General features: G+C 64.3%; 57 protein-coding genes (2 of these 57 only partly in view). 27 read left to right on the forward strand and 30 right to left on the reverse strand.

All coding sequences use genetic code 11. The features are described from left to right. The 4 genes in view from crtI to idi are tightly spaced (each overlapping or abutting the next) and all read right to left on the reverse strand, a layout consistent with a single transcriptional unit that may run on beyond the window. A protein-coding gene (gene crtI, locus QRM57_RS00285; protein ID WP_284985119.1) for a phytoene desaturase family protein crosses the window boundary here: on the reverse strand, positions 1–1,459 show its 5' portion. The gene continues 194 nt to the left of window position 1, outside the view; the window shows 1,459 of its 1,653 coding nt (coding positions 1–1,459); the start codon lies at positions 1,457–1,459; its stop codon lies beyond the left edge, outside the window. Beyond that, entirely contained in the window at positions 1,456–2,361 is a 906-nt protein-coding gene (locus QRM57_RS00290) for a phytoene/squalene synthase family protein (protein WP_284985120.1), read from the reverse strand. The genes crtI and QRM57_RS00290 overlap by 4 nt, the downstream gene beginning before the upstream one ends. Beyond that, the gene (locus QRM57_RS00295) at positions 2,358–3,443 is read right to left on the reverse strand and encodes a polyprenyl synthetase family protein (protein ID WP_257370199.1); all 1,086 of its coding nucleotides are present in this window, start codon (positions 3,441–3,443) and stop codon (positions 2,358–2,360) included. Before QRM57_RS00295 ends, QRM57_RS00290 begins: the two co-directional genes overlap by 4 nt. After that, positions 3,440–3,994, reverse strand: a complete 555-nt coding sequence (gene idi, locus QRM57_RS00300; protein WP_235520223.1) for an isopentenyl-diphosphate Delta-isomerase — start codon at positions 3,992–3,994, stop codon at positions 3,440–3,442. The genes QRM57_RS00295 and idi overlap by 4 nt, the downstream gene beginning before the upstream one ends. A 95-nt stretch (positions 3,995–4,089) precedes the next feature. On the opposite strand from idi, the gene QRM57_RS00305 reads away from it, so the two are divergent. The 4 genes from QRM57_RS00305 to QRM57_RS00320 all read left to right on the forward strand — a co-directional run bounded on the left by QRM57_RS00305 (position 4,090) and on the right by QRM57_RS00320 (position 8,581). Continuing rightward, positions 4,090–4,653 (forward strand): MarR family winged helix-turn-helix transcriptional regulator, encoded by a 564-nt coding sequence (locus QRM57_RS00305; RefSeq protein ID WP_257370197.1) that lies wholly within the window; start codon positions 4,090–4,092, stop codon positions 4,651–4,653. A gap of 125 nt (positions 4,654–4,778) precedes the next feature. Next, positions 4,779–5,885 carry an EAL domain-containing protein gene (locus QRM57_RS00310; RefSeq protein ID WP_284985121.1) on the forward strand — a complete coding sequence of 369 codons (1,107 nt, stop codon included), beginning with the start codon at positions 4,779–4,781 and terminating at the stop codon, positions 5,883–5,885. 112 nt (positions 5,886–5,997) lie between these two features. Then, entirely contained in the window at positions 5,998–7,302 is a 1,305-nt protein-coding gene (locus tag QRM57_RS00315; protein ID WP_235520220.1) for a glycosyltransferase 87 family protein, read from the forward strand. A gap of 25 nt (positions 7,303–7,327) precedes the next feature. Beyond that, positions 7,328–8,581: a glycosyltransferase 87 family protein gene (locus QRM57_RS00320; protein WP_502868613.1), complete on the forward strand. Its 1,254-nt coding sequence runs from the start codon at positions 7,328–7,330 to the stop codon at positions 8,579–8,581. Here the strand turns inward: QRM57_RS00320 and mptB are convergent. The 6 genes from mptB to QRM57_RS00350 form a co-directional block, all read right to left on the reverse strand. After that, the gene (mptB, locus tag QRM57_RS00325) at positions 8,578–10,185 is read right to left on the reverse strand and encodes a polyprenol phosphomannose-dependent alpha 1,6 mannosyltransferase MptB (RefSeq protein WP_284985123.1); all 1,608 of its coding nucleotides are present in this window, start codon (positions 10,183–10,185) and stop codon (positions 8,578–8,580) included. The genes QRM57_RS00320 and mptB overlap by 4 nt on opposite strands. A 169-nt stretch (positions 10,186–10,354) precedes the next feature. After that, positions 10,355–11,251: an SGNH/GDSL hydrolase family protein gene (locus tag QRM57_RS00330; protein WP_284985124.1), complete on the reverse strand. Its 897-nt coding sequence runs from the start codon at positions 11,249–11,251 to the stop codon at positions 10,355–10,357. Positions 11,252–11,305: 54 nt separating this feature from the next. Beyond that, positions 11,306–12,025, reverse strand: coding sequence for a maleylpyruvate isomerase family mycothiol-dependent enzyme (locus QRM57_RS00335; RefSeq protein WP_284985125.1), 720 nt, complete (start codon positions 12,023–12,025; stop codon positions 11,306–11,308). Continuing rightward, positions 12,025–12,861, reverse strand: a complete 837-nt coding sequence (locus tag QRM57_RS00340) for a fumarylacetoacetate hydrolase family protein (protein ID WP_284985126.1) — start codon at positions 12,859–12,861, stop codon at positions 12,025–12,027. Before QRM57_RS00340 ends, QRM57_RS00335 begins: the two co-directional genes overlap by 1 nt. Continuing rightward, positions 12,862–13,998 (reverse strand): cupin domain-containing protein, encoded by a 1,137-nt coding sequence (locus QRM57_RS00345; protein WP_284985127.1) that lies wholly within the window; start codon positions 13,996–13,998, stop codon positions 12,862–12,864. It lies immediately after the preceding gene. Positions 13,999–14,186: 188 nt separating this feature from the next. Beyond that, positions 14,187–15,008 carry an IclR family transcriptional regulator gene (locus QRM57_RS00350; protein WP_284985128.1) on the reverse strand — a complete coding sequence of 274 codons (822 nt, stop codon included), beginning with the start codon at positions 15,006–15,008 and terminating at the stop codon, positions 14,187–14,189. 48 nt (positions 15,009–15,056) lie between these two features. Between QRM57_RS00350 and QRM57_RS00355 the strand changes: the two genes are divergently transcribed. The 3 genes from QRM57_RS00355 (at position 15,057) to QRM57_RS00365 (ending at position 18,647) form a co-directional block, all read left to right on the forward strand. Further along, on the forward strand, positions 15,057–16,355 hold the full coding sequence (locus QRM57_RS00355; protein WP_284985129.1) for an MFS transporter: 1,299 nt from the start codon (positions 15,057–15,059) through the stop codon (positions 16,353–16,355). Further along, positions 16,348–17,598, forward strand: coding sequence for an FAD-dependent oxidoreductase (locus tag QRM57_RS00360; RefSeq protein WP_284985130.1), 1,251 nt, complete (start codon positions 16,348–16,350; stop codon positions 17,596–17,598). The genes QRM57_RS00355 and QRM57_RS00360 overlap by 8 nt, the downstream gene beginning before the upstream one ends. A gap of 98 nt (positions 17,599–17,696) precedes the next feature. Beyond that, complete coding sequence (locus tag QRM57_RS00365) at positions 17,697–18,647, forward strand: cation diffusion facilitator family transporter (protein WP_284985131.1); 951 nt, start codon at positions 17,697–17,699, stop codon at positions 18,645–18,647. Here the strand turns inward: QRM57_RS00365 and QRM57_RS00370 are convergent. Next, positions 18,642–19,487: a helix-turn-helix transcriptional regulator gene (locus QRM57_RS00370; protein WP_235520210.1), complete on the reverse strand. Its 846-nt coding sequence runs from the start codon at positions 19,485–19,487 to the stop codon at positions 18,642–18,644. The two genes, QRM57_RS00365 and QRM57_RS00370, sit on opposite strands and share 6 nt — an antisense overlap. Before the next feature lie 86 nt (positions 19,488–19,573). Here QRM57_RS00370 and ilvD point away from each other — a divergent pair, with 86 nt between their 5' ends. Next, complete coding sequence (gene ilvD / locus QRM57_RS00375) at positions 19,574–21,436, forward strand: dihydroxy-acid dehydratase (protein WP_235520209.1); 1,863 nt, start codon at positions 19,574–19,576, stop codon at positions 21,434–21,436. 90 nt (positions 21,437–21,526) lie between these two features. Here the strand turns inward: ilvD and QRM57_RS00380 are convergent, their stop codons facing one another. From QRM57_RS00380 to QRM57_RS00410, 7 genes are all read right to left on the reverse strand, one after another. After that, complete coding sequence (locus QRM57_RS00380; RefSeq protein WP_284985132.1) at positions 21,527–22,204, reverse strand: response regulator; 678 nt, start codon at positions 22,202–22,204, stop codon at positions 21,527–21,529. Further along, positions 22,201–24,744 carry a DUF4118 domain-containing protein gene (locus QRM57_RS00385; protein WP_284985133.1) on the reverse strand — a complete coding sequence of 848 codons (2,544 nt, stop codon included), beginning with the start codon at positions 24,742–24,744 and terminating at the stop codon, positions 22,201–22,203. The genes QRM57_RS00380 and QRM57_RS00385 overlap by 4 nt, the downstream gene beginning before the upstream one ends. A gap of 31 nt (positions 24,745–24,775) precedes the next feature. Further along, a complete protein-coding gene (locus QRM57_RS00390) occupies positions 24,776–25,378 on the reverse strand; it encodes a potassium-transporting ATPase subunit C (protein WP_284985134.1) in 603 nt (200 codons plus the stop codon). Positions 25,379–25,387: 9 nt separating this feature from the next. Further along, positions 25,388–27,544 (reverse strand): potassium-transporting ATPase subunit KdpB, encoded by a 2,157-nt coding sequence (kdpB, locus tag QRM57_RS00395; protein WP_284985135.1) that lies wholly within the window; start codon positions 27,542–27,544, stop codon positions 25,388–25,390. Continuing rightward, entirely contained in the window at positions 27,541–29,202 is a 1,662-nt protein-coding gene (gene kdpA / locus QRM57_RS00400; RefSeq protein ID WP_284985518.1) for a potassium-transporting ATPase subunit KdpA, read from the reverse strand. Before kdpA ends, kdpB begins: the two co-directional genes overlap by 4 nt. Before the next feature lie 12 nt (positions 29,203–29,214). Continuing rightward, positions 29,215–29,313, reverse strand: a complete 99-nt coding sequence (locus tag QRM57_RS00405; RefSeq protein ID WP_235520203.1) for a potassium-transporting ATPase subunit F — start codon at positions 29,311–29,313, stop codon at positions 29,215–29,217. A gap of 415 nt (positions 29,314–29,728) precedes the next feature. Continuing rightward, positions 29,729–30,130 carry a hypothetical protein gene (locus QRM57_RS00410; RefSeq protein WP_284985136.1) on the reverse strand — a complete coding sequence of 134 codons (402 nt, stop codon included), beginning with the start codon at positions 30,128–30,130 and terminating at the stop codon, positions 29,729–29,731. 192 nt (positions 30,131–30,322) lie between these two features. On the opposite strand from QRM57_RS00410, the gene QRM57_RS00415 reads away from it, so the two are divergent. Next, positions 30,323–30,544 (forward strand): hypothetical protein, encoded by a 222-nt coding sequence (locus QRM57_RS00415; RefSeq protein ID WP_257370184.1) that lies wholly within the window; start codon positions 30,323–30,325, stop codon positions 30,542–30,544. 87 nt (positions 30,545–30,631) lie between these two features. Here the strand turns inward: QRM57_RS00415 and QRM57_RS00420 are convergent, their stop codons facing one another. The 3 genes from QRM57_RS00420 to QRM57_RS00430 form a co-directional block, all read right to left on the reverse strand. Beyond that, entirely contained in the window at positions 30,632–31,426 is a 795-nt protein-coding gene (locus QRM57_RS00420) for a TIM barrel protein (protein WP_257370183.1), read from the reverse strand. Next, positions 31,423–32,580: a Gfo/Idh/MocA family oxidoreductase gene (locus QRM57_RS00425; RefSeq protein ID WP_284985137.1), complete on the reverse strand. Its 1,158-nt coding sequence runs from the start codon at positions 32,578–32,580 to the stop codon at positions 31,423–31,425. Before QRM57_RS00425 ends, QRM57_RS00420 begins: the two co-directional genes overlap by 4 nt. A 79-nt stretch (positions 32,581–32,659) precedes the next feature. Continuing rightward, complete coding sequence (locus QRM57_RS00430) at positions 32,660–32,947, reverse strand: hypothetical protein (RefSeq protein WP_284985138.1); 288 nt, start codon at positions 32,945–32,947, stop codon at positions 32,660–32,662. A 429-nt stretch (positions 32,948–33,376) separates the two neighbouring features. Here QRM57_RS00430 and QRM57_RS00435 point away from each other — a divergent pair, with 429 nt between their 5' ends. After that, positions 33,377–34,363, forward strand: a complete 987-nt coding sequence (locus QRM57_RS00435) for a LacI family DNA-binding transcriptional regulator (protein WP_284985139.1) — start codon at positions 33,377–33,379, stop codon at positions 34,361–34,363. 11 nt (positions 34,364–34,374) lie between these two features. Here QRM57_RS00435 and QRM57_RS00440 read toward each other — a convergent pair whose 3' ends face one another. After that, positions 34,375–34,782 (reverse strand): DUF6855 family protein, encoded by a 408-nt coding sequence (locus QRM57_RS00440; RefSeq protein WP_257370179.1) that lies wholly within the window; start codon positions 34,780–34,782, stop codon positions 34,375–34,377. Positions 34,783–34,866: 84 nt separating this feature from the next. Beyond that, positions 34,867–35,031 carry a hypothetical protein gene (locus QRM57_RS00445; protein ID WP_257370178.1) on the reverse strand — a complete coding sequence of 55 codons (165 nt, stop codon included), beginning with the start codon at positions 35,029–35,031 and terminating at the stop codon, positions 34,867–34,869. A 200-nt stretch (positions 35,032–35,231) separates the two neighbouring features. On the opposite strand from QRM57_RS00445, the gene QRM57_RS00450 reads away from it, so the two are divergent. Genes QRM57_RS00450 through QRM57_RS00460 form a run of 3 tightly spaced genes read left to right on the forward strand, consistent with a single transcriptional unit; the run spans position 35,232 to position 37,652 of the window. Then, positions 35,232–36,062 carry a hypothetical protein gene (locus QRM57_RS00450; protein ID WP_284985140.1) on the forward strand — a complete coding sequence of 277 codons (831 nt, stop codon included), beginning with the start codon at positions 35,232–35,234 and terminating at the stop codon, positions 36,060–36,062. Continuing rightward, complete coding sequence (locus tag QRM57_RS00455) at positions 36,046–36,795, forward strand: LamB/YcsF family protein (protein ID WP_284985141.1); 750 nt, start codon at positions 36,046–36,048, stop codon at positions 36,793–36,795. The genes QRM57_RS00450 and QRM57_RS00455 overlap by 17 nt, the downstream gene beginning before the upstream one ends. Positions 36,796–36,830: 35 nt before the next feature. Further along, positions 36,831–37,652 carry a 5-oxoprolinase subunit C family protein gene (locus QRM57_RS00460; protein ID WP_284985142.1) on the forward strand — a complete coding sequence of 274 codons (822 nt, stop codon included), beginning with the start codon at positions 36,831–36,833 and terminating at the stop codon, positions 37,650–37,652. Here QRM57_RS00460 and QRM57_RS00465 read toward each other — a convergent pair. After that, positions 37,624–38,970: a DUF445 domain-containing protein gene (locus tag QRM57_RS00465; protein WP_284985143.1), complete on the reverse strand. Its 1,347-nt coding sequence runs from the start codon at positions 38,968–38,970 to the stop codon at positions 37,624–37,626. The two genes, QRM57_RS00460 and QRM57_RS00465, sit on opposite strands and share 29 nt — an antisense overlap. Positions 38,971–39,020: 50 nt before the next feature. Here QRM57_RS00465 and QRM57_RS00470 point away from each other — a divergent pair, with 50 nt between their 5' ends. From QRM57_RS00470 to QRM57_RS00485, 4 genes are read left to right on the forward strand one after another with little or no spacing between them, the layout of a single operon-like run. Next, positions 39,021–39,908, forward strand: coding sequence for a glycerophosphodiester phosphodiesterase (locus QRM57_RS00470; RefSeq protein WP_257370173.1), 888 nt, complete (start codon positions 39,021–39,023; stop codon positions 39,906–39,908). A gap of 36 nt (positions 39,909–39,944) precedes the next feature. Beyond that, a complete protein-coding gene (locus tag QRM57_RS00475) occupies positions 39,945–40,379 on the forward strand; it encodes a DoxX family protein (protein ID WP_284985144.1) in 435 nt (144 codons plus the stop codon). After that, positions 40,376–41,134, forward strand: a complete 759-nt coding sequence (locus QRM57_RS00480) for an AzlC family ABC transporter permease (protein ID WP_235520188.1) — start codon at positions 40,376–40,378, stop codon at positions 41,132–41,134. Before QRM57_RS00475 ends, QRM57_RS00480 begins: the two co-directional genes overlap by 4 nt. Then, a complete protein-coding gene (locus tag QRM57_RS00485) occupies positions 41,131–41,442 on the forward strand; it encodes an AzlD domain-containing protein (RefSeq protein ID WP_257370170.1) in 312 nt (103 codons plus the stop codon). The genes QRM57_RS00480 and QRM57_RS00485 overlap by 4 nt, the downstream gene beginning before the upstream one ends. Here the strand turns inward: QRM57_RS00485 and QRM57_RS00490 are convergent. Beyond that, entirely contained in the window at positions 41,439–42,068 is a 630-nt protein-coding gene (locus QRM57_RS00490) for a TetR/AcrR family transcriptional regulator (protein WP_257370169.1), read from the reverse strand. The two genes, QRM57_RS00485 and QRM57_RS00490, sit on opposite strands and share 4 nt — an antisense overlap. A 92-nt stretch (positions 42,069–42,160) precedes the next feature. Here QRM57_RS00490 and QRM57_RS00495 point away from each other — a divergent pair, with 92 nt between their 5' ends. Genes QRM57_RS00495 through QRM57_RS00505 form a run of 3 tightly spaced genes read left to right on the forward strand, consistent with a single transcriptional unit; the run spans position 42,161 to position 43,712 of the window. Continuing rightward, a complete protein-coding gene (locus QRM57_RS00495) occupies positions 42,161–42,493 on the forward strand; it encodes a thiamine-binding protein (RefSeq protein WP_211710833.1) in 333 nt (110 codons plus the stop codon). Positions 42,494–42,533: 40 nt separating this feature from the next. Beyond that, positions 42,534–43,205: an O-methyltransferase gene (locus tag QRM57_RS00500; protein ID WP_257370168.1), complete on the forward strand. Its 672-nt coding sequence runs from the start codon at positions 42,534–42,536 to the stop codon at positions 43,203–43,205. A 3-nt stretch (positions 43,206–43,208) separates the two neighbouring features. Continuing rightward, positions 43,209–43,712, forward strand: a complete 504-nt coding sequence (locus tag QRM57_RS00505) for a GNAT family N-acetyltransferase (protein WP_284985146.1) — start codon at positions 43,209–43,211, stop codon at positions 43,710–43,712. A 19-nt stretch (positions 43,713–43,731) separates the two neighbouring features. On the opposite strand, the gene QRM57_RS00510 is transcribed toward QRM57_RS00505, so the two are convergent. Further along, the gene (locus QRM57_RS00510; RefSeq protein WP_257370166.1) at positions 43,732–43,887 is read right to left on the reverse strand and encodes a hypothetical protein; all 156 of its coding nucleotides are present in this window, start codon (positions 43,885–43,887) and stop codon (positions 43,732–43,734) included. A gap of 106 nt (positions 43,888–43,993) precedes the next feature. On the opposite strand from QRM57_RS00510, the gene QRM57_RS00515 reads away from it, so the two are divergent. Then, positions 43,994–44,902, forward strand: a complete 909-nt coding sequence (locus QRM57_RS00515; RefSeq protein ID WP_284985147.1) for a spermidine synthase — start codon at positions 43,994–43,996, stop codon at positions 44,900–44,902. Between the two features lie 9 nt (positions 44,903–44,911). Here QRM57_RS00515 and QRM57_RS00520 read toward each other — a convergent pair whose 3' ends face one another. Continuing rightward, positions 44,912–45,808: a LysR family transcriptional regulator gene (locus QRM57_RS00520; protein ID WP_284985148.1), complete on the reverse strand. Its 897-nt coding sequence runs from the start codon at positions 45,806–45,808 to the stop codon at positions 44,912–44,914. 137 nt (positions 45,809–45,945) lie between these two features. On the opposite strand from QRM57_RS00520, the gene QRM57_RS00525 reads away from it, so the two are divergent. Beyond that, positions 45,946–47,337 carry an MFS transporter gene (locus QRM57_RS00525; RefSeq protein WP_284985149.1) on the forward strand — a complete coding sequence of 464 codons (1,392 nt, stop codon included), beginning with the start codon at positions 45,946–45,948 and terminating at the stop codon, positions 47,335–47,337. 4 nt (positions 47,338–47,341) lie between these two features. After that, on the forward strand, positions 47,342–48,091 hold the full coding sequence (locus QRM57_RS00530; RefSeq protein ID WP_284985150.1) for a 3-hydroxybutyrate dehydrogenase: 750 nt from the start codon (positions 47,342–47,344) through the stop codon (positions 48,089–48,091). Between the two features lie 81 nt (positions 48,092–48,172). Here the strand turns inward: QRM57_RS00530 and QRM57_RS00535 are convergent, their stop codons facing one another. Then, positions 48,173–48,550, reverse strand: a complete 378-nt coding sequence (locus QRM57_RS00535; RefSeq protein ID WP_284985151.1) for a winged helix-turn-helix transcriptional regulator — start codon at positions 48,548–48,550, stop codon at positions 48,173–48,175. Positions 48,551–48,651: 101 nt separating this feature from the next. On the opposite strand from QRM57_RS00535, the gene QRM57_RS00540 reads away from it, so the two are divergent. Continuing rightward, complete coding sequence (locus tag QRM57_RS00540) at positions 48,652–49,515, forward strand: SDR family oxidoreductase (protein WP_257370161.1); 864 nt, start codon at positions 48,652–48,654, stop codon at positions 49,513–49,515. A gap of 76 nt (positions 49,516–49,591) precedes the next feature. Here QRM57_RS00540 and QRM57_RS00545 read toward each other — a convergent pair whose 3' ends face one another. After that, positions 49,592–51,028, reverse strand: a complete 1,437-nt coding sequence (locus QRM57_RS00545) for an amino acid permease (protein ID WP_284985152.1) — start codon at positions 51,026–51,028, stop codon at positions 49,592–49,594. A 243-nt stretch (positions 51,029–51,271) separates the two neighbouring features. On the opposite strand from QRM57_RS00545, the gene QRM57_RS00550 reads away from it, so the two are divergent. After that, positions 51,272–52,078: an IclR family transcriptional regulator gene (locus QRM57_RS00550; RefSeq protein ID WP_211710815.1), complete on the forward strand. Its 807-nt coding sequence runs from the start codon at positions 51,272–51,274 to the stop codon at positions 52,076–52,078. Between the two features lie 5 nt (positions 52,079–52,083). On the opposite strand, the gene QRM57_RS00555 is transcribed toward QRM57_RS00550, so the two are convergent. Beyond that, positions 52,084–52,521, reverse strand: a complete 438-nt coding sequence (locus tag QRM57_RS00555) for an SRPBCC family protein (protein ID WP_284985153.1) — start codon at positions 52,519–52,521, stop codon at positions 52,084–52,086. A 207-nt stretch (positions 52,522–52,728) separates the two neighbouring features. On the opposite strand from QRM57_RS00555, the gene hutU reads away from it, so the two are divergent. Both hutU and hutH read left to right on the forward strand, forming a co-directional pair. Next, on the forward strand, positions 52,729–54,468 hold the full coding sequence (hutU, locus tag QRM57_RS00560) for a urocanate hydratase (RefSeq protein ID WP_284985154.1): 1,740 nt from the start codon (positions 52,729–52,731) through the stop codon (positions 54,466–54,468). Between the two features lie 4 nt (positions 54,469–54,472). Next, on the forward strand, positions 54,473–54,747 hold the 5' portion of the coding sequence (gene hutH, locus QRM57_RS00565) for a histidine ammonia-lyase (protein WP_257370157.1). The gene runs 1,318 nt beyond the window's last position; only the first 275 of its 1,593 coding nucleotides appear in the window; it begins with the start codon at positions 54,473–54,475; the stop codon falls past the right edge of the window.

Below are 54,747 nucleotides of genomic sequence, written 5' to 3' on the forward strand. Positions count from 1 at the left end.
GAAGCGTGTGGGCCGGTCCGAGCATGCCGCCGCGCCAGGAGTTGTAGTCCCGGGCGAAGTCGGCCGGACCGATGGTCTGGCGTACCACGATACGTTCACGGAGGTCGGGGACGCCGGCCCACTGGGCGATCTGGTCAATCGCTGCGTCCGCGGCCCGTTCTATCAGCGCATCGCCCGTGCCGTCCGGCCCCCCTGCCCCGAGCGTGGGATCGGCGGGGACGGGAACCAGGACAAACAGGTTCTCATGGCCTTGCGGGGCCACTCCGGGATCGGTGGCGCTGGGTTTGCAGACGTAGATCGACGCCGGATCCGGAATGCGGGTGTCCGCACCGAAGATCGAGGCGAAGTTTGCCTCCCAATCCCGGGTGAAGAACAAGGAGTGGTGCGGCATCTGCGGCAACGTGCCTTTGACACCCAGCATCACCAGGACGGCGCCCGGCCCGCTGGTGCGGCTTTGCCAATACTTGCTGTCGTAGCTTCGGTCCCGGACGCCAAGGAGTTGGGTTTCGGTGTGGTGCAGATCGGCACCGGAGACAACCTGGTCGGCAACGCTGTAGTGCTCGGCTCCTGACGCGTCGCGCCATTTCACGCCGGTCACTTCCCGGCTGTCCTTGCCGGTAAAGGGGGCCGGGAGCTTCACTCCGTCGAAGCGGCCCACCTTCTTGGTCCGGGTTGCTTCCCGCGTAGTGATCTTGAGTGCTTCGGCACCCGTATGGATCCGGACCCCGGCCTCGGTGGCCAAGGCTTCGAGGCGCTCCACCAGCTCCCGGAACCCGCCCATGGGGTATTGCACTCCGTCGCCAAGGTCCAGGGCGCTCATCAAGTGGTACATGGCGGGAGCGGCCGAAGGGCTGGTGCCGAGGAACACGGCAGGATAGCCCAGCACCTGCCGCAACACCGGGTGCTGGAACCGTTGGGAAACGTACTTGTCCAACGGCGTCAGGAGGAGCTGCGCCAGCCGGGGAAGGTTCCGGACGACCTCCGGGTGCAGCAACTCTGAGAGCTTGGTGAAGGGGTTGTACAGGAAAAAGCGTTCGGCCATGTCCGTGGTGTGCCGCGCCGAGTCAAGGTAGGCCGACAACTCCTTGGCACTTCCGGGCTCCACCCTTTCGAAGGTGTCCAGAACCTGTTCGCTGCCCAAGGGGACCGTGAGCGGTTCCGGCGTTACGCCGTCGTGGCCTGGTTCGCTGAAGACGCGGTACGCGGGGCTGAGCGTCCGCAGGTCGAGCTGTTCGGCGGCGCTGGTGCCCAGGAGCTTGAAGAAATGATCGAACACGCCGGGCATGAGGTACCAGGAGGGGCCGGTGTCGAAGCGGAATCCGTCCCGTTCCAGGCTGCCTGCCCGGCCACCTACGTGATCTTGCTGCTCAAGGAGCTGGACCTCGTGTCCCTCGTGGGCGAGAAGTGCGGCGGTGGCAAGCCCAGCGATGCCGCCGCCGATAACTACCGTGCGGGTCATCGGCGAAGCTCCATCCAGGTTGAGGCGATCGCACGGGCAGCGAGCCCGGCTTTGACGGTGTCCGGCACACGCACCCGTGAACGGTACAGCTCGTCCACTGTTGTGTGCTCGATCCTGTCAGTCAGGGCCGCAAACAGGGCCAGTGCGCTGCGGACAGCGGCCCGGGCGTCCCGTGGCAAAAGGGGAATGGCCGCGTTGGCGTCGGAGAGTTGGCCGCGGATGGTCCGGACCCATTCCATCCGGTCACGGTCCTCGAGATGCTCGGCAGTACCCAGATAGCTGCGGCCAAGACGTTCGGTGTCGTCGGCCAGGTCGCGGAGGAAGTTGATGTTCTGGAACGCAGCCCCCAACTGGCTGGCGCCATGGCACAGGGCTGAGCGGCCGTCGTCGTCGATGTCCTGCCCGCGCATGAACACCTGCAGGCACATCAACCCCACAACCTCAGCGGAACCGTGGACGTAACCCTGGTGGGCGTCGGCGTCGAACCGCAGCGGCACAGCAGGGGCGGCGGCGTGGCCGCCGAGGTCCGTGCGCATGGAGTCGAAGAAGGGGTTGATAAGGGTCGCGTCAATCCCGGCCGCGCGTGCTGTTTGGGCGAACGCGTGGATGATGAGGTCGCTGCTGTACCCGATCTTGATGGCGCGGTGGGTTTCATCGATGAAATGGTCCAGCGCGTCATTCTGCTCCTGGTAACTGAGTCCCGCCTCCGCGGTAACCCCGTCCACCAGCTCATCGGCGACCCGCACCAGGGCATAAATATTGCGGACATGTTGGCGGTGCCGGGAGCCCAGCAACCTGCAGGCAAGGCCAAAGGAAGTGGAGTAGGCGGCGATGACCTGGTTCGCGGCGCGTTCGGCGGTCCGTGTGAACTGGGTAAAGGAAGTGTCCATGGCGACGCTCATGATTGCCGTCCTTCCAGTTGGCCTGCAAGATCCAACAGAACGTCGCGGGCGCCCGGCGGAACCTGGGATTCGGGACTGCTCAGCAGGTGGTTGAAGGACCGCATTTGCTCGCTTATCAGGGATTGGACGAATTGCTCAGCTCCGCAGTCGGTCAGCTGCCTGCGGACATGGTGGGCGTCCGCGCCACTGAGCTCGGGGAGCCCGAAGAAGGGTTCGATGTCCGCCCAGCTGCTGGTGCTGCGGGCGTGGGCGATGATGGCCGTTTGCTTGCCTTCCCGCAGATCCGAAAAAGGATCCTTGCCGTGGCGGCGCGGATCCCCGAAAGTGGACAGGAGGTCGTCCTGCAGCTGGAAAGCCAATCCCAGGTGCTTGCCTGCCGTGGCGAGCGCAGTTTCCACGCCGAAGTCCGCCCCGGCAAGCGCCGCGGCGGCACGCAACGGCAGCTCGAAGGTGTAGGTGGCCGTCTTGTAGCCGCACATCACCAGGATGGTTTCAAGCTCCGGGGCCACGATGCCATCTCCCAGGCCCACATCAAGCTGCTCGCCTGCCACGGTCTCGTTGATGGTGTGTTCCAGCAGATCCAGCAGGCGAAGGCGCAGTTCGTGCTGCAGCTCGGCGCGGGCGAAGGCCTGGTGGGTGGCTGAGAGCAGCATGTCGCCCATGAGGATGCCACCGGTCTGGGCCCAGTGGAGGGCGCCATCGGGCCTGGGAAGCTCTCCCGCTTCGGCCAGGAGGGATCCGATCAGGTTGGGATGCCCGCGCCGGACCAGGTCGCCGTCGATCACGTCGTCGTGCAACAGGAACGCGTAGTGGAGGAGTTCGATGGCGGCAGCGATGCTGATGGCGGTTTCGCGCTGCCGCGGGTTCCCTTGTTGGAGGGCGTCATAGGTTTCCATGAGGAGGAGCGGCCTGACGAACTTGCCGCCCAGGACGTTCGCACCTGCCAGCGTCCAAAGGTGGGCGAAGTCCGGGCCGTAGGCTGTGGCGGCACTGGTCCGCTTGCCGATCAGGCCGGAAAGCTCATTCTCGATGGCGGTGCAGAGATCTGTTCGGCTGCGCACGGTTCCTGAGGTGATGGTCATGCCCCGGCACCTGCTGCAAGAGGGAGGGTCCGGGCCTCGAGAAGCTGCGGGAACTGCATGCCGAGCCAAGGGCTGAAGGCCGCGGGCGTGTGTTCCAGGGCTTCGCTGAGCAAGTCGGGCGATATCCAGGCCCAGTCGGCCACTTCGGCGGGATTGGGTTGGAGGGTGCCGCTGATCCGGGCGGTGTACACGGGGCAGATCTCGTTTTCCACGATCCCTGTAGGGTCGACCGCCCGATAGCGGAAGTGGGGGAGGGCGGGTTCGATCCGGTTGGCTTCCACGCCGAGTTCGAAGCGTGCGCGCCGCATGATGGCCTCCTCGAAGTCTTCGCCCGGTCCCGGGTGGCCGCAGAAACTGTTGGTCCACACGCTTGGCCAGGTCTTCTTCTCGGGCGAGCGCCGGGTGAGGAGGACTTCGCCTGCCTCGTTAAGCAAGTAGCAGGAGAACGCCAGGTGCAGGGGAGTGTCCTGGGTGTGCACTGAGGCTTTGGGGGCCTCTCCGATGGGGTTGCCGGCATCGTCAAGGAGGACGACCATCTCTGTCGCGTTCACTTCTCGCCTTCCCTCGGAACAACTCAACGAACAACATTGCTAGATAAGCTAGAAGAAAGGCTACCATGTAAGAAGTTGGGTGTAACATACTCAACATGTCCAAACCTGAAGAAATCGACGCCTCGGTTTCCTCGGGCATTTACAGCGTGGAATCCAACGATCCCCACCAGGAACTCGTGGACCGCTCCGGCCTCTCCGACTCCGATATCCAGCAGATCAACGAGCTCATGGCCGCCCTGGGGCGGTTGCGCGAGGCTGAGGAGCGGCTCTCCGACGCTTCCCGGATCTACATGGGGCTTAACCAGTCGGACATGCGCGCCCTGCACTACCTGATTGTCTGTGCCAACCATGGCGTTATTGCCACCCCCGGCGCAATAGCGGCGCACCTCCACATTTCGACGGCGTCAACCACCAAGCTGCTCGACCGGCTGGAACGTGCAGGCCACATCACCCGCCGCGCGCACCCCTCCGACCGCAGGGCGCTCGCCATTGGAATCACACCCGAAACGCACGACGCCGCCATGCGCACCGTGGGCCGCCAGCAAGCCAAACGCTTCCTCGCCGCAGCACGGCTCACCCCCGCCGAACGGGAGACTGTGATGCGGTTCCTGGACGAGATGGCCAAGGAGATTGAACCCGGCGAATTCTTGCCTGGTTAATGCCAGTAGGGCCTGTAGCAACGTCCCACGGTTCGTTCTGTTAGATTCGTGACAAGGCCCACATGTTGCGGGTCCGGCAGGTGTCTGGCATAGCCAGCGGGGGATTCACATAAAGGAATATTTCGATGGCTCAAGAAGAGGGCTCCAGCCCACCGGACCGCGGTGCCGATAGCTCGCGCCATGAAAGCTCTGGGGCCGCGCCGCAAAGCAGCGGTGCGACCATGCGCGAGCAGGTGCTGGACATTATCGCTTCCATCCTGGCCGACACTGATCCCGGCAGCGCAGAGGTCCGGAACAGGCTCCGCGAGTTGGTGGACGCCCATCCCGACAACCCCGCAGGCGCCCTCCTGGAACACCTGTTGGAGACAAGGAAAACACCGGCCTCGGGCACCAAGGTCCCTGTCCAACGTGAGCCGGCCAGCCTGCACATGGAATCCTCGGACATTGCACGGACCGTTTCCGTCCCCGTCAGCCACGAGATCCGCGAGAGCATCCAGGCGGTCCTCGCGGACAAGCTCCTGCTGACGGCATTCCAACCCGTCCATGCCCTGCCAACAGGCGAAGTGGTGGGCGTAGAAGCTCTGACCCGCTTCGTTGGCGAGGACGGTGCCGGCGCTGACGTTTGGTTCAGCGAGGCAGCGGCAGCAGGACTGGGTACCGAACTGGAGATCGCCGCGCTGCACTGCGCCCTGACCGCTGCGCACGAGGTCCCGGAGGACATGTCCGTGGCGCTGAACCTCACCCCGGCCACGTCGATCGACCCGCGGGTGCGTAACCTGCTGGCCGCAGCTGCCCTGGCGCCCGAGCGCATCATCGTTGAACTGACCGGCAGCCTGGAGGACGCCGGCGGGCACTCCGGTGCCAACGGACTGGGTCCCCTCCGGGCCTTGGGACTCCGGCTGGCGGTCAGCGCTTCGGGTGCTGCCCTGGTTTCCTTGGACAGGGTTGAGCAACTGCGCCCGGACATCATCAAACTCGACCGGCACCTCATCGAAGGCATCGAAGGCAGCGCAGGGCAGAAGATGCGCGCACGGGCCATTGTGGAGCTCGCAAGGGACCTCGGAGCCAGCGTCATCGCGGAAGGCATCGAAACCACGGCCGAACTTGAAGAAGTCACCGCGTTGAACGTCACCGCAGCCCAGGGATACCTGCTGGGGCGTCCTTCCGTGCATCCACTGGACTGGTCGACCTGGAGCATCCGTGCGCAGACCGAAGCGCAGCCCGCCGGCTGACTGCAAGGCTTTTGGGTGACTCGCGTAAAGTAGCACGCGGGGGTTTTGCCGGTCCCAAGAAAACTGGGGACTGCTCAAGCACGGACCCACCTAGCCAGGAAGTTCTACGTTGATGGACAGGTTTTTCAGTATTCTCGCGGATTTTCGCAGCAAAACGCTGCCGGGGAGGTTGCTGGAGCGTCTCAACACGCCGCGGGGCCTGCTGTGGGGCTTCGTAGTTGTCCACCTGGGCTTCCTGATCTTCGCTGCTCTGCTTTCCTTCCGCAACGAGGCGTTCAGCGACACCTTTATCTACCGTGAATGGGCCCTGGCCGGCTTCAACGAAAGCAACCTTTCAGGCGGACCAAGTCCTTGGGTGTACCCCATCCTGGCCCTTATCCCCATGGGCATCGCCGCCGCTGCGGGCTCCGGGCCTTTCTTCTTCCTCTGGGTCCTGATCACCACCGTCCTCAACGGGTGGGCGATGCTCAAGCTCACCGACCGTGGCCGCCGCGCAGAGGCCATCCCCGCCGGCTGGTGGTGGCTGTCCTTCGTGCTGCTCATGGGTTGGCTGGGCTTCGCACGCGTTGATGGGTTGACTGCCCCCATTGTCCTGGTCGCTTTGGTGTACGGCGTGGCGCGGCCATTCATTGCCTCGGTGCTGCTGAGCATTGGCACATGGGCCAAGGTATGGCCCGCTGCTGTGATGCTGGCGCTGTTCGCCGTGGTCAAGAACCGCTTGCTGGTTGTGTTGGCAGGAATTACGACGACGGCGGTTGTGGTGGCACTCGCCGCTACGGTCGGCGCCGTTCCCAAGCTGCTGAACTTCCTGACCCAGCAGGGTGACCGCGGAATGCAGCTCGAAGCCACCTTCACCACGCCCTGGCTCTGGTTGTCCGTGCTGGGCGTGGGCGACTCCCGGATGTACATGAACACCGACATCAACTCCATGCAGGTGGACGGGCCCGGAACGGCCTTCATGTCGGTGCTCATGCAGCCCCTCCTGCTGCTTGCCGCGGCCGCCGTGGCCGGACTGACCTTCTGGGCCCTGCACCAAGGAAAAGTCAGCGGTGGCGTTGACCGCACCGAACTCCTGCTCGCGGGCGCGTTGACCTTGGTAACCGCCTTCATTGTCTTCAACAAGGTGGGATCACCCCAGTTCATGGTGTGGCTTGCCCCCGCCGTGGCCGTCGGATTGGCCCACAACTGGAAGGCCTGGCGCGTCCCGGCCACCATGCTGATAGCCATCGCGGTGGCCACGTTCTTCATCTACCCGTTGTTCTACGATGCGCTGAGCCACAACAACCCACTGATGGCCATGGTGCTGACCATCCGCAACGTGCTCCTGGTGGTCCTCTTCTTCTGGTCCGCGCGCCGCCTGTATTCACTGGGCAGGAAGCCTTCAGTCGTTGCCGAACCAGCGGTCAAGGAGCTCTAAAATTTCTGCCACGTTCTTCGACCGGCTGGTCCGCGTCCGCAGCCGTGTCCTGCCTCCCGCGGTCGTCGCTTGGTTCGCCCGGCCCGGCAGCGTGTGGTGGGGCTTCGCCGTCGTGCATTTCTTCTTCCTGTGCTGGATGGCGTCCTTCTTCCTCAACGGCGACACGTTCAGCGATACCGAGCAGTACCGGCAATGGTCGCTGGAAGGCTACAACCCGGCGAACCCGGGCAAGATCAGTCCCTGGGTCTACCCGGTGCTGGCACAGATTCCCATCTTCCTTGCCGGAATAGCCGGCCCGGACCTGTACCTGCTGATGTGGTTCCTGATCATCACGGCGCTCAACGCCGTGGGTCTCTGGTACCTGACCAGGGGCCCGCGCAAGGTCAGCGGAATCGCGCCTGCCTGGTGGTGGCTGTTCTTCACGGTCTTCATGGGCTACCTCAGCTTTGCCCGCGTTGAGGGCATTACGGCCCCGATCGTGCTCATTGCGTTGCTGTGCGCTGCGCGGAGGCCGGTAGTTGCCGCGGTGCTGCTCAGTATCGCGACGTGGATCAAAGTCTGGCCCGCGGCGGTGCTCGCTCCAATGATCATTGCCAGCCGCTCGCGGCTGCAGATGGTCGCAGCGGGCGCGGCCGTCACCGCCGTCGTGGGTCTGGGAACCTACCTGACTGGCGGCTTCAAGCACATCCTGGACTTCCTGATCAACCAGGGTGAGCGCGGCATGCAGTTGGAAGCCACCTTCTCCACGCCCTGGGTGTGGCTCAGTGTCTTCAACGTCGCCGGCTCCAAAATGGCGGACAACACGGCCATCAACTCCACCGAGGTCTACGGGCCCGGGGCCGACGCAGCCGCTTTCCTGATGCAGCCGCTGCTGATTGTCGCAGCCCTTGCCGGGGCGATCCTCCTGATCCGCGCCCTCAGGCGCGGTGCAGAGCGCGAGGAGCTGTTCCTCGAAGGTGCGCTGATGATGACCACCGCGTTCATCGTTTTCAATAAGGTGGGCTCGCCGCAGTTCATCATCTGGCTGGCGCCGGTGATCGTGGCCGGCCTGACGCACGACTGGAACCGTTGGAAGGTGCCTGCCGCGTTGCTGATGGCCATCGCCATGACGACGTTCGTGATCTACCCGCTGTTCTACACGCCGCTCATTCACGCCCACCCGGTCATGGCCGCGGTCCTCACTATCAGGAACGTGCTGCTGGTTGTGCTGTTGTGGTGGTCCGTCCAGCGGACCGTGGAACTGGGACGGCGGAGCCAGGTCCGGCAGGTAACGCTCTAGCGGATGGTGGGTGGCCGGTGGAGCAGCCGCCGGTCGTTCTGGCCCACCCAGCGCGATAACCTGCCTTGGACCAGGAGCCTGCGCGTATGGATGTCCAGGAACACCAGGTAGAAGGCAAAGAGCAGCGCGATCGCGAAGGCCAGCGAGGAAAGGTCTACTGAGACCTCCACGAAGGACCACACGGACAGCTGGTCCTGCGCCCCGAAGACCACAAAGAAGGTCACCCCGACGTAGAGACTGCGCATCTGCCAGTCGTCCCTGATGCCCGTCACGGCCAGGAATGGTACGAACCAGAGGATGTACCAGGGCTGGATGATGGGTGACAGCAGCACCAAAGCCGCGAACGCCAGGGCCATGCGCCGCACCACCCGGGAGTGGTCTCCACGGAACATCAGCAGCAGGACCAGCCCCACGCCGCCCCATTTCATGACGGAGCGCAGGATGTCGGCCATGGCGTTGCCCGGGAGCCCCAGGGCGTTTCCAAGGAACTCGATTTGCTGGCCCAGGAACCCGGACGGTGAGTATCCCGTGAAACCGGGCGTGGGATCGGTGATGGCCCACACCCAGCCCATTCCGAGGCCGTGGGGAATGCCGCTGAGGAACAACACGCCGAAACTGATCCCCGCTGTTGCTGCCCAGATCCCGAATTTCCGGGGCCACGATGCTCCGGCGCCGGCCCACATCAGTCCGATGAAGGGGAGCAACAACACGGTGATCGGCTTGATGCCAATGGACGCAGTGACCAGCAGGATGCCGATCAGCGGGCGCTTGGTGGCGGCGAAGTACGTGCCGGCCACTGCCAGGCCCACCATGATGGCGTCGTTGTGTGCACTGGCCACGAAGCTTATGAGGAACAGGGGGTTGGCCACCGCGATCCACAGTGCCCGGGCGCCGTTGATGCCGTGGAGGGCAGCAAGCTTGGGTACGTACACCACGCAGAGCAGCACGCCGCCGGCAGCCAGGAGCCTGAACAGCAGGACGGACACATCCGGTTGGGCGCCCGTGATGGCGACAACCATGTGCTCCATCCACAGGAAGTACGGCCCATAGGGCGTCCTGGCTTCAGCCCACGCAGGATCGGAGCCCAGGGAGAACCAGTTGCTAAGAGTTGAGATGCCTACCGTGTAGGGATTCTGGCCCTCCATCATCAGGCGGCCCTGGCCTATGTAGGCATACACGTCGCGTGAGTAGACGGGCACAGCAAAGAGCAACGGCAGGGACCAGGCGGTGATGGCCCAAATAATGGGCCGCAGGGAGTTCCCCTCCCACGTACCCATCCGTTGGCCGAGCCTGAGCCAGGAGCGCACCAACAGCATGGCACCCACAGTCAGCAACACCGCAGAGGTGGTGACGCCCCATCCTTCTGTACGGAGGGCAATGACTATGGGATGCCGGATCATGGGGGATCCGTTGGCGATCCATCCAATACCGATCGACCCGGCAAACATGAACAGCGAACCAAGGAACCCCTGCCAGATGGCAGGGTACGCCACGGGCTTACCAGCAGCCGGGGACGGCTGGGGTTGAAGGGTATGGCTGACGGGAGGAACGTTTTTCACCGAAGAAGATCCGGGCTGGGGGTTGGGGGTACTGCCTGTCGTCATGACTGGTCGTTTTCCCCCACTCACGGTATGGCACTCCGAGGAAAGAGCGCGGTTGATGCCGAAGAGCTTGTACATGCGGCAAGTGAAATTTTAGCGTTGATCCTGTCGAAGCCACCACAGGCGCGGCAAAGGGTGATGGAATGCATACCCTGCGGTTTCCCGCCCACGTTTACTGGCGGTCCTCCCGCGCGGTGAGGTTGCGGGGATCGGTGCCCACAAAGGACCCCGGTGGCATGGCAGCGCCGAAAACCGGACCGGGTTGGGGCCGCTTGGGGTGTCGGCCTTGGGCGGGATTCCTTTGCCTGAGGCGGCGCAGCACCCACGGAACCAAGTATTCCCGCGCCCAGACGGCGTCGTCCGCCCGCGCTTCGCGCCAACTGCGTTCCGGGAGGGGCTTCGGCGCCAGGGGTTCCAGGGAGTGCGGGACGTTGAGGGCATCCAGGACCATGATGGCGATGGTGTGTTGGCCCAGCGGGGAGAAATGCAGGCGGTCCGGGTCCCACATTTGGGGATTGATGAGTTGGCGGAGGGCCCATAGGTCTGCGATCACGGCATCATGCCTGGCTGCGACAACGCGGATATTTTCGTTGAAGATGGCCACCTTCCCGCGGGTGCGCCCCAGCACGGGCGTGGCGCCCCAGTCCGGGCCCGTGAACAGCAGGATGGACGCTCCTGTGGTGGCCAGTGCTTCCACCCCCGCGTCCAGCTCAAGGGCCAGCGAATCGGGATCTGTCCGGTGGAAGAGCAGGTCGTTGCCGCCGGCGTTGAGGGTGATCAGGTCTGGCCGGAGGGCCAGCGCCGGTCCCACCTGTTCGTCCAGGATCTGGCGGAGCAGCTTTCCACTGACTGCCAGGTTCGCGTAGGCGAAGTCCGGATGTCCGTTGCTGAGCTCCTCCGCTACCCGGTCCGCCCAGCCCCGCAAGCCCCCGGGGCTGCGCGGCTCCGGATCTCCTACTCCCTCGGTGAACGAGTCGCCCAAAGCCACGTAGCGGCTCCACGGGTGCAGGCGGGGCACCCTGCCGTTGGAGCCTCCCTCCACCGGGCCGTTCGGGCTGGTGGCGTTCATCTCCCCATAGTGCGCTGAATTATCGGGTTTTTGTACAGTACGTGTTCAAAACTCTCAGATCCAAGGGGGTGGGACGGGTTTCGTGCTGTCCCTGCTGCGGCCGGCGGCCCACTCGACGACGGCGGGCAGCGGCCCGGTGACGATCGTCGGGTTCGTGGCACTGGTGTCGCCGAACGCCTGGCCGGTTTCGTCCACCGTGATGAGGAGTCCAGTATCGGTACCGCGGGTTTTCCAAGCGCCGGTGATGTCTTTGAGGAGCCGTTCCAGAACAGGGATGGGGATGTCGTCGAACGCGGCGCCGTTGTCGAGGTCCACGGCATGCATCCACACTTCCCGGGTCCGCATCCACACGGTTTCAGAGGCAGGCACGGTACGTCCCTGGGCGGTGCGGACCTCGTTGGCCCAATTCTCGTCCGGGAGGTCGCGCCATTCGACGGACAAGTGCACGGCGGAATGGTCGAAGAGGTTCCGCAATGCAATCGGCGACAGCGTAGAGCCGAAATCGATCTCGTGATTCCGCGCCTCAGGGGAGGGATACATGGGTGTTTCGACGCCGGTCGCTGCCCATTCGACGAGTCGGGCAATGGCTCGGGCGTTGTACCCGACGTGGGCCACGACGTGGCGGCGGGTCCAGTGCGGAAGGCGGGTCCCGCCGTCGAGCTCTGCGTCGGAAAGTTCGTTGAGTTTGCGGGCAAAGAACGCGGTGCCCCGCCGCGCCTGCAGGAGTTCTTCCTGCAGGCGTGGGTCGGTGGCGAGGTCGTGGCGCGCGACCATCAGGCTTCCTTGACCACGCGGTTGCTCAGCTGGCCCAGGCCCTCGATGGTGGTGACCAAAATTTGGCCCTCCTGCAGGTACTTCTTAGGGTCCTGCGCGTGTCCGACGCCGCCTGGGGTGCCGGTGGCGATGACGTCGCCCGGGTTCAGGGTGATGATGGTGGAGATGTAGGAGACCAGGAATTCGGGTGTGAACACGAGGTCGCCGGTGGGGGTGGACTGTTGGATTTCTCCGTCCACTGCAGAGGTCATGAGCGGTCCGGCGCTGAACTCGTCCTTCGTGACCAGGGCAGGCCCGAAGGGTGTTGAGTTCTCCCAGGTCTTGCCCTGGAGCCACTGGATGGTGCGGAACTGGTAGTCGCGCATGCTGACGTCGTTCAGGACCGCGTAACCGGCGATGTGCTCCGCTGCCTCGGATTCGGGGATGCGGCGGCCCTTCTTGCCGATGATGACGGCGAGTTCGGCTTCCCAATCCACGGTGTCCGATTCCTGCGGCAGGGCGAGGTCGTCGTTCGGGCCGATCAGCGATTCGGTGTACTTCGCGAACAGGGTGGGGTGCTCGGGGATGTCCCGGCCCATTTCCTTGATGTGGTTGCGGTAGTTGTGGCCAACACAGATGATCTTCCCCGGTGAGGGCACGACGGCGGCGAGGTCGGCGCCGTCGAGAGCGTGCGTTGCGCCGTTGGCTGCCTTCGCCGTGGTTTCCCAGGCGGGATCGGCCAGGAGTGCCCCGACGTCGGCAAACCCGTCGATTTCAGTGAGGGTGTCGCCGTCCTGGCGGACGGCGACGGTGCCTTTGCCGGTGGCGGTTTCGGTGCGGAGAGTGAGCAGTCTCATTTACTTGCGTCCTTCGGTGTAGCTGCGGTTGAAGTTCAGTCGTTCGAAGATGGGGGCGTCGCTGAAACGAAAAAGATCAAAGCCGGGCTGATCGGCGTCCGCCGTCAGGGACCATTCCTGCCAGGACGGGACCACGAACAGGTCGCCCTTGGCCAGGGCCTTGGTTTCACCGTTGAGGATGGCGGTGCCGGTGCCTTCGAAGACCTGCCAGACACTGGAGCCGACCTCGCGGAGCGGTTCGGTGGAGGCGCCGGCGCGGAGGCGGTGGAACTCGGCCCGGATGGTTGGCATGACATCCCCGCCGGTGGTGGGGTTCGAGTACCGGATCGCGGCATGGCCCTGGGACACGGTGGCCGGATGGCCCTCGTCCTCGAGGAGGAGCTGCTCACGGAGGGCCGCGTCGGTGTGTTCCCACCGGTATGCCGCGATGGGGGAGTTGGTGGTGTCCTGCAATCCGGACAGGGGCCGGAGGCCGGGGTGGGCCCAAAGCCTTTCCGAGCGGGAGATGTCCGGGGTTGCTTCATCGGTGACGCGTTCGGTGCCGAACTCGAAGAACCCGGCGTCGGCGTAGTGCACGAACGGAATGTCCAAACCGTCGATCCACGCCATCGGCTGGTCGGTGTCGTTGTGGTGGCCGTGGAAATTCCAGCCCGGTGTGAGCAGGAAATCTCCGCGGCGCATCGCCACGGGGTCCCCGTTGACCACAGTCCAGACGCCCTCGCCCTCCACCACGAAACGGAAGGCGTTCTGCGAGTGCCGGTGTTCAGGGGCTACCTCGTGCGGGCCCAAGTACTGGATCGCGGCCCACAACGTGGGGGTCGCATACGGGGTACCAGCGAGGCCGGGGTTCGCGAGGGCTATGGCCCGCCGCTCGCCACCCCTGCCCACCGGAACCAGGTCGCCGGCCCGGGCGGCCAGCGGGTACAGGTCATCCCAGCGCCAGACATGCGGCACAGCCTTCGGGGTGGGGACCATCGGCATCAGGTCACCGATCTCCGTCCACAAAGGCACCATGTTCCCGGCAGCGAAATCCTTGTACAACTGCTCCAACTGGGCAGCCTCCTCCGGAGTGGGCTCCTGCAGGGCGTGGCTGGCGGCCACGGATTCGTGGGTCGTGTTCTCGGCGCTGATGGACACGTAGGCCTCCTCGATAGGTCCGAACAGTTCTTGGCGTAGTTCGACCCTACGGACGGCGGTACCGGGGTCCGAGAAAATTCTGCTGTACAGAACTAGTTCCTGCGTTGTGGGGCCTACTCTGCGTGGTTTGGGGCGTGTTTGGGGCGCAGAGTGGGCCTCGCAACGCAGGGTGAAGGCCGTGGCTCTGCTTAGTCCTCGTCCGCAGGGTTGGCGGCGATGTCGATTTCGAGTTGCCGGCACGTCTCACGCAGGGCGGCGACCAGGCCGGCGTCGAACACTTTGCGGAACCGGGTGGCAGGCGTGGCGACGCTCAGTGCCCCGACCACCTGGCCGTGCCGGTTGTGAAGGGCCATGCCGAGCGCGCTCACGCCTTCTTCGGTTCCCTCGAAATTAGCGGCGAAACCGTTGCTGCGGATCGTCTCGAGTTCCCGGATGAAGGCAGGGTAGCTGTCGTCCGGAATGGTGTCGCCGCCAATTCCGGCGTTCTGGCTGCGGAACAGCTGGTCGATCATGGGCGGCTCCAGTTCGGCCAGCATGACTTTGCCGCCGGACGTTTTGTCTGCAGGCATGACCGTGCCTTGGCGGTCACCAATGCGCAGGACGTTGCTGCCCTCAACCGTTGCGAGGAAGCGGACCTTGGTGCCTACCCGAACCATCAGGTTGACCGTTTCGTCCAGCCGTGACGAGAGGAGTTCCATGTGCGGCAGTGCCAGGTCCCGCAAAGGCCTGGTCCAGCCCAGCCCAGCGGGGCCCACGCCCATCGCTGGCCCCGGGACGTACCGCCGGTTTTCATCCTGGACCGCGAACCCGCGGTAAACCAGCATGGCAAGCAGCCGGTGGGCGGTGGACGGGGCAACGCCCAACTCGGCGGCGGCGTCCTTGAGCCTGAGTGCGCCACCATCGCGAAGCAGCTGGAGGAGCTGCAGGGCGTTGTCCACTGCCTCGATGGAATAGGTGGGCCTTTTCTGCAAAGGCTTCCGAGTGGAGGATCGTGGTGGATTATTCTGCACAACAGAATTGTATGGTGCAGATTCTGTGGACGGCAGGACAGTGGTGGGATGAATCACACACTTCCCGCTGCAGCGTCGCATGGGCCAACCTCCGGAGCCGTCACCGCTGACGCTCCCGGCGCAGCGCCACGCTTTTCCAAAGGCTCAGCGCTGGCCGTCCTTGTTTGCTGGCTGCTGGTGGTCTTCGACGGTTACGACCTCATCGTCTACGGCACCGTCCAGTCATCCCTGATTTCCGAAACAGGCTGGGGCCTGACCAAGGCGACCGCCGGGACCATCGGTTCCATGGCATTCCTCGGCATGATGATCGGCGCCATCTTCGCCGGAAGAATGGCCGACTCGTGGGGCAGGCGAAAAACCATCATCGGTTGTGCGATTGTCTTCTCGGTCTTCACCATCCTGTGTGCCCTTGCCCCCAACGCGGCCGTTTTCGGCATTCTTCGCCTCCTCGCCGGCATAGGACTAGGCGGGCTTGTCCCCTCCGCCAACGCGCTGGTGGCCGAGTTGGTCCCCACCAAATGGCGGTCCACCATCGCCACGCTCATGATGTCCGGGGTGCCGATCGGTGGCTCCATCGCAGCACTGGTGGGCATCCCGTTGATTCCCGCTTTCGGCTGGCAAGCCATGTTCCTCGTGGCAGCACTGGCCTTGGTGATCGTGGTGCCGCTGGGCCTCAAGTTCATCCCGGAGACCCTGGCACCGGGGAAGGGCGCAAGCACTGACGCCAACAAGAAGGCAGGGTTCGGTTCCCTCCTCCGTGCGCCTTACCTCGGTGTCAGCCTGCTGTTCGCCTTAGCCACCATCGCAACCCTGTTCGCCTGGTACGGCCTCGGTACCTGGTTGCCTAACCTGATGCAGTTGGCCGGTTACAACCTCGGGTCCGCCCTGACGTTCGCCTTGGCCCTGAACCTGGGCGCCGTGGCCGGCTCGGTCCTTACCGCCTGGGCGGGCACCCGTTTCGGCCCGATTCCGACGGCGATAGCGGCCGCCGCCGTCGCCGCCGTCGGGCTTGCCGCCCTCCTGGCCAGCCCGCCCGTGACGGTGGTGTACCTTGCGCTGGTGCTTGCCGGCGTCGGGACCCATGGCACGCAGTGCCTCATCATCGCAGCCGTGGCGAGCCACTACCCCGACCATCTGCGGGGAACCGCGCTCGGCTGGGCGCTGGGCACGGGCCGCATCGGTGCCGTCGTGGCGCCGCAGGTGGGTGGGCTGCTGCTCGCCGCCGGGCTGGGCGTCAACTCAAACTTCCTCGCGTTCGCCGGTGCCGCCGCTGTCGCAGCGGTCCTGTTGGCCGCCGTCGGACTCAACATCAAGAACAAGATCTCCCAAGGAGCAAGCAATGCCTGAGTACACCCCGTCCACCGATGTCCTGGTTGTGGGAGGAGGAATGGCCGGCCTGGCCGGTGCCCTGGCCCTCCGCGAGAACGGCGCCAACGTAACGCTCGTGGAGCGTGCCCCCGAATTCGGCGAGGTTGGCGCTGGCTTGCAGATGGCCCCGAACGCCTCCCGCGTCCTGAAGCGCTGGGGTTTGCTGGAGAAGGCCCTGGAGATCGGCGTCCAGCCGAAGCACCTGGTGTTCCGCGACGCCGTCACCGGTGAAGAGCTGACCCGACAGTCGTTGCGCGGGGAATTCGAGGAACGCTACGGCGCCCCCTACGTGGTCATCCACCGCAGCGACCTGCACCGCGTACTCCTCGAAGGATGTGAAGCGGCAGGCGTGAAGCTGGTCAACGACGTCATGGTGGACAGCGTGGAAACCGTGAATGGCCGCGGAGTAGTGCACACTGCAGGCGGCGTGGACTATGAAGCGGACGTGGTGATTGGCGCTGACGGCCTGAAGTCCACGCTGCGTACCCTGGTTGCCTCCGATGAACCCGTTTCCTCGGCCTACGTCGCATACCGCGGTACGGTTCCCATTACCGCGGAGACCCCCGCCACCGACCTTGAGGACGTGGTGGTCTATCTCGGACCGGACTGCCACCTGGTGCAGTACCCCCTACGTAAGGGCGAACTGCTGAACACTGTGGCTGTCTTCAAATCCCCCTCCTTTGAGCGCGGTGAAGAACAGTACGGGGGAGTGGACGAGCTCCAGGCCGCCTACAAGGACTGTGTCCCCGCCGTCCAGGCCGCCCTCGCGAACCTCGGCACCAGCATCCGGTGGCCCATGTACGATCGCGACCCCATCGAAAACTGGGTTGCCGGCCGCATGGTCCTCATGGGCGACGCCGCCCACCCGATGCTCCAGTACCTCGCCCAGGGCGCATGCCAGGCACTCGAAGACGCCGCCGTGCTGCAGGACGTCAGCGCCGGCACCGTCTTCACCGCCGACGGCGCCAACCCGTCCGCGTGGGACGACGCCATTGCCGAATTCAACAAGGTCCGGGCCGCCCGCACCGCCCGGGTCCAGCGCACGGCCCGCGTCTGGGGTGAGTCCTGGCACGTCTCCGGACTGGGGCGGACGCTCCGAAACCTGCTGTTCAAGAGCCGCAAGGACAACGACTTCCAGTACAACGACTGGCTGTACGGCCAGGCCGGCGAGGGACTGCCGGCAGCGGAAGCCCCGAAGGTAGCCAGCCACCTTCCCGCCTGAGGCTGAACGCGCAAGCCGCCTGCCGTCGTCGTGCTTTTACTCAAGCACGACGACGGTGGGCGGCTTTTGTTTTCCCTGCAGTTGGGTACGGTATCCCCATGGCCGCATCCCAGAAGCGAAAAAAGTCCGGTTCCACGCTGCTGACCGTCATCATCGCTTTCGCGGCGAACACCCTGGTCGCGGCTGCCAAGTCGGTGGCTGCGGCGCTCACGGGATCTGCATCGATGACCGCAGAAGCAGCGCATTCCTGGGCGGACACCGGCAACCAGGTGTTCCTGTTCCTGGCCGAACGGCGCTCACAGCGCCCGCGGGACAAGGACCACCCGATGGGTTACGGCCGGGAAGCCTACGTGTGGTCGATGTTCGCCGCTTTCGGGCTCTTCACGGCTGGGGCCGTGGTGTCCATCATGCACGGCATCCAGGAGCTCATCACTCCTGAGCCTGCGTCGGACTTCCTGGTGGCATACGTGGTTTTGGCCTTGGCCTTTGTCCTTGAAGGCTTCTCCTTTGTCCAGGCGTTCCGGCAGACCAGGAAGGCAGCCAGGGAGCTGGAACGCCACACGTTGGAGCAAGTCCTGATCAGCTCTGATCCCACCTTGCGGGCCGTCTTCGCTGAGGATGCTGCCGCCCTGGTTGGCCTGGTTGTTGCCTTTGCCGGGGTGTTCCTGCATCAAGTCACCGGATCGCCGGTGCCGGACGCCGTGGGCTCGATCGTGGTGGGCATCCTGCTGGCCGTCGTCGCTGTGGTGCTGATCGACCGTAACCGGAGGTTCCTTGTGGGCCAGGGCGTCACCCCGGACATTGAACGCTCCATGGCCCGGCGGGTGCTTGACCATCCGGACATCGCCCGGCTCACGTACCTCCACTTGGAATTCGTGGGCCCCCGCAAGCTGTACCTCGTTGCGGCCGTGGACCTGGTGGGGGATCACCCCGAACACGAAGTAGCCGTGGTCCTGCGCCGGCTGGAGCGCGAGTTGGAAGACCACGAGACGGTGGAGGAGGCCGTCCTGACTCTGGCCACCCCGGACGAGGCGGCGTTGACCTTATAGGGCGATCTGCTTGCCCTTACCCATGAGCCGTTCCATCTGTTCGCCGGCATCGCTTCCAGGAGCGGGCGTGTACACCACAATGTGCAGGTCCGGCCGGTCCGAAGGCGAGACCTGGTGGTGCTCCATTTGAAGGACTCCCACTGCCGGGTGGTGGAACAGCCGCTCCCGTGACTGGAAACCCAGGATGTCGTAACGGTCCCAGCTTTCCTGGAATTCGGGGCTTGCTTCCTTCAGCCGTTCCACTTGGTACGCGACATCCGGATCGCCCAGCCGTTGCCCCGTTTCAGCCCTGAACTCGGCGAGGAACCTTTTGCTGGTGATATCCCAATCCGGCAGCAGGTCGCGGACATAGGGGTCGGTGAAAACCAGCCACAAGAGGTTCCTGTCGGCGGCGTCGAAAGTCCCGATGTTCGGATACAGCGCTTCGTAGCCGCGGTTCCAACCGGCCACGCCCCAATCCGGGGACAAGGCATAGGCCGGGTTGGGATCAAGGGCCTCCAAAAGGCGTTGCACGTGAGCGGGCGCGTCCGCTGCGACCGGGCCCTTCGGAGGCGCAGATGAATAACCACCCAGGGAAAGGACGTAGCCCAGCCCGGTATCGGACAAATGCAGGGCACGCGCAATCGATTCAAGGACCTGCCGTGAGGGGCTGATGTCCCGGCCTTGTTCAAGCCAGGTATACCAGGTGACGCTCACTCCGGAGAGGAACGCAATCTCTTCCCTTCTGAGGCCGCGCTCGCGGGACCTGCCCACCGGAGGCAGGCCATAGTCCGAGCGCAAGGCCTGAGTGCGGCGGGTCCTGAGAAAGAGGCCCAGTTCCTTGCGCTGTTCATTGCTCACGCCCTCAACACTATTACTCTGTTACTTTCAGTACTAGTAGCAGCACCGTCTTCCGCCTGCTGTAGAAAATCAGCAGGATGGTACCTATGCCTGCACTACGCTCAAGAACTGTCACCCACGGCCGCAACATGGCTGGAGCCCGCGCACTGCTGCGTGCCTCCGGTGTTGCCAACACGGACATCGGCAAGCCGATCATCGCGGTGGCCAACTCCTTCACCGAGTTCGTCCCCGGCCACACCCACCTGGCGCCCGTGGGCCGGATCGTGTCTGACGCGATCCTCGCCGCCGGTGCCGTGCCGCGCGAATTCAACACCATCGCCGTGGACGACGGAATCGCCATGGGCCACTCCGGCATGCTCTACTCCCTGCCGTCCCGGGATCTCATTGCCGATTCCGTGGAGTACATGGTCAACGCCCACTGCGCCGACGCCCTGGTGTGCATTTCCAACTGCGACAAGATCACCCCGGGCATGCTCATGGCAGCGCTGCGCTTGAACATCCCCGTGGTATTTGTTTCCGGCGGTCCCATGGAGGCCGGCCGCGTGACCCTGACCGACGGCTCCGTGCGCTCCCTTGACCTGGTGAACGCCATCTCCGACGCCGTGGACGAGTCCATCTCCGATGAGGACATCAACCTGATCGAAGAGAACGCCTGCCCTACCTGCGGTTCCTGCTCCGGCATGTTCACTGCGAACTCCATGAACTGCCTGGCCGAGGCCATCGGGCTGGCCCTCCCGGGCAACGGCTCCGTGCTGGCAACCCACACGGCACGCAAGGCGCTGTATGAGAAGGCCGGTTCCACGATTGTTGAGCTGGTGAAGCGCTACTACGACGGCGACGACGAGTCCGTGCTGCCGCGCAGCATCGCCACCGCTGAAGCCTTCGACAACGCCATGGCCCTGGACATCTCCATGGGCGGCTCCACCAACACCATCCTCCACCTGCTGGCCGCTGCCCAGGAAGCGGGCGTGGACTACGGCCTGGCCGAGATGGACGCCAAGTCCCGCCAGGTTCCCTGCCTGGCCAAGGTTGCCCCGAACGTTGCCGGGAACAAGACCTACTACATGGAAGACGTGCACCGCGCCGGCGGCATCCCTGCGCTGCTGGGCGAGCTGAACCGTGGCGGCCTCCTGCACAAGAACGTCCACTCCGTGCACTCCAACGACCTCGACGGTTGGCTGGACGATTGGGATGTCCGCGGCGGCAAGGCAACGGAAGAAGCCAAGGCCCTGTGGCACGCGGCGCCAGGTGGCGTCCGCTCCTCCTTGGCTTTCTCGCAGTCGAACGTGTGGACCTCCCTGGACACGGACGCCGAAGGTGGCTGCATCCGCTCGGTGGAGCACGCCTTCTCCAAGGACGGTGGCCTGGCAGTGCTGCGCGGCAACATTGCCGTGGACGGTGCCGTGGTGAAGACCGCAGGCGTGGACGAGTCCATCTGGAAGTTCGAGGGACCCGCGATCGTCTGCGAATCACAGGACGAAGCCGTGGAAATGATCCTGAACAAGTCGGTCAAGGAAGGCGACGTGGTGGTGATCCGCTACGAAGGCCCCCGCGGTGGTCCGGGCATGCAGGAAATGCTCTACCCGACGTCCTTCCTCAAGGGCCGCGGCCTGGGCAAGAAGTGCGCACTCATCACTGACGGCCGCTTCTCCGGCGGAACCTCCGGTTTGTCCATCGGGCACATTTCCCCCGAGGCCGCCTCCGGTGGCGACATCGCGCTGGTGGAAAACGGCGACATCATCAGCATCGACATCACGCAGCGTTCCCTCCAGCTGAAGGTCTCCGATGAGATCCTGGCCGAGCGCCGCGAAAAGCTCCTGGTCAACGGCGGCTTCAAGCCCAAGAACAGGGACCGCCAGGTCTCGCCGGCCTTGCGGGCCTACGCTGCCATGGCGCTTTCGGCAGACAAGGGAGCCGTCCGCGACGTCTCGTTGATCGAGAACCTCTAAAGCGACGTACCGCCGCCCGGGCCGCCCGCCGTCGTCGTACTTCACTGAAAGTACGACGACGGCGGTCGGCTTTCGTTTAGCGGGAACGTTTCAGGGGACGAACCTGTAGCCCATGCCTGGCTCAGTGATGAAGTGCTGCGGATTGCCTGAGTCAGCTTCCAGTTTCCGCCGCAGCTGGGCCATGTACACGCGGAGGTAGTTGGCCTCCTTGGCGTAGGCGGGGCCCCACACCTCGGTAAGGAGTTGCTGATGGGTGATCAGCTTCTCCGGATTACGGACCATGATGTCCACGATGCTCCACTCGGTGGGAGTCAGCCTGACATCCTGGCCCGCTGCGGTGACTTTCCGCTTGTCCAAATCGACCGTGAACGCTTCCGTCTCCACAGTGGTGGTTTGCGCACTGTTTTCCGTCCGCCTCCGCAATGCTGCGCGGAGTCGGGCCAGGAGTTCTTCCAGGCCGAAGGGTTTGGTGACGTAATCGTCCGCGCCAGCGTCCAACGCTTCCACTTTGTCGCTGGAACCGTGACGTGCTGACAGGACCAGGATCGGAACGTCACTCCACTCACGAAGCCTGGTAATGACCGTTGCGCCGTCGATGTCCGGAAGACCCAGATCGAGGATGACGATATTGACGGGACGTTGTGCGGCTGCGTGCAGCGCCGACTCTCCGTCCACCGCAGTGATGACTGTGTAGCCATGGCCCTTGAGGGTGATGGCGAGCGCGCGGACAATGTGCGGATCGTCGTCCACCACCAGCACGTTGATCATGCCTTCAGCGCCTGGGCGGTGGAATAAGAGCCCGTGGACAACGGGAGCCGGATCACCATGGTCAGTCCGCCCCCTGGGGTTTCCTCCGCGGTGAGTGTCCCACCCATAGCCTCCGTGAAACCCTTGGCGACGGCGAGCCCCAAACCGACGCCGGTAGTGGCCGGCACATCGTTGAGTCGTTGGAAAGGCTGGAACATCCGCATGACGTTGGCCGCGGGAACGCCCTGGCCGTGGTCGATGATCCTCAGTTCGCCGGCGGGCTGGCCGCCCAGCGTGGCGGTGCTCAGTCCACCCGCGCTGCCAACGATCACGATGTCTGACTTTGGCGCGTATTTCACGGCGTTCTCAACAATGTTGGCGACGACTCTTTCGAGCATTCCACCGTCAGCGTCCACCTCCGGCATGTTGGGTGGCAGGTCTATCCTCACCCTGCCGACCGGTACCCCGTGAAGGGCCGCCGGGATTATTTCAGACCAGCGGGTGGGCTTGATCAGGGCATTCACGGAATCGGAGGTGATACGGGACATGTCCAGGAGGTTGCCCACCAGCACGTCCAGGCGATCCGAGCACTCATCAATGGTGGCCAGCAGTTCCTGCTCCTCTTGTTCGGTGTAGCGGACTCCGGGTTGCCGCAAGCCACCCACGGCGAGTTTGATGCCAGCCAAGGGGGTGCGCAGGTCGTGGGAAACGGCGCGGAGTATGGAGGTACGCATGGTGTTGCTCTCGGCGAGCCGCATCACCTCCCGCTGGCTGGCAGCGAGCTGGCGGCGTTCCAACTGGGCCATCAGCTGGGTACCGAACGCTCCCAGCAGGCGGCGATCGCTCGCAGGGAGGACCCGGCCCGTGAGGACCAGACGGGTGGTGGGATCGATCTGTTCGGTGTTCTCGCTTTCCCCGTCCTCGGCGGGAGCATTTCCGCCCGCCTCCGCAACCAGCCGCCAGCCGTCGTCGCCGTCGGTTGCTTGGTAAAGGGCTGCCCGGCGGACTCCGAAAACGTCCAAGGCCTGTTCGAGCAGCCCGGCTACCGCGTCCTCCGCCGCGGTAGCTCCCCGGGTCAGGTCGGCCAGGGTGGTGGCTTCGGACCGGGCCCGCGCGGCTTCCTTGGAGCGCCTTGCCGAAAGGTCCACCACTACTGCTACGGCGGAGGAAACACCGGCGAATACCAGCAGGGCCAGGAGGTTCTGCGGATCGCTGATGGTCAGGGTGCCTAGAGGCGGAATCGAAAAGTAATTCACCAACGCACTGCTCCACAGGGCCGCCAGCAATGCAGGCCAAAGCCCGCCCACCAATGCGACGGCGACCGAGCCGCTGAGCTGGACCAGGACCGCCGTCGCAATATTGTGCGATGGGCTGGCGGCCAGCAGGAGCTGCAGCAGGACCGGCAGGACAACAGCGAGCACGAACCCCACTATCACCCGTACCCGCCCCAGATCCCGGGGCCGGGGACGTTCCTTTCCACGCCCGCCCAACGGGTGCGAAACCATATGCACGTCGATGTCGCCCGAGTCACGGACCACCCTGTTTCCGACGCCGCCCATCAGCCGTCCCGCCAGGGCTTTCCGGCGTGAAACGCCCACCACGATCTGGGTGGCGTTGACGCTGCGGGCAAAGTCCAGCAGTGCCTTGGCAGGGTCTTCCCCGGAAACGATGTGGTAGCTGCCGCCAAGGTCGCGGATCAGGGTGCGCTGGGCCTCCAGGTCCTGCGGCGATTCGGCGGCTACGCCATCGGCGGCACGCACATGGACGGCCAGCAGGTCCCCACCGTTGACGCGCTTGATGATCCTGGCCGCCCTGCGGATCAGGACCTCACCTTCAGGTCCGCCGGTCAGTCCGATCACGATCCGTTCCCGGGCCGGCCAGCTTTCCTCGATCCGGTTTTCTGCGCGGTAGCGGGCCAGGCCTTCATCGACCCGGTCAGCCAGCCACAGCAGGGCCAGTTCCCGGAGGGCAGTCAGGTTGCCCGTGCGGAAGTAGTTGGACAGCGCGGCATCGATCTTGTCCGCGGCGTAGATCTTTCCGTCCCCCAGCCGTTGCCGGAGGAGCTCGGGCGAGATGTCCACCAAGTGGATCTGGTCCGCCCGCCGCACCACCTCATCAGGGACGGTTTCGGCTTGCCGGACGTCGGTAATGGCACTGACCACGTCCCCAAGCGAGGCCAGGTGCTGGACGTTGACCGTGGAGAGCACGTTGATGCCCGCCTCAAGCAGTTCCTCGATGTCTTCCCAGCGCTTGCGGTTCCGGCCTCCGGGAATGTTGGTGTGGGCGTACTCGTCCACCACCGCCGTGTGCGGGTGGCGGGCCAGGACGGCGTCGAGGTCCATCTCTTCGAAGGTGGCGCCGCGGTACTCGACGCTCCTTGTGGGGATGACCTCCAGGCCATCAGTGAGCGCCTTGGTATCGGCGCGGCCGTGGTGCATGGCGAAGGCCACCACCACGTCCTCGCCGCGCTCCTGAAGCCTGTGGGCTTCCCTGAGCATGGCATAGGTTTTGCCGACGCCGGGGGCCGCCCCCAGGAATATTCTTAGTGCTGCCCGCGCCATGAACGCCATTCTTCCACTAAGTCCACCAGCCCTAGTGGCGGTTCGCGGCCGCTGCGATGTCCAGGTTCAGCAACGTGACGTTGACCGAGGCCTGTCCCAGGAAAGCTGCCGCTCCTCCGCTGGTTTGCAGGTCCACCAGGCGTTGTACATCGTCTGGGTTCAAGCCATGGGCGGCGGCCACCCGCGCCACCTGGATCCGGGCGTAGGCGGGGGAAATGTGCGGGTCCAGGCCCGAACCGCTGGCCGTCACAGCGTCTGCGGGGACGTCCGTCACCGCCACCCCTTCCGCCGCGGCGATGGCCGCGCGCTGGGTGGAGACGGCGTCGAGCAGTTTGGGATCGTTGGGGCCCAGATTGCTCGCCGACGACGACGCCGGGTCCCAGCTGACAGCCGAAGGACGGGCGTGGAACCACTCCGGACTTTGCGCGCCGGAACCGTCAGCGGACACTTGGGCGATCAGGGCCGAGGCCGCCGGATTGCCGGCCTGGTCCTTGACCACCGATCCGTTGGCCTGGAACGGGGCCACCAGCTGCCCCGCTCCGAAGACTGCCAGCGGATACAGGACGCCCAGCACCAGGGTGGCGAAGAGCAGGAACCGTACGGCAGTGGCCGCTTGGCGCAAGTACATTTTCATGGTGTTGTCCTAGCCGATGCCGGGGATGAGGGAAATGATGAGATCCAGCAATTTGATCCCGATGAACGGTGCCACGAGCCCGCCCAGCCCGTAGAGCAGCAGGTTCCTGCCCAGAGCCTGGCTGGCGGAAACCGCCCGGTACTTCACGCCCCGCAAGGCAAGCGGAACCAGTGCCAGGATGATGAGCGCATTGAAGATCACCGCGGAAAGGATGGCCGACGCCGGAGTGGCCAGCCCCATGATGTTCAGCATTCCCAGGCCGGGAAAGGCCGCCGTGAAGAGGGCGGGAACAATGGCAAAGTACTTGGCCACATCGTTGGCCACGGAGAACGTAGTCAATGCTCCGCGGGTGATGAGCAGTTGTTTGCCGATGCCCACAATGTTGATCAGCTTGGTGGGATCGGAGTCCAGGTCCACCATGTTGGCTGCTTCTTTGGCGGCCGGCGTACCGGAATTCATGGCAACCCCCACGTCCGCTGCCGCCAGGGCGGGAGCATCGTTGGTGCCGTCGCCGGTCATGGCCACCAGGCGACCTTCGCCCTGTTCCTTGCGGATCACGTCCATCTTGTCTTCGGGGGTTGCTTCAGCGAGGAAATCGTCCACCCCGGCTTCGGCCGCGATCGCCTTGGCCGTGACAGGGTTGTCGCCGGTGATCATCACCGTGCGGATACCCATCTTCCGCAGTTCCTCGAAGCGGGCCCTCATCCCGGGCTTCACCACATCCGCAAGGTGCACTGTTCCCAGAACCCTGGCGGCGCCGTCGTGCGTGTGTTCAGCCACCAGCAGCGGCGTGCCGCCCTGGGCCGAGATGTCCTGCACACGTTGCTGCACATCGGCCGGCATGGTGCCGCCGGCTTCGGTGACAAAGCGTTCGACGGCGGCCGCGGCACCTTTGCGGATCCGGCGTCCGCCCAGCTCCAGGCCGCTCATCCGGGTCATGGCGGTGAATTCAACAATGGCCAGGTCGGGAGTCGTTGAGCTGAGTCCCTCCAGGGACGGGCTGTTTCTGCTGCCGTTGCCGGAATCGTGGTCGGCCAGTTCCACAATGGACCGTCCCTCGGGTGTCTCGTCCGCCAGGCTGGACAGCCGGGCCGCACTGACGAGCTGGTCCTCCCCGATGCCGGCCGCAGGGTAGAAGCCCACCGCCCGCCGGTTGCCGTAGGTGATGGTTCCGGTTTTGTCGAGCAGCAGGGTGGTGATGTCACCTGCTGTTTCCACCGCCCGCCCGGAGGTGGCGAGGACGTTGTGCTGGACCAGGCGGTCCATGCCGGCGATGCCGATGGCCGGTACCAGGGCGCCGATGGTGGTGGGGATCAGGCAGACAAGCAACGCCACCAGGACTATCGGCGACGGCGTGGCATCGGCCAGGGATGCGATGGGTGCCAGCGTCATGGTGACCACCAGGAACACGATGGTCAGGGAAACCAGCAGTACGTGCAGGGCAATCTCGTTGGGCGTCTTTTGTCGGACTGCGCCTTCAACCAGCTTGATCATCCGGTCGATGAACGTGGCGCCCGGTTCCGCGGTGATGCGGACCAGGATCCGGTCCGACAAAACCTTGGTCCCACCGGTTACCGATGAACGGTCTCCGCCGGACTCCCGGATTACCGGTGCCGATTCACCGGTAATGGTGGACTCGTCAACGCTGGCCAGGCCCTCGATGATCTCCCCGTCCGAAGGGATCACGTCACCGGCCTCGCAGATCACCACGTCGTTGAGCTTGAGGTCGGTTCCAGGTATTTCCTTTTCCGATCCGTCCTCCAGCCGCACGCGGGCCATCACGCCTTTGCGGCTGGCCCGCAGACTGTCCGCCTGCGCTTTGCCGCGGCCTTCTGCAATGGCCTCGGACAGTGTTCCGAACAACACCGTCAACCACAGCCACGCTGTGACCACGATTCCGAAAACCGCCGGCTTGAACAGGCAGATGAGGGTGCAGGCTGCAGCACCCACCAGCACAACAAACATGACGGGGGAGTGAACCATCTGCCGCGGGTGGAGCTTTGCGAAGGCGACCGGAAGGGCTGCGCTAATGGCGGCGGCGTTGAGCTTGGCCGGCGCTTTGGTGTGGTGCTTGTGCTCTCCGGGTGTTCGTGTTCCTGGGGGGAGGCCGTCACGGTAGGTCAGGGCTGCGGTGTCCGCGGCTGGTGCCGAGCTGGACCGGGTCATTGAATGAGTCCTTCTGCGAGGGGGCCCAAGGCGAGGGCCGGGAAATAGCTAAGAGCCGTCATGATCACGGTGACGCTGAGGAGGAGTGAGCCGAACAGGGCACCGTGCGTTGGCACGGTTCCCGCAGATACCGGGATTTTCCGTTGCCGGGCCAGGGAGCCGGCCAGTGCCAGGACCAGGGCGATGGGAAGGAAGCGTCCCAGCAGCATGGCAACGCCAAGCGCAGCGGAGACGTAGGGCCCGGAGCTGGTGATGCCGCCGAACGCGGAGCCGTTGTTGTTGGCACCCGAGGTGAAGGCGTACAGCATCTCACTGAACTGATGGGGTCCACCGGCCGGGGCGTTGGCCATGGCATCCGGAAGGAGTGCCGTGATCCCCGCGAAGACCAGCACCAGGGTGGGCGTCACCAGGATGTACAGGGCAGCGAGTTTCATTTCGCGCGGGCCGATCTTCTTACCCACAAATTCGGGGGTCCGGCCCACCATCAGGCCGGCGATGAACACGGCAATGATGGCCAGGACCAGCATGCCGTACAAGCCTGAGCCGGTACCGCCGGGAGCCACCTCGCCGAGCATCATGTTCAGCATGGCCACACCTCCGGCCAGCGGAGGCAGGGAATCGTGCGCCACGTTCACGGCTCCGGTGGAGGTGAGCGTGGTGGACGCTGCGAAGATGGAGCTCGCGGCGGGACCAAGGCGTTGCTCGAAGCCTTCACCCAGGCCGCCTGCCGCCGTCGTCGCTGTTCCTTGGGCCGAGGCAACAGCCCACGCCATCAAGGCAGTGGACGTCAGCCAAAGCGCCCCCATGACGCCGGCCACCGTGAACCCCTGGCGTTGGTCACACACCATACGCCCATAGGTATAAGGGAGTGCGGACGGGATGAGGAGGATCAGGAACACCTGGAAAAGGCTGGTGAAAACGTTGGGGTTCTCAAAGGGATGGGCTGAGTTGGCATTGAAATAGCCGCCGCCGTTGGTCCCCAGCACCTTGATGGCTTCCTGCGAAGCAACCGGCCCGCCGGGGATCACTTGGCTGACGCCTGCGGCCTGGTTGGTGACGTCCGTGGACCAGAAATTCTGTACGACGCCGCCAATCACCAAGGCGATTGCTGCCACAGCCGCCAGGGGCAGGAGGAGGCGGAAGGACGCCCGGGTGACGTCCACCCAGAAGTTACCCAGCCGGTCCGTCCCGGCCCGCGCGATGCCGCGGATCAGGGCGATGGCCACCACGATTCCTACTGCGGCGGAGAGGAAGTTCTGGACCGCCAGCAGGCACATCTGGACGAAGATGCCCACAGTGGCCTCCGGCGCGTACGTCTGCCAGTTGGTGTTGGTGACAAAGGAAATTGCCGTGTTCATTGCCACCCACGGATCAACCCCCGGCAGTCCATTGCTTCCCGGGAGCACGCCCTGGAATCGCTGCAAAGCGAAGATCACCAGGATGGAAACGGCGGAGAAAGCCAGAACGCTGCGCAGATACACAGACCAGCTCTGTTCAGTTCCGGCGTCCACTCCGGCCAATCGGTAGAACACCCGTTCAGGCTTTGATGACCTGGAGCCGGAGAAAACCTTGTCCATGTAAATGCCCAGCGGCTTGTGCACCAAAAACAGTGCAACCAGCAGTACGGCTATTTGGGTGATCACTGATGCGGCGCTGATAACCACCTGCCATCACCACTTTTCCGGGTTGAGCAGCACTGCCAGCAGATAGCCGATCAACGCCAAGCCCACTAGGAACAGCCCCACCCACATGATCGCGTCCAGCATCATTGCCCGCTCACCGGGCCCTCGCCGTCGATCATTGTGCCCAAAAGGTGGGCCACCCACATCACGATTCCCATGGTCAGCACAAGAATCACCAGAACAGCCACGTCGGCCATTGGAACGTCCTTTCATCAGCACCCCGTTAGCGGGGCTGATGTCAGTCAACTCCCATGGATGCGGCGAAAAGGCGTTCCTAACGGTTCCTTAATGCGGCTGCCATCAATCTTGACGGTTTCTTAATGCCGCCCTTGATCAGAGCGGAGTCGGGCCTCACTTTCGGCGAAAGCGTTGAGCAGCCCGCGGGCGTGTTTGCCGGAAGGGCGGGAGCAGCGGAATGTTCGGGTCGGTGATGACTTCCAACACCGCCGGCCGATCGGCGTTCAGTACCTCATCCCAGGCTGCGCCCAGTTTCTGCGGGTCATCAACGCGCACGCTCCTGCCCGAGCTTTGCCGCCAGCCCATAGGGAATCGCGCAACCCATGCTCGACAGCGTGCCGGAAACATGCGCCGGGACTCCCTCCGGCAGGATCAACTGCCGGGCGTACCAGTAAACGCAACTGCCGACGTCGATACTCACCTGGGCGTCACTGGGCAGCCGGCCGTTGAGTTCCCGCACCACCAGCTCAGGATTGACCGGTTCGGCGGGGATGGCGGCGCGTTCCGCGGCGAGTTCACGACATGCCCGGAGCTGGTCTTCGATAGTGCCGCGCAGCAGGGTGTCGCAGTTTTCCAGCACGGAGGTGCTCTGTTGCCCGATGATGGCAACCACCGGGACGCTGCGGACAAAAACTACCTTCCCGTCCAGCCGGCGGAGTGCACCCATGAAGCCTATATTAAGCATCCTTACTGATTTGCCGTCAGAAAGGGTGTCCCAATTGTCGCCATTGTGGGCTATCTTGATCTTGAGCAGCCCGACTAATTGTTTTGTGATGGCAATAATCAAAGGTTGCTTAGTTGTGTGTCATGGCTGCACGGCACGTTTGCGTTATTTTCCGTATCAATGAAAGGAAATACGTTGGCTGTTTCTGTTGAATTGGGCAAAGCACTCGATAAGGCCTACGAGAATTCCACCCTGGACGAAATCCTTGCCGCTCCGCCGTCCGCACTCGCCGGCCTTACAGATAAACACGACGAGTTGCTCGCCCAGCTGGGAATCAAGACTGTTCGTGACCTTGGCAGCAACAAATTCTTCGCCACCGCCGGTGTGCTCGTTGCGCTGTCCGGGAAGGCCGGCTGATTACCGCGCCTATGGGTAGTGGTTCCCGCCAGGGCGAGTAACAGTTCAGGTCGTTTTGAGGCATTTCAAAACGACCTGAACTGAGGCTCAGTTGGGAGTGAATGCTGCGCGGAAGGCGGCCAGTGCAGTATCCCCGGCTTCGATCGATTGACCGCCAACAGCCCCCGCTTCCAGCCCGATCACCCCGTTGTATCCGACGTCCGCCAGTGCCCTGGCAACAGCGGAGTAGTTGATCTCGCCGGTGCCCGGTTCGAAGCGCCCGGGTACATCGGCCACCTGGATTTCGCCCGTGAACGGCTGGGCCGCGCGGACGAGCTCGATCAGGTTACCCTCGCCAATCTGTGCGTGGTAGAGGTCCAGCATCATCCTCACGTTGGGGTGGTCGACGGCTTGGACCAGTGCCAGGGTGTCCTTCGCGCGGGCCAAGGGAATGCCCGGGTGGTCGAGGATGGTGTTCAGGTTCTCCAGCGCGAAGACGATCCCATGCTGGGCACCCAGATGCCCCAACTGTTCCAAGGTGCGGAGTCCGGTCAACCACATCCCGCCCGTAGCCCGATGTGTCGGCCTCACCGCACGACCACCCTCACCAAGCTCCGCGGGATGGACCACCATCCGCTCAACACCAAGTTCCAAGGCTGTGGGGATCAGCTTCTCAGCCGACGCAAGGACCTCGTGTGCAGTGGCGGAGTCGGTCAGGCTGCCGCCGAAATAGCCGCTCATGGACGAGAACCTTGCTCCGGTGGCGGCGAGGGCCGCGATGTCCCTGCCGCGGGTGTCCCAGAGCTCAACCTCGAAGCCCTGATCGTGGATGCGGCGAACACGTTCGATCAACGGCAGTTCGCCGTAGACCATCTCTGCGCAGACGGCCAGCCGGAAGGTCACGCTCCGACCTCCTGCACCACGGCCGCACCCCGGGGCTCCGCCTCGGCCGGGCGAAGCTCCGCGATGTCTGCCACCGCTACCGGCAACCCCGACTCTGAGGACTTGAACGCGGCCAATGCCACAGCCAGGGCGTTCCGGGCGTCTGCTCCACCCGGCGCGGCAACAGCGGTACGCGGCGGGGCCGCCGTCGGACGTTTGTCTGTGGAACCGCGACGCGCGGCGACGTCGTCCGCGAAGTGTGCCAGCTCCTCCGTGTAGGCGTCATGGAAGAGGTCGATGTTCAAGCGGGTGGTTTCCGAGGTGATGCCCGCCGCCGTGTAGCTCGTGGCATTGGTGGACTGCGGGCTGCCTGCCGTGACCATGCCCGCCGAGCCGAAAACTTCGCCGCGGACGTCATAGCCGTACAGCGCGTTGAAGTTGGCCTCGGCCACCGCGATGGCACCGTTGCTGTAGGTTACGGTCACTACGGCGGTATCCAGGAGGCCGCCGGCTTTGGCCTCGGGGGCTACCAGGGCGTCTGCGACCGCATGGACCTTGACTGGAACGGCGCCGGGGTTCAGCCAGTTCAGGGTGTCGAAGTCGTGGATCAGCGTCTCAAGGAAGATGGTGCCGGGCGCGATTCGCTCCGGGTTGCCGATTCCGGCTTCGGTCCCGGGGTCGCGGGTGAGGGAGCGGAGAAGCTGCGGCACGCCAACGATGCCCTGGTCGATGAGCTTCCGCGCTGCCGCAAAGTCGGTGGAGTAGCGGCGGTTGAAGCCAAAGCGGAGGACGACGCCGGCCTCTTCCGCTGCTGCGATGGCGGCGTCGAGTTCCTCGACGGTCCGGCCGCCCGGCTTCTCGCAGAAGACATCCTTGCCTGCCTTGGCCGCTGCGGTGATCAGTTCCGAGTGGAAGCGCAGGGGCGCAGCGATCAGGACCGCGTCCACGTCGGGGTCGTTCAGGACATCAGATGCATCGGTGCTGATTTTCGCCACGCCCAGCCGGCTCGCGAGGGCCTCCAGGGCGGGCTGTACGGGATCGGCGATGGCTTCCAGCCGGGCGTTGGGGAGGCGGACTGCAATGGATTCAGCGTGGAAATTGCCGATCCACCCCGCCCCGATGACTGCGATGCGGACGGGCCGGTCATCGGCGACCGGGTGCTGAAGGTACGTCATTGGGGCTCCTTGAATGGATGTCTAGATCGTTCTAGTACGCCCATGATGGCACGCTTTCAGCCTGCTCGTCTAGATCGTTCTAGTTCAAGGGTCTTGGGCTGTCCAGCGGAATCTGCGCCGGGTTGTGCGGGACACCAGCCTGGAGTCCCGGCGTCGAGAGCTTCGGCTCGGGGGCGACCTGGCGCGATGGGCGGATGTGGTCCAGCGCCAGCTTCGCCAGGGGTGCCATCAGCAGGAGCAGCAGCACGGTGCACCCTCCGGCCAGCCCGGCCAACAGGACCAGTGCCGCCATGAACAGCAGGTGGATGTCCGGCGCGTCCGCAAACGAGGGGACGAATGGTACGGCCAGCCCTTTGGTTGATTTCACATCTTGCTCCTGCGCGGTGGTTGCTCATTGTCCGGGTACTTAGTAGTGCTCCGGCCACCCGAAAAGTGATGCCCTTTTGGGGGACCTTTGGCTCGGGGACCGGGCAATGCCATGCCCCGAGCGACGTTCAAAAAACTTCTTGGCAACCCTGCGTCACGTTTCCGCAGGTCAGGGCACATATCCAGTGCCCATGTCTTTGAGCTGTGTACTGCGCCGTTGCCCTTTTCGGCCGCGTCGCGGTTCATTGACGAGTTGGCAGCGATGGGTGTGGTGGGTTCTGGGGCCCACCCGGGGCGCCGTCGCTGCATGAAACCGGGCTAGTGCGGTCGGTCGTCTGAGTCGCGGCCGGCCGCACGACCGGATTTGTGAGCGCACACATCTATTCGCCTGTAGAACGTTCTATAGACTGGCTCCGAGCAGAGGAGAGCCATGACCGGGAAACGTCCCACTTTGATGGACGTGGCTGAAGCCGCAGGTGTATCCAGGGCCTTGGTTTCCATCGTCATGCGGGACGCCCCAGGTGCTTCTGAAGCGACCCGGCTGAAAGTCCAAGCGGCCGCAAGGGAACTCGGCTACCGGCCCGACAGCCGCGCCCGACTCCTCCGAAGCAGCCGCACCAGGCTCCTTGGCCTCAGCTTTTCCACCGCACAGGCCTTCCATGCCGAGATCGTGGACGCCGCCTATGCCGGAGCGATGATACGCGGATACGACATCGCGCTCAGCGCGGTGGCCAATGGCCGACCGGAAGCGCGGGCAGTGGAATCCCTGCTGGACCTCGGCTGCGAGGCACTGATCATGATTTCCCCGGCCCTCCCGCCGGAGGAACTGGCCGGATACGCAGCCCGCTTGCCCGTCATCAGCCTTCTCCGCGACGACGTTGGCGACTCCTTGGACTCAGTGAGCAGCGATGACCATGCCGGGATCCACCTGGCCGTGGAGCACCTGGTTTCGCTGGGGCATCGGCGGATCGCACACGTTGATGGCGGCCAGGCAGTGTCCAGCGCACAACGACGGGCGGCATTCCAGGCAGAGATGACTTCACGTGGCTTGGATGCGCGCGTCGTCGCCGGGGGACCCACCGAAGAAGACGGTTTGCGCGCCGGCCGTGAGCTGCAGCAGGACTTGCCCACCGCCGTCGTTGCTTTCAATGACCGGTGTGCTCTCGGTGTCTGGGAGAGTTTCCGCGCCGCTGGCCTCCGGGTGCCGGACGACGTCTCCGTCCTCGGCTACGACGACAGCCAATTCGCCCGGCTCAGCTATGTCCAGTTGTCCTCGATCAGCCAGGACGCGCCTTTGTTGGCCCGCGCAGCCGTCGACCGCGCGGTGGACCGTTTGGAGGGTACGACGTCGGCAGCCCACCTGGTGCGGACACCGCACCTTGTGGTGAGGGAGACTACGGGCAGGGTGCCCGGCTGACCGCAGTCCGGTTACGTGGAGATCGCCCGCATGGCGTTGTTCCGCTTTTCATGGGTAAGTTCGGCTAATCCCAGCGCCTCCAGCAGGGGTGGCATATACATGCCGAACCGGCCCCGGTACCCCTTCCGGAGACCGTACCAGCCGCCCACCGGGTTGCTTTCGCTGCGACCCCACGCCTCTACCGTTCCCTCGGCGGCGTCCTTGCCTTCGTCGGCGGCGCCCAGCGGGACCCAGTCGCCCTGTTCCACGAGCCACGCGTGCAGGTCCTCGATGGCGCGGAGCTGGTACAGCAACTTGGTAGAGCCCACTTGGCAGACGATTGCCGGGGGGTCCGCGGACTCATCCTTGTACATGACGTAGTCGGACGAGCCCGGGGGAGTGGTCAGCTGCCACGGATCGTCCTTGGTTCCAGCGGCCATTCAGGGGTCCTTTCTGCGGTTGTGGTCAGCTTACGCAGGGCGGCATAAAGCACCCGGCATGCCCGGTTCGCAAAGGAACCTCAGTTACGGGGAACCCTCCGCGGGGGCGTCGTCCTCGAAGTCGGGACCTTCCGCCGGTTCCTGGCTGTGGAGGCCGGTGTCATGCGGGACCCAGCCTTCCGTCTCGCCCTCTGCCGGAGCGTCGGTGTGGTGCCGGATGACATGTTCGGTCTCATCTGATGGCTTCATGACGGATACTTCCTGTCCTTGGCTGGGACTGCTTCCGTGAGTGCCCCCAGTCTACGCCTGGGTGTGGTCCGCTGCGGCGTCCGCCCTCCACGGAATCCTGTCCACATAGCACTGATCAGAGACCTTGTGATCCAAAGGTGTGGCATAGGCTGAACCCAGCAGTTCCCCGTGAAACAACAGACTGCCAAGGAGAGGTAAAGATGCCCAAGCGCCCCAACCCGGCGGTGAAAATCGCCCAGGAAACAGCACACAACGCCGTTTTCGACGCCCAAGGCAAACCCAAGCCCGGTGTCCACAATGTCCTGCTTAAAGCCGTAGAGGTCCAGCGGCCACTGGTCCTGGCCAACCTTCGACGCTTGCAACGCCGGCACCCCCATGATTCTCCAGCGCAGCTTGCGGCAAAACTGGAGCACCATTACCTGCTCGTCATCTCAGGCGGGGGTGCCGCCGTAGGTGCGACCGCCGTCGTGCCGGGTATTGGTACCGCGGCATCGCTGGGCCTTTCCGCGCTGGCAACCGTTGGGTTCCTGGAGACCACGGCCCTGTACGCGTCGTCCCTGGCCGAACTCCACGGCATCAGGCTCACCGACCCGGAACGTTCCCGGACCATGGTCATGGCCATCATGCTGGGTGAGGAAGGCACGTCCCTGCTGGGCGCACTGAGCGGGCAGTCGCTGGGCCGCGGTAAAGGCGTCACTAATGCCTGGGGCAAGACCCTGACCAAGAAGATTCCGGGCAGCGGATTCGGAGTCATCCGTGACACCATTCAGCGCGCCTTCCTGAGGAACCTCCTGAAGAAACAAGGCGGCGCTTTCATTGGACGCGCCCTGCCCTTCGGTATCGGGGCCGTGGTTGGCGGTGCCGGCAACCTGATGATGGGCCGTGCCGTGGTCTCCAGTGCCAAGGAAGCCTTCGGAGCGATGCCCGATACGGTGCCGGGTGAACTTCTGCCCAACGCACCCAAAAACGTGACTGTAAACGCAACCGAAAACCCGACGCTGGAAGGCGGTAACAGTGGATCTGAACGCTGACCTGGGAGAGTCCTTTGGCTCCTGGACCATGGGCGATGACGCCTCGATGTTCCGTATCGTGAGCAGCGCCAACGTGGCGTGCGGCTTCCACGCCGGGGATCCGCTCACCATGCTGGACAGCTGCCGCGCAGCATTTGAATTGGACGTTCGTGTAGGCGCGCATGTGGGTTACCGGGACCTGGCTGGGTTCGGACGCCGTTCCTTGGACATGACCTTTGATGAGCTCTTCGGGGACGTCCTCTACCAACTCGGCGCCCTGGACGGGATGGCCCACGCCGTGGGCGCTTCGGTGGACTACGTCAAACCGCACGGCGCCCTCTACAACAGGATTGTTCAGGATCCCGAGCAGGCAGAGGCCGTGGTGGCTGCTGTTCATGCCTACGATCCCGGCCTTCCCGTGTTGGGACTGCCGGGGTCGGCATGGTTGAAACTGGCTGATGAGGCCGGTCACCCGGTCTTCCGCGAAGCGTTCGTGGACCGGGCCTACCTGCCGGACGGCACCTTGGTACCGCGCACCCAGGAGGGCGCCGTCCTCCACGACCCCGCCACAGTGGTGGCTCAGGCCGTGCGCTTGGCGACGCGCAAGGAAGTACTGGCCATCGACGGTTCCGTCGTTCCCGTGCAGGCGGATTCGCTGTGTATCCACGGAGACACGCCAGGGGCCGTCAGCATGGCCGCTGCCGTTCGAGAGGGACTGGAGCAAGCCGGCGTGCAGGTCGAGGCGTTCGCCTGATCCTGCGGTGCGGTTCTTTGTAGGGGAGTGCATTAATGGGTGCGGTAGTAGTTGACCCTGGGACCTTGACCTCGGCCCTGGAGCCGGAGCAGGCCTTGGACCGCGCATCGATGCATCTGGCCAATGCCCTCCTGGGCAACTGCGCCGACGCCGGGGGCCTGGAGGTCCTGCTCGGTGGCCTCCGGCTCCGCTTCGTCACGGCCTCCGCAGTGTCAGTCACGGGCGCCGAAGGCATCATCACCCTCAACGGCTCCGAGCTGCCACTTAACAAAGCGGTGCGGGTGGCTCCGGGATCGGTCCTTGAGGTAGGGCCCGCGCTCTTCGGAATCCGATATTACGTGGCAGTACCCGGCGGCATTCCGCCTCAGGCCGAGCCGTTGAGCGCTGGCGGTGCCCTGACCTTTGGCCGTCCGAACAGCCAGGCCTATCCGGACATGCAACAACCCCCGCGCCGTGCGCTGGATCCCGAACGTCCGGTGGTCGCCAGGGTTTTCCGCGGCCCGCAGGCCCCTGATTTCGGCGCTGATTCGTGGCTGAGGTTAACCACCGAACCGTGGATTCTCTCGCCGGAGTCGGACAGGGCCGGGGCGCGGCTGGTGGGGCGACCACTCGAGGCGGCCCCAACTCCAGCACGCCAACCTCAGCCGCTGCGGACCGGCTCGGTCCTGCTGCCGCCGTTGGGCCTTCCCGTGATCGCCCTGGCCGGCCACCCGGCAACGGCAAAGTCGCCCGTGATCGCGCTGGTCCGGGACGAGGACCTGGACCTGCTCGGCCAGGCAAGGCCGGGCCAGATGGTGCACTTATTGGGGACGGGTGATGCCCCTCGTCCTATCCGAACAGCAGGTGCGCAACCGTGAAGATAGCCAGGCCCGCCAGCGCGCCGACCACGGTTCCGTTGATGCGGATGTACTGAAGGTCCTTGCCCACCTGGAGCTCGATCTTCTGGGAGGTTTCTTCCGCGTCCCAACGGGCTACCGTGTCCGAGATGACGCCGGCGATGTCCGAGCGGTAGGTGTTCACCAGGTATCCGGCCGCGTCGCCAATCCAGGCGTTGACCTTGCCGGCCAGTTCCTCATCCTTGACCAGGCGCGTGCCGAAGTCCCGGACGGCTCCTTTGAATCGCAGGCTCAGTTCGCTGTCGGGGTCATCGACGGCGTTGAGCAGTGCGGTCTTCACCGTTCCCCAGGTGCGTGAGGCGAGTTCGCGGACCTCGGGATCGCCGAGTATCTGCGCCTTGATGGTTTCGGCGCGCTCAATCATGGCCGGATCGTGCTGCAGGTCCTGGGCGAGCTCGGTGAGGTAGGCGTCGATGGATTGGCGCACCTGGTGGTTCTGGTCGGACTGGACGGCGCGCATGAACTTGGACAGTTCCACGTGCACGCGGTCGCCAACCAGGCCGTCCACGAATGATGGCACCCAGAGCGGCGAGCGGTCCGAAACGAGCCGGTTCACCGTTGCATGGTTGGCGTCTACCCAGTCGGCGGCGCGGTCCACCAGCAGGTCCACCAACTTGTGGTGGTGGCCGTCCGCGAAGATCCGCTCCGCCATCCGGCCCACCGGCGGCCCCCATGGCGGGGTAAGCAGGTGTTTGCGGACCATGCCTTCGATGACCGCTTGGACGTCGTCGTCATTAAGGACGGTGAACACGCCGCGGATCGCAGCACCGCCTTCCTTCGCGACGCGTTCGGCACCACCCGGACCGGACAACCAGGCCCCGGCCTTGCGGGCAATATCGATGCTCGCCAACTTCTCCTGCACAACCTCCTGGGACAGGAAGTTGCTTTCCACGAACTCGCTGAGCGATTCGCCGATCTGGTCCTTGCGCCGCGGGATGATGGCGGTGTGCGGGATCCTAAGACCCATGGGGTACTTGAACAGGGCGGTGACGGCGAACCAGTCAGCCAGCGCCCCAACCATGCCACCCTCGGCCGCTGCGCGAACGTACTCAAGCCACGGGTACTGCTTCTGGAAGGCGAATGCCGCCGTGAAGATCACGGCCATCCCGATCAGCAGGGCCAACGCCAGCCGCTTCATCCGGCGAAGCGCGGCTGCTTTTTCCAGGTCTCCCGCCGAAAGATCGACGACGGCGGGACCGGCCGGGGCGGGTACGGGACCTGACGCCGGACGGGGGTTGGTGACGTCTTCAGTTGGGATTTGTTCAGAGTTCACCTGCATTAGCCCAGCGTAGCCCCCGTGCGTACAACCGCGTGGGCTACCGTATCTCCATGACAAGCGACGACTTCGCCACCGTAAGGCCCAAGGTCTACGCCCACCGTGGCTCCAGTGCCGCCTTTGCCGAACACACCAGGGCCGCCTATTTGAGGGCCATCGACGACGGGGCGGACGGAGTCGAGTGCGATGTGCACCTCACCCGGGATCAGCACGTGGTGTTGTTGCACGACTCCAACCTGGACCGGACCTCCACGGGGACAGGACCTGTAGCCGAGCAAACCCTGGAAGAGCTCCGTGAGCTGGACTTCTCGTCATGGAAGGGTGCGCGCATCCCTGAAGCCTATGGGGGAGTGGCCGACCAATTCCTGACGCTGCCAGAGCTGTTGGACATCCTCCGCGGGGCCGGCCGCGACATCGGCTTGGCCATCGAACTCAAGCACCCAAGTCCCTACGGGCTGAAGCTTGAGGACCGGGTACTGGCCCTGTTGGCCGAGGAAGGCTGGACACCGGAGGAGTCCAGGCTGGAGAACATCCAGGTTTCCTTCATGAGCTTCGATTCGGACTCTGTACAGCGGTTGCTGGAGACTGTTCCCCCGCAGCATGTCTGCCAACTGGTGGATGACTACACGGTCCAGGAAATCCGGGAGGAACTGGGCCTGGGCTTCCTCACCGGCGGGGCGGTAGCCAACGTCATGAAGGCAATGCAGGAGGAAGCGGAGCGCGTGCTGGACGAGGGACAGGCGGGAATCGCGGGCCCGGGAATCGACTATGTTCGCGAGCATGCACGCAACGTGCAGCGTTGGCTGGAGGCTGGCCGCGTATTCCGGGTGTGGACTGTTGATTCCCAGAAGGATGTAGCGCTTTGCCAAGGTCTCGGCATCCATGAGATCACCACCAACAAGCCCGCGCAGGTCCTGGCGCAGCTCATGGTTTCCAGCTGACTTTGGGGCTTACCGCGCTTGTGATTGAGTGGTCTCATGTCACTTCGCTGGTCACCCAAGGCAACACATACCGTCTCAGCAATAGGCTTGGGCGCCCTGCTCCTGGCCAGCGCCGCAAAGCATTTCCGGACCCCCGCCTTCTATTACCCCGTGGTGCCGGATTACCTGTGCCGCAGGGATGAGCCGGGGAGCCGTCCCAATGGGCCGTTGGCAGTGATGTCGCGGGAGGAATGGGTCGCGTCGTCGGGCCTGCTCGAGGTGGCTGCCGCCGTCGGTCTCCTGGTACCTGCCACCCGCAAGGTGGCGGCTGACGCAACCACAGCGATGTTCACTGCATTCCTTGCGGGGCATATTGATGCCCTCAGGCGCGCTTACGGACCGAAAGGCACTCCTGCCGAGAGGCGTATCCACACCGTGCGGCTGCCCCTGCAGATTCCGCTGATCCTCTGGTCGTGGAGCCTGCGGAAATGACCAGTGGTTCCGCGCCCCTGAAACTCAGGGAGTCGCCGGCGTTCAAGATCGCACTCTCCTTGAGCATCGCCACGGGACTCTACGGGGTTTCGTTTGGTGCCTTGTCTGTCGCGTCCGGCTTTGATTTCTGGCAGACGATGGTTCTGAGCCTCCTGCTCTTCAGCGGCGGATCCCAGTTCGCGTTCATCGGTGTCGTGGCGGGCGGCGGCTCGGGGGTGGCGGCGATGACGGCCAGCGCACTCCTGGGTCTGCGCAACGGCATCTACGGCATGCAGATCAATGCGATGCTCCGGCCCGGCGGCTGGAAGCGCTACCTTTCCGCGCACGTCACCATTGACGAGTCGACGGCGACGGCGTCCGGCCAGACGGATCCGGATGAGCAGCGCCGCGGATTCTGGACAGCCGGAATTGGAATATTCATCTTGTGGAATATTTTTACGGCCGTTGGCGCCTTGGCAGGAGATGCCATGGGAGATCCCAAGCAGTGGGGCCTCGATGGTGCCGCCGTAGCAGCGTTCCTGGCCTTGCTCTGGCCCCGGCTGAAGGGCCGGGAACCGTGGGCCATCGCCGCAGCCTGTGCACTGGCCACCGTCTTGGCGGTGCCCTTCGTGCCGTCAGGTGTTCCGATTTTGGTTGCTGCCGTCGTGGCCGGAATCATCGGGTGGTTCAGCCACGCGCGCATGGATGAAGGGCTTGAGCCGGACGTGGATCCCTACGCGGAAAAGCGCCAACAAGAACCCAGGAGCAACGCATGAACCTGTGGCTTTGGATCCTGATCGCGTGCGGCCTGGCCTACCTCACTAAGCTGCTGGGCTACTTTGTGCCCGCCAAGCTGTTGGAAAGCCCACGGATCATGCACGTAGCCGGCACCATGACCATCGGCCTGCTGGCCTCACTGACGGTGGTCAATGCTGTCGCTTCGGGGCAGGCCCTGGTTCTGGATGCCCGCATCGGGGCGTTGGCTGCGGCCGCGGTGGCGTTGTGGCTCCGGGCACCGTTCCTGGTGGTGGTGATTTCCGGCGCTGCCGCGGCCGCCCTGCTCAGGCTGCTGGGGTGGGGCTAGACAGCGTCGGTAAAGGTCACGCCCGGGATGCCCGATTGTTCGGGAAGGGGCCGCGAAGGGCGCTCGGTGCGGATGGCGTCCTCGATCAGGGCGACGGGCCGCTTCCACGCTTCGGATCCCGGTTCCATCGTGTCCACAGCACCTATCAGCATGGCAACCAGCCGGACCATGTCCTCGATGGTGATGTCCCGGCGGAGTGAACCCTGGCCTTGGCCGCGCTCCAACAAGGTGGCCATGGAGCCGATGAGGCCACCGGTGATCCCCATGAGGAGTCCGCGGCGTCCGGCAACGGCGTCAAGGAGGTTGGCGTCTTCACTGGCTACCTGCATCACGGCATCGATGACGTTGATGAGGCCCTCGGCGGCGTCCATGCCGTCAAGGGCTGCGGCAGCCACCGGATCCACGTGCTGGCGGAGCTGGCGCGACAGGGCAGCGAGCACCAGCTGCTCCTTATCCGAAAAGTTGCGGAACAGTGTAGCCGGGCCAACTCCAGCGGTGGCGGCGATGGTCTGCAACGGCACTTCGGGGCCATGCTCCCGGAAGCACTGCCTCGCAGCGGTAATGATCTTGTCCACATTGCGTGCGGCGTCTGCCCTGAGGGGCTTGCGTTCCAAGGGCTGTTCCATGCTTGTCAGGGTAGCAACGGTCAGGTCCCTGCCTGTTGTTACGCGGGAGTAGGCCGTTATATGACAAACCGGTACGTGAAACACTGGATTCCATGTTGCTTGCATTCTCAGTCGCGCCTTCGGGCCAGCCCGCATCCGCTGCCAACGGTGGACCCACCCCCGACGCCTCAGTGCACGACGCCGTAGCCGCCGCCGTCAAGATCGTCCGGGAGTCCGGACTCCCCAACCAGACGGACTCCATGTTCACCACCATCGAGGGTGAGTGGGACGAGGTCTTTGACGTGGTCAAGCGCGCCACCGAGGCGGTGGGCCGTTATGGCAGCCGGGTCTCACTGGTGATCAAGGCCGATATCCGTCCGGGTTACAGCGGCGAACTCACCGGAAAAGTGGAGCGCCTCGAAGAGGCCATCACCGCCACGGACTAGTTCCTTCCCCCAGCCTGCTGCGAGTGCAAGACTGGGGCGCATGATTGAACACGTCACCGAGCCTGGTTGGGTCGATGTGGAGCGGTACCTGACCGACGTCGTCGTGCGTCCTGATCCTGCCCACAAGCGTGCCTTGACGTCCGCCGTGGAGGCAGGCATGCCTGCGATCGAAGTGGCGCCCAATGCCGGCAAACTGCTGCGCATGCTCGTGCAGATGTCCGGGGCCAGGCGCGTGCTTGAGATCGGCACCTTGGCCGGGTTCAGCAGTATGTGGATGGCCCAGGGACTGCCCGACGACGGCAGGATCGTCACGTGCGAATTCCTCCGGAAACACGCGGACGTCGCGCGGGCCAACCTGGATGCCGCCGGCGTAGGACACAAGGTGGACATCCGTGTAGGTGCTGCCCTGGATACCTTGCCCACGCTTGTGGGCCAGGACCCGTTCGACTTCGTTTTCATCGATGCCGATAAGGAAAACGACGCCAACTACTTGGACTGGGCCATCAGGCTGGGCCGCCCAGGGACGGTGATCGTGGTGGACAACGTCATCTGGGATGGCGCCATCCTGGACCCGCAACGGGATGAGGTTAATGCGCCGGGCATCGTGAAGATGCTGGAGATGATGGGACAGGACCGCCGCTTGGACGCCACCGCCATCCAGACGGTTGGAAGCAAAGGCTGGGACGGCTTCGCGATGGCACGGGTGAGGTAGGCGGTGGATTTCACGATTCGTCCGGCGACGGTGGAGGACGCCGAAGAGATGGCCATCATGCACCTCCAGTCCTGGCGTGAGAGCTACGGGCGGTTGCTGCCGCCGGAGTTCTTCGCCAAACAGGAAGCCGCCTTGCCGGACCGCATCAACCGGTACCGGAAGTCCATTGCTGCCGGCCACTCCCGGATGCTGGCCCACGGGCCGGACGGCGACCTTGTAGGTATTGGGGCCGCAGGCTCGGGCAGTGACGAGGACAAGCCCTGCGATATGGAGCTGTTCATGCTGTACACACTGGAACGTATCCATGGCCGCGGTGTGGGCCAGGCTTTGGTGGATGCCTTGATTGGAGACGGGCCGGCGTATCTCTGGGTCCTGGACGACAACCCGCGGGCCCAAGCCTTCTACCGGCGCAACGGCTTCGTCCCCGACGGCAAAAGGCAGCTCTGCGACCCGTCCTGGTACTCGCTGCCGGAGCATCGGATGGTGCGTACCGCCGTCGGCCGCTAACCGCCGCTAAAACCGGACACTATTCCAGCTCGCCGCTGGCCCCTTCTTCGTCGTCCAAGGACGAATCCAGCAGGCTCGGCGGCTTGGGCACGCGGGCCAGCAGCAGGAAGACCACGGTTAGCCATGCCGCAGCGGCGGTGAACAGTTCCGCCCATACCCACTCGCCAAGGTTCATGGATTGATCTTATGGCCCAACCACCCATTATTGTAAGTATCCTTACTACTCACTGGGCTGCAGGGCTCCACTAGGCTGGAACCATGACTGAGGCAGGGCGGAAGTAGTGGCAAAACGCGGCAGGGTGAGCAAGTCACAAAGGTCGACGGCGGGAGTCGTCGACGTGCCTTCCGGCACCCGTCCCGACGGCCCGGTAGAGGGCGTCTACTACATCGATACCGGCGATTGCGAGCTGATCCAGGACCAGGACAACTCCAACGGCTGGTTGCTGAAAATCAATGGCGTGATGAGCTCGCACATCGACCTTGCCGATCCGCTGTTCCTGGATTTCGAATACATGCGCTGGATCGCGGCTTTGGTGGAATCGCGCTGGCCCAGGGAACAGAAACCCAAGTTGCGCGCGCTCCATCTGGGCGGGGGAGCGTGTTCCATGGCCCGGTACTTCCACGCTGCCTACCCCGAGGCGCGGCAGGTTGTGGTGGAGCTCGATGGCAAGCTCGCGGAGTATGTCCGTGGTTGGTTCGAGCTGCCCAAGGCGCCCCTGTTGCGGATCCGGGTTGGCGAAGCGCGGCAGGTGACAGAGTCGCTGACTCCCGATACCCGTGACCTCATCATTCGCGACGTCTTCGCCGGAGCCTTTACGCCCCGCGCCCTGACAACGCGTGAATTCACGGCCCATGCGGACGCGGTACTCGCAGCCGATGGGCTGTATGTGGTCAACTCCGGCGACGCCCCGGACCTCAAGAATGCCCGCGCCGATGCCGCAACCATCGCGGACACCTTCGAGCACACCATGATCATCGCCGACCCCGCCATGCTCAAGGGTCGCCGCTACGGCAATATGATCATGGCGGGCAGCCACGTGCCGTTCGGAGACGACCCCACCCTTGCCAGGCGGCTTCTGGGCGGTGGCGTCCCAGCGCACATCTGGGACGACGCCCAAGTGCGCGCCTTCGCGGCCGGGACTCCGGTGCGCCACGATCCTCCTGCGGAGCCGGAGCCGGCCCCCGCATAGGCGGCGCGGCTAGTTGGCCCCCAGCAGTTCCTCCCGTCGTTGCTCCGTCTCCTCGCGCAAGGCCTGGACGACGGCGGCTACCGCGGGGCGGCGCATGGAGTCGGGGCGGAGGACCATCCAGTAGGGGAGGAGCTCGGCGAAGTCCGAGGGCAGGAGCCTGACCAGGTCCTCATGCCGGTCGGCCATGAAGCAGGGAAGGAACCCGATGCCCGCCCCGGCCCGGGTGGCCTCGACATGCACGAACACGTTGGTGGAGCTTAGGCCGTCGCGCATGGTCGGAACCAGCCTCCGGGGCGCATCCAAGTCGTCCACCTGGAGCATTGAATCCACAAAGTAGACCAGTTGGTGCTGTGTGAGTTCCTGGATGCTCCCGGGCGTCCCGTGATCCGAAAGGTAGGCGCGGGACGCGTACATCCCCAGCCGGTACTCGCCCAGCCTCATCGCTTCGGCCCGGTGCACCTGCGGCGTGCCGACCACCACCTCGATGTCCAGGCCCGATCGCTGCTGCAGTGCCCGACGCGTCACGGTGACGATCTCCACGCTCAGTCCCGGGTGGTCCCGCCTCAGGCGGGCAACAGCAGGTGCGGCGATGTACGCGCTGAAGCCGTCTGTCGCGGTCATGCGCACGACGCCGGCTATGGGGTCGGGTGCGCGGTCGCTGGGTCCCAGCGCACCCACCGCAGCTTCGATCCGTTCCGCGACCAGTACGGCTTGGGCGCCCAGCTCGGTCACTTCCCAACCCCCGGCGGCTCGCGCCAGGACCCTGCCGCCCAGCGCCTTTTCCAGTGCCGCTATCCTGCGGGAGACGGTGGTGTGGTTCAGTCCCAAGGCTTGGGCCGCCGTCGTGAATTTTCCTGAGCGTGAGACGGCGAGGAAGATGAGGAGGTCGTCTGGATTGGGATTCATATCTGCAATTCTGCACACCTAAGGTGCCTTATTGGTCATTGAGGCATAACGAATCTGCGGCAATACTCAGTGGAGCATTCCGTGTTGTGGATCACATCACGTTCAAAAGGGTCAAAGAGGACACTGAGGAGATGGATATGAGCGTTGAGCAGCGCTCCGCATCAAGAGCCGGAAAAGATGCCGGCAAGGGCTCCGGCCTGAAGAAGATCGTCGCAGCATCAATGGTGGGCACTGTAGTGGAGTGGTACGAGTTCTTCCTCTACGCCACTGCGGCAACCCTGGTCTTTGGGAAGTACTTCTTCCCGAGCACCGGGAACGAGCTGGACGGCATCATCCAGGCGTTCATCACCTACGCGGTGGGCTTCGTTGCCCGTCCGCTGGGCGGAATCGTCTTCGGCCAGATCGGCGACAAACTGGGCCGCAAGCCCACGCTGCAGTTGACCATCGTGATTGTGGGCGTCTCCACGTTCCTCATGGGCTGCCTCCCCGGCTTCGTGGACATCGGCTACTGGGCGCCTGCCCTGCTGGTGGCCCTCCGCTTCATCCAGGGCTTCGCGCTCGGTGGCGAGTGGGGTGGTGCGGTGCTTCTGGTGGCTGAACACAGCCCGAATAAATCCCGTGGCTTCTGGTCATCCTGGCCGCAGGCAGCCGTGCCGGTTGGAAACCTGTTGGCCACCCTGGTCCTGTTCGTCATGTCCACGACGCTCAGCAGTGAAGCCTTCCTCGGCTGGGGCTGGCGCGTAGCGTTCTGGCTCTCCGCCGTGATCGTGTTCGTGGGCTACTACATCCGCACACATGTCACCGAAGCCCCGATCTTCCTTGAAGCCAAGGCGCAGGTGGAGGAATCCAAGGCCATCAGCTACGGCGTGGGCGAGGTCATCCGCAAGTACCCCAAGGGCATCCTGCAGGCCATGGGACTCCGGTTCGCGGAGAACATCATGTACTACCTCGTGGTGAGCTTCGCGATCGTCTATCTCAAGAGCGTCCACAAGTACGACACTTCCTCGCTCCTGCTGGCTCTCCTGATCGCACACCTCATCCACTTCCTGGTCATCCCGCAAATTGGACGCCTCGTGGACTCGTGGGGACGCAAGCCCGTGTACCTGATTGGTGCCATCACCGGCGCGACGTGGCCGTTCTTCGCCTTCCCCATGTTCGACACCAAGAATGCCGTGGTCATCGTGCTCGCCGTGACCATTGGCCTGTGCCTGCATGCGTTCATGTACGCAGGTCAGCCGGCCATCATGTCCGAACTTTTCCCCACCCGCATGCGCTACTCAGGTGTCTCGCTCGGCTCGCAGGTCACCTCGATCTTCGCCGGTTCACTGGCGCCGCTGCTGGCAACGCAGTGGCTCAAGGACACCGGCTCCTGGCTCCCCACTGCGATTTACCTGGTGGTCGCCTGCGCGATTACCGCCGTCGCCGTCGTTTCCCTGAAGGAGACCAAGGGCATCGCGCTCGAATCCGTGGACGAAGCCGATGCCGAACGTCACGGACTGACGACTGCCTCCACCACCTCGAAGGGCTGATTCGATGGACAACTCCTTGAACGGACGCAAAGCATTGGTGACCGGCGGTGCGAGCGGAATCGGTGCAGCCTGTGCCCGGGCGCTGGCCGCCCGTGGGGCGAAAGTTGTAGTGGCCGACGTCGATGCCTCCGGAGCTGCGGCCCTCGCCGATGAGCTGGGCGGCACGGCGTGGACGGTGGACCTCTTGGACGTCGACGCCCTGGCGGCACTGAGCCTGGACTGCGACATCCTGGTCAACAACGCGGGCATCCAGAAAGTTGCGCCGATTGAGGAGTTCGAACCCGCGGAGTTCCGGCGGATCCTGGCCCTGATGCTGGAGGCGCCGTTCCTCCTCATCAGGGCCGCGCTCCCGCACATGTACGCCAACGGGTTCGGCCGGATCATCAACATCTCCTCGGTCCATGGACTCCGGGCCTCGGCCTACAAGAGCGCCTACGTGTCCGCCAAGCACGGCCTCGAGGGGCTCAGCAAGGTCACTGCCTTGGAAGGGGGCGAGCGCGGGGTCACCTCCAACTGCATCAACCCCGGCTACGTCCGCACGCCCCTTGTTGAGAAGCAGATCGCGGACCAGGCCCGGCTCCATGGGATCCCCGAGGCCGAAGTCCTGGCCAAGGTGATGCTCACGGAGTCGGCGGTGAAGCGGTTGGTGGAGCCGGAGGAAGTTGCGTCGCTGGCAACCTGGATGGCCTCCGACGACGCCGGTATGGTCACCGGCGCGAGCTACACCATGGACGGTGGGTGGTCGGCCCGATAGCAGCCCCGGTGAGATGTCAAGTAATGCCAATGTTCGACGCGAACATTGGCATTACTTGTAGTTTCGGCGGTCGGAGCCGGCCTAACCTTCGCCGCCGATGATGGCCTCGGCATTGTCGAAGGCCCACGTCACCAAGGGGATGAGCAGGGCGGCAAGTTCGCGGCCTCGTTCGGTCAGGCTGTAGTCCACGCGGGGCGGGATGACGGGCTGCGCATCGCGGCGGACCAGACCGTCCTTTTCGAGTGTTTTGAGGGTTTGGGCCAGCATTTTTTCGCTGATGCCGTCAGCCCGGCGTCGAAGTTCGCTCCACCGTTGCTCACCCTCGGAGAGCGACAGCAGAATGAGCACGCCCCACTTGCTCGTGATGTGGTCCAGCACCGTCCGGCTGGGGCAGCCGGCCGGGAACACGCCGTCGGCGAGGGTGTCCGGGAGCGGGGCGGGTATGGCACTTACCTTCATGTCAGTACCTTACCTTAAAGTGCGTACTCTCTTTTGGGAAGTTTATGGATTCTTGGCTCGTTGACGACCATGACAGAGCAAAAACCTTGGAGAGGAACACCATGAGCATCGTTATCACTGGAGCAACCGGACAGCTGGGCCGTCACGTAGTAGAGGCACTCCTGGAGCGCAACGTCCCCGCAGAGACCATCATTGCTGCAGGCCGTTCGATCGAGAAGCTGGCCGATTTTGCGGACCGTGGCGTTCAGGTCAGGACAATGGATTATGAGGACGCCGCTTCAGTTGCAGAAGCACTGAAAGGTGCCAGCAAAGTCCTGCTGATCTCCGGCAGTGCCGTGGGCCAGCGCGTGGAGCAGCACCGTACGGTGATTGAAGCAGCGAAGGCGGAAGGAGTGGAGCTTCTCGCTTACACCAGCATCGCAAACGCCGAAACCACCGGAATGAAACTGGCGGCCGAGCACCAGGCTACCGAGGCCATCCTCAAGGAATCCGGCGTCCCGTTCGTGCTCCTGCGGAACGGCTGGTACTTGGAGAACTACACCGAGCAACTGCCGGGCACGCTGGCCCAGGGAGCGCTTGCGGGTAGCGCAGGAAATGGCAAGGTCAGTGGTGCAACGCGCGCCGACTATGCTCATGCGGCTGCGGCTGTCCTGGTCGCTGACAACCAGGCCGGAAAAGTGTACGAGCTCGGTGGGGACGATGCTTTCACCATGGCTGAACTCGCTGCTGAAATCACGGCAGCTTCCGGTCAAACCATCGCTTATAACGACCTGACCGCGGCTGAGTACGCGGGGCTGCTGACAAGCGTTGGCGTTCCGGAAGCCTTTGCGGAGATCCTGGCCGACTCCGATCTGGGCATTGCCCGCGGAGATCTCCTGGTGACCGGAGGCGACCTGAGCAAGCTGATCGGACGCCCGTCGACTCCGTTGTCCGAGGCCGTGCGTTCCGCCGCTGCTTCCGTCTAAACAGCTCCGCGAGATGACAGTTAATGCCAATTTTCTGCGTGAACATTGGCATTAACTGCACTCTCGGCGCAGGGAATCAGGCGGTCTCGTCCACCAGCTCAGCACGGCGCAGGCCCCCGCCGCGCACCCACAGCTTGTAAGCGACGAACAGCAGCACCAACCAGGTTCCACCCACGTACAGGGCAACGCGTGTGTCTTCGAAGACCCCCAGGATCACGATCACCATGGCCATGAACGCCATGGTCAGGATCGAAGCAGCGGGCCACAGCGGCGAACCGAACTCCGACGCCGGGAGCCCCTTGCGCTTGATCTCCCGCTTCATGGCGACGTGCGAAACCAGGATCATCACCCACACCCACACCGTGGCGAAGGTTGCGATGGACGCGATGAGCACAAACACGTCCTCCGGGATGACAGCGTTCAAAACCACCCCGACCAGCAGGATGCCACCCATCATCACCACCGTCATCCACGGCACCCCGTGCCGGGAGACCTTGCCGAAACTCTTCGGTGCGTGCCCCTGCGGGGCCAGTCCGAAGAGGATGCGGCCGGCTCCGAAGATATCGCTGTTGATAGCCGACAGGGCTGCGGTGATGACCACTGCGTTGAGGATGTGCGGCGCAGCCGGGATACCCAGGCCATCAAAAATCTGCACGAACGGGCTGCCGCTGCTGCCGATCTCGTTCCACGGGAAGATGCTCATCAGCACACCAAGCGTCAGGACGTAGAACAGCAGGACGCGGACGGGCACCGTGTTAACCGCCTGCGGAATGACCTTCTTGGGGTCCGCTGCTTCACCTGCGGTGATGCCGATGGTTTCGATCCCACCGAACGCAAACATCACGACGGCGAACGCGGCCAAGAGCCCTTCGAATCCGTTGGGGAACAAACCGCCGTGGTTCACGAGGTTCCCCAGCCCCGGTGCCACGCCACCGCCGTCGCCCGTTTGGAAGCCGAACACGACGATCGCCGCACCGCCGATGATCATGGCGATAATCGCCACCACCTTGATCAGCGAGAACCAGAACTCAAGCTCGCCGAACACCTTCACGCTGAGCAGGTTCATGGCGCCCAGGAACAAGATGATCGCAAGCACCCAGATCCATCTGTCCACCTGTGGGAACCAGAAGCCCATATAGATACTGAAGGCCGTGACGTCGGCGATGGCTACAATCGCCATTTCAAATACGTAGGTCCAACCGGTCACGAAGCCTGCGAACGGGCCAAGGTAGCGGCTGGCGTACTGGCCGAAAGATCCGGACACGGGGTGGCGAACGGCCATCTCGCCGAGCGCACGCATGACCATGAACACGGCCGCGCCGCCGATGATGTAGGCCAGCAGGACCGCCGGGCCTGCCTTTTGGATAGCGGAGGCGGAGCCGTAGAAGAGGCCCGTGCCGATCGCGGATCCGAGTGCCATGAAGCGGATGTGGCGGACGTTGAGGCCTCGGCTGAGCGCCGTACCCGCGGCTTGGAGCACAGAGCTCTCCGCAGCCAGCTTGGTTTGTTGCATAGTAAAACCTTCTCGTCTTTGGGAGGGGATCGCTATCCAGCAGATCACTTTTGGGGCCCTTGTGATCGGACTCACGGGGCTTTGGTGTCTTTGATCGCAGACAGCCGGATCCGTGGTCTGGCATTTCAGACACTCATCACCGCCAGCTGGTTGGTGGATGGGCAGCCGGGGGTGCACGCTTGAGTACGGGATACCGGACACTTCCGGTTCGGGGCTCCCGGATAAGCCGAGCAGTGAGGAACCATGACAACCACTCCAGTAGCGCCCGGAAAGGCCACGTCCAAGGTCCCGGCTGCCGAGAACACCCTGCGGATCCTGAAACTGCTGGCCTCGCGCCGTGGTCCCATGGCGGCGTCGAACATTGCCACGGCGCTCGGTCTGCCCCGGTCCAGCGTGTACCACCTGCTTGGCGTCATGGAGGCCAACGGCTTCGTCCTCCACCTCCACGAGGAACAGCGCTACGGGCTGGGAATCAGCGCCTTCGAGCTCAGCTCGGCGTACTCCCGGCAGGAACCACTTTCCCGGCTTGGCCGGCCCATGCTCGCCTCACTGGTTGACGTCATCGGCGAGAGCGCGCACCTCGCCGTGCTCCACGGACGCGACGTCCTCTACATCGTTGAGGAACGCGCCAAGAACCGCCCGAGCCTGGTAACCGACGTCGGCGTCCGCCTTCCCAGCCACCTCACGGCCTCAGGCCGCGCCATCCTCGCCGCCCTGCCCAAGTCGCAGGTGCGGGCCCTCTACCCGAACGCCGCGGCCTTTACCTCCCGTCACGAAGTCGAGTTCCCCATCATGAAGTACTCGGCCTTGTCATCGCACCTGGACCAGGTCCGGCAGCGCGGCTACGCCACGGAGAACGGCGAAATCACCCCCGGATTCGGTTCAATCGCCGCCGCCGTCACCGACCATGTGGGATGGCCGACGGCGGCAGTCGCCGTCACGTTCCTGGAGGACAAAGTGCCGGCTGAGCAGTGGCCCGTGCTGGCCGCGCGCATCCGGAAGGCGGCGGACGAACTGTCGGTCCGGATCCACGGCCGCCCCGCCGGCTAAACCCTTTACGGGTTGTCCCGGGCCTCGTGCTCTACCAGTTCGCGAAAGGCCTCCAGCTCGCCTTTGAAGCTGCCCCGATACGACCCCATGGCGAAAAGCCGCCCAAAGACCCCCGCAATAAACCCCTGGGTCGTAAACTCCTGGTTGATCCGGGTGCCTTGGCCCTCCGGCACGAACCTGACGTCCGATTCGCCTTTCAGGATTGCGTTGCCGAAACGGGTCCGGATGTGCCGGGGCCGATCCACCGCAAGGATTTCAGTGGGGCTTGCCATCCGTCCAAACCACACCGTGTAGCGGCTGCCGGGCACGTCCACCGAACCTTCGAGATCGGTCACGCGGGTGACCCCGCCGATCCACTCGTGAAAGCGGTGCAGATCCGTCCAGGTAGCGAAAACTCGCTCTGGTGATGCCGCGACGAGGGTGGACACGCGGAAGGTTCCCATGGGTCCAGCATGCTCTCCTTGCCGCATAAATACGAGGGCTGTTGGCGCCCCTCCAAGCACCCCGGGAACTGCCGGCGCGGCAAAGGCGTATGTCTGGGATGCCGGACAACACCCTTCCCAAAGCCGTTCCGGCGGCGCGATTGAGGGGCTTTAGTAGAAGCAGAAGATCTTTCCAGTCCATACTTCCCCACAGACGAAGGAGTCACCATGGCACCCGCCGATTTCACCACTGGTGCCCGTCCGGTCAAGGCCGCGCGAGGTACTGAACTTACTGCCAAGTCGTGGCAGACCGAAGCGCCGTTGCGCATGCTGATGAATAACCTGGACCCCGAGGTTGCCGAGCGTCCGGATGACCTGGTGGTTTATGGCGGCACGGGCCGCGCTGTCCGCTCCTGGGCCGCATTCGATGCGATCACCCGGACCCTGGAGACCATGGAGAAAGACGAGACCCTCCTGGTGCAGTCGGGCAAGCCGGTAGGTGTGTTCCGGACCCACGAGTGGGCGCCTCGGGTGTTGTTGGCGAACTCGAACCTGGTGGGGGACTGGGCAACGTGGCCCGAGTTCCGCCGGCTCGAGGCCGAAGGCCTGATGATGTACGGCCAGATGACGGCCGGTTCCTGGATCTACATCGGTACCCAGGGCATCCTTCAGGGCACGTACGAGACGTTTGCCGCGGTGGGGAACAAGCTTGTTGCCGCCAGGCAGAACACCGCCGGTCACCCGGCCCCCGCCGCTGAAGGTTCCACCGAAGGTCCGCTGGCCGGGACCCTGACGTTGACCGGTGGGTGTGGCGGCATGGGCGGCGCCCAGCCGCTGGCTGTCACCCTGAACGACGGCGCCTGCCTGATTGTCGACGTCGACGAGACCCGCCTCCGCCGCCGCGCCGGCAAGCGCTACCTCGACGAGGTCGAAACCGACCTGGACACCGCGATCGCCAAGGTCAACAAGGCCAAGGAAGAGCGTCGTGGCTGGTCCGTGGGGTATGTGGGCAACGCCGCCGAGGTGTTCCCGGAACTGCTTCGCCGCCACAAGGCCGGAGAGCTGACCATTGACGTGGTCACGGACCAGACCTCCGCGCACGATCCGTTGTCCTACCTTCCCGAGGGCATCACCGTCGATGAGTGGCACACCGAAGCGGAATCCGACCCGGAAGGGTTCACCAAGAAGGCACAGGCCTCCATGGCCCGTCAGGTCCAGGCGATGGTGGAGTTCCAGGACGCCGGTGCCGAGGTCTTCGATTACGGCAACTCCATCCGTGACGAGGCCCGCAAGGGCGGCTACGACCGCGCCTTTGAATTCCCCGGGTTTGTTCCGGCGTATATCCGGCCGTTGTTCTGCGAGGGCCTTGGTCCGTTCCGTTGGGTTGCGCTGTCCGGCGACCCCGAGGACATCGCCGTCACGGACAAGGCCATCAAGGAGCTCTTCCCGGAGAACACGCACCTGCACAAGTGGCTCGACGCCGCGGCGGACCGCGTGGAATTCGAAGGGTTGCCGGCCCGCATTTGCTGGCTCGGGTACGGCGAACGTGCTAAGGCCGGGCTGCTGTTCAACCAGCTCGTGAAAGAAGGCAAGGTCAAGGCCCCGATCGTGATCGGCCGCGACCACCTGGACTCCGGCTCGGTCGCATCCCCGTACCGGGAGACCGAATCCATGGCCGACGGTTCCGACGCGATTGCTGACTGGCCCCTGCTCAACGCCATGCTCAACACCTCCTCCGGTGCCACGTGGGTCTCGATCCACCACGGTGGCGGCGTCGGCATCGGCCGCTCCCTCCACGCCGGGCAGGTCTCCGTCGCGGACGGCACGGACCTCGCCGCGCAGAAGCTCGAACGACTCCTGACCAACGACCCCGGCATGGGCGTCATCCGCCACGTCGACGCCGGCTACGACCGCGCCGTCGAGGTCGCCAACGAACGCGGCGTCCGTATCCCCATGAATGAGAAGTAAGAACATGACCATAACCTCCAACGAACAACTCACTGTCACCCTTGGCTCTTCCGGCGTGACCCCGGAAGACGTCGTCGCCGTCGCACGCCACGACGCCAAGGTGGCCATCTCCCAGGAAGCCCTGGACAACGTCGCCAAGGTCCGTGCGCACATCGACAGCCTCGCCACGAGCGACGTCCCGGCCTACGGCATTTCCACGGGCTTCGGCGCGCTGGCCAACCGCCACATCCCCAACGATCTCCGCACGCAGCTGCAAAAGTCGCTGATCCGCAGCCACGC

The sequence above is a fragment of the Arthrobacter sp. fls2-241-R2A-172 genome, assembly GCF_030208885.1.
Classification (GTDB): domain Bacteria; phylum Actinomycetota; class Actinomycetes; order Actinomycetales; family Micrococcaceae; genus Arthrobacter.

What these genes read in the sequence shown, in the direction of transcription:
- QRM57_RS00445 (WP_257370178.1), bottom strand. Translation starts at nt 35,031, where the DNA reads ATGAAGCCATCAGATGAGACCGAACATGTCATCCGGCACCACACCGAC.
- QRM57_RS00495 (WP_211710833.1), top strand. Translation starts at nt 42,161, where the DNA reads ATGTTGCTTGCATTCTCAGTCGCGCCTTCGGGCCAGCCCGCATCCGCT.
- QRM57_RS00510 (WP_257370166.1), bottom strand. Translation starts at nt 43,887, where the DNA reads ATGAACCTTGGCGAGTGGGTATGGGCGGAACTGTTCACCGCCGCTGCG.
- QRM57_RS00335 (WP_284985125.1), bottom strand. Translation starts at nt 12,025, where the DNA reads ATGGTCGCGCGCCACGACCTCGCCACCGACCCACGCCTGCAGGAAGAA.
- QRM57_RS00530 (WP_284985150.1), top strand. Translation starts at nt 47,342, where the DNA reads ATGGACAACTCCTTGAACGGACGCAAAGCATTGGTGACCGGCGGTGCG.
- QRM57_RS00290 (WP_284985120.1), bottom strand. Translation starts at nt 2,361, where the DNA reads ATGAGCGTCGCCATGGACACTTCCTTTACCCAGTTCACACGGACCGCC.
- QRM57_RS00435 (WP_284985139.1), top strand. Translation starts at nt 33,377, where the DNA reads ATGACCGGGAAACGTCCCACTTTGATGGACGTGGCTGAAGCCGCAGGT.
- QRM57_RS00520 (WP_284985148.1), bottom strand. Translation starts at nt 45,808, where the DNA reads ATGAATCCCAATCCAGACGACCTCCTCATCTTCCTCGCCGTCTCACGC.
- QRM57_RS00355 (WP_284985129.1), top strand. Translation starts at nt 15,057, where the DNA reads ATGAATCACACACTTCCCGCTGCAGCGTCGCATGGGCCAACCTCCGGA.
- QRM57_RS00425 (WP_284985137.1), bottom strand. Translation starts at nt 32,580, where the DNA reads ATGACGTACCTTCAGCACCCGGTCGCCGATGACCGGCCCGTCCGCATC.
- QRM57_RS00550 (WP_211710815.1), top strand. Translation starts at nt 51,272, where the DNA reads ATGACAACCACTCCAGTAGCGCCCGGAAAGGCCACGTCCAAGGTCCCG.
- hutU (WP_284985154.1), top strand. Translation starts at nt 52,729, where the DNA reads ATGGCACCCGCCGATTTCACCACTGGTGCCCGTCCGGTCAAGGCCGCG.
- QRM57_RS00450 (WP_284985140.1), top strand. Translation starts at nt 35,232, where the DNA reads ATGCCCAAGCGCCCCAACCCGGCGGTGAAAATCGCCCAGGAAACAGCA.
- QRM57_RS00555 (WP_284985153.1), bottom strand. Translation starts at nt 52,521, where the DNA reads ATGGGAACCTTCCGCGTGTCCACCCTCGTCGCGGCATCACCAGAGCGA.
- QRM57_RS00305 (WP_257370197.1), top strand. Translation starts at nt 4,090, where the DNA reads ATGTCCAAACCTGAAGAAATCGACGCCTCGGTTTCCTCGGGCATTTAC.
- mptB (WP_284985123.1), bottom strand. Translation starts at nt 10,185, where the DNA reads ATGACGACAGGCAGTACCCCCAACCCCCAGCCCGGATCTTCTTCGGTG.
- QRM57_RS00525 (WP_284985149.1), top strand. Translation starts at nt 45,946, where the DNA reads ATGAGCGTTGAGCAGCGCTCCGCATCAAGAGCCGGAAAAGATGCCGGC.
- QRM57_RS00465 (WP_284985143.1), bottom strand. Translation starts at nt 38,970, where the DNA reads ATGCAGGTGAACTCTGAACAAATCCCAACTGAAGACGTCACCAACCCC.
- QRM57_RS00535 (WP_284985151.1), bottom strand. Translation starts at nt 48,550, where the DNA reads ATGAAGGTAAGTGCCATACCCGCCCCGCTCCCGGACACCCTCGCCGAC.
- kdpB (WP_284985135.1), bottom strand. Translation starts at nt 27,544, where the DNA reads ATGACCCGGTCCAGCTCGGCACCAGCCGCGGACACCGCAGCCCTGACC.
- QRM57_RS00360 (WP_284985130.1), top strand. Translation starts at nt 16,348, where the DNA reads ATGCCTGAGTACACCCCGTCCACCGATGTCCTGGTTGTGGGAGGAGGA.
- QRM57_RS00470 (WP_257370173.1), top strand. Translation starts at nt 39,021, where the DNA reads ATGACAAGCGACGACTTCGCCACCGTAAGGCCCAAGGTCTACGCCCAC.
- ilvD (WP_235520209.1), top strand. Translation starts at nt 19,574, where the DNA reads ATGCCTGCACTACGCTCAAGAACTGTCACCCACGGCCGCAACATGGCT.
- QRM57_RS00475 (WP_284985144.1), top strand. Translation starts at nt 39,945, where the DNA reads ATGTCACTTCGCTGGTCACCCAAGGCAACACATACCGTCTCAGCAATA.
- QRM57_RS00540 (WP_257370161.1), top strand. Translation starts at nt 48,652, where the DNA reads ATGAGCATCGTTATCACTGGAGCAACCGGACAGCTGGGCCGTCACGTA.
- QRM57_RS00295 (WP_257370199.1), bottom strand. Translation starts at nt 3,443, where the DNA reads ATGACCATCACCTCAGGAACCGTGCGCAGCCGAACAGATCTCTGCACC.
- QRM57_RS00380 (WP_284985132.1), bottom strand. Translation starts at nt 22,204, where the DNA reads ATGATCAACGTGCTGGTGGTGGACGACGATCCGCACATTGTCCGCGCG.
- QRM57_RS00390 (WP_284985134.1), bottom strand. Translation starts at nt 25,378, where the DNA reads ATGAAAATGTACTTGCGCCAAGCGGCCACTGCCGTACGGTTCCTGCTC.
- QRM57_RS00480 (WP_235520188.1), top strand. Translation starts at nt 40,376, where the DNA reads ATGACCAGTGGTTCCGCGCCCCTGAAACTCAGGGAGTCGCCGGCGTTC.
- QRM57_RS00440 (WP_257370179.1), bottom strand. Translation starts at nt 34,782, where the DNA reads ATGGCCGCTGGAACCAAGGACGATCCGTGGCAGCTGACCACTCCCCCG.
- QRM57_RS00485 (WP_257370170.1), top strand. Translation starts at nt 41,131, where the DNA reads ATGAACCTGTGGCTTTGGATCCTGATCGCGTGCGGCCTGGCCTACCTC.
- QRM57_RS00385 (WP_284985133.1), bottom strand. Translation starts at nt 24,744, where the DNA reads ATGGCGCGGGCAGCACTAAGAATATTCCTGGGGGCGGCCCCCGGCGTC.
- QRM57_RS00410 (WP_284985136.1), bottom strand. Translation starts at nt 30,130, where the DNA reads ATGGGTGCACTCCGCCGGCTGGACGGGAAGGTAGTTTTTGTCCGCAGC.
- QRM57_RS00545 (WP_284985152.1), bottom strand. Translation starts at nt 51,028, where the DNA reads ATGCAACAAACCAAGCTGGCTGCGGAGAGCTCTGTGCTCCAAGCCGCG.
- QRM57_RS00310 (WP_284985121.1), top strand. Translation starts at nt 4,779, where the DNA reads ATGGCTCAAGAAGAGGGCTCCAGCCCACCGGACCGCGGTGCCGATAGC.
- QRM57_RS00405 (WP_235520203.1), bottom strand. Translation starts at nt 29,313, where the DNA reads ATGATGCTGGACGCGATCATGTGGGTGGGGCTGTTCCTAGTGGGCTTG.
- QRM57_RS00500 (WP_257370168.1), top strand. Translation starts at nt 42,534, where the DNA reads ATGATTGAACACGTCACCGAGCCTGGTTGGGTCGATGTGGAGCGGTAC.
- QRM57_RS00365 (WP_284985131.1), top strand. Translation starts at nt 17,697, where the DNA reads ATGGCCGCATCCCAGAAGCGAAAAAAGTCCGGTTCCACGCTGCTGACC.
- QRM57_RS00340 (WP_284985126.1), bottom strand. Translation starts at nt 12,861, where the DNA reads ATGAGACTGCTCACTCTCCGCACCGAAACCGCCACCGGCAAAGGCACC.
- QRM57_RS00490 (WP_257370169.1), bottom strand. Translation starts at nt 42,068, where the DNA reads ATGGAACAGCCCTTGGAACGCAAGCCCCTCAGGGCAGACGCCGCACGC.
- QRM57_RS00330 (WP_284985124.1), bottom strand. Translation starts at nt 11,251, where the DNA reads ATGAACGCCACCAGCCCGAACGGCCCGGTGGAGGGAGGCTCCAACGGC.
- QRM57_RS00460 (WP_284985142.1), top strand. Translation starts at nt 36,831, where the DNA reads ATGGGTGCGGTAGTAGTTGACCCTGGGACCTTGACCTCGGCCCTGGAG.
- QRM57_RS00315 (WP_235520220.1), top strand. Translation starts at nt 5,998, where the DNA reads ATGGACAGGTTTTTCAGTATTCTCGCGGATTTTCGCAGCAAAACGCTG.